This window comes from Variovorax sp. GW823-FHT02B07, from assembly GCF_058797695.1.
Map to the genome: position 1 here is coordinate 477,252 of NZ_JBXAJX010000003.1, position 55,824 is coordinate 533,075.

52 protein-coding genes (2 of these 52 running past the window's edge) are annotated in these 55,824 nt (G+C 67.9%); 33 read left to right on the plus strand and 19 right to left on the minus strand.

Annotated elements, in window-relative coordinates:
• On the plus strand, positions 1-209 hold the 3' portion of the coding sequence (locus tag AC1RGU_RS20035; RefSeq protein WP_062479522.1) for a MarR family winged helix-turn-helix transcriptional regulator. It extends 283 nt beyond the left edge of the window; only the last 209 of its 492 coding nucleotides appear in the window; the start codon falls outside the window, past its left edge; its stop codon occupies positions 207-209.
• Between the two features lie 24 nt (positions 210-233).
• Here the strand turns inward: AC1RGU_RS20035 and AC1RGU_RS20040 are convergent, their stop codons facing one another.
• A complete protein-coding gene (locus AC1RGU_RS20040) occupies positions 234-887 on the minus strand; it encodes a TetR/AcrR family transcriptional regulator (protein ID WP_095951005.1) in 654 nt (217 codons plus the stop codon).
• Positions 888-1,008: 121 nt separating this feature from the next.
• Between AC1RGU_RS20040 and AC1RGU_RS20045 the strand changes: the two genes are divergently transcribed.
• The 5 genes from AC1RGU_RS20045 to AC1RGU_RS20065 all read left to right on the plus strand — a co-directional run bounded on the left by AC1RGU_RS20045 (position 1,009) and on the right by AC1RGU_RS20065 (position 4,453).
• Positions 1,009-1,452, plus strand: a complete 444-nt coding sequence (locus AC1RGU_RS20045) for a VOC family protein (protein WP_492697562.1) — start codon at positions 1,009-1,011, stop codon at positions 1,450-1,452.
• A 46-nt stretch (positions 1,453-1,498) separates the two neighbouring features.
• On the plus strand, positions 1,499-2,026 hold the full coding sequence (locus tag AC1RGU_RS20050) for an SRPBCC family protein (RefSeq protein ID WP_447746969.1): 528 nt from the start codon (positions 1,499-1,501) through the stop codon (positions 2,024-2,026).
• A gap of 47 nt (positions 2,027-2,073) precedes the next feature.
• Positions 2,074-2,493 carry a VOC family protein gene (locus tag AC1RGU_RS20055; RefSeq protein WP_492697564.1) on the plus strand — a complete coding sequence of 140 codons (420 nt, stop codon included), beginning with the start codon at positions 2,074-2,076 and terminating at the stop codon, positions 2,491-2,493.
• A 51-nt stretch (positions 2,494-2,544) separates the two neighbouring features.
• Positions 2,545-4,020 carry a DHA2 family efflux MFS transporter permease subunit gene (locus tag AC1RGU_RS20060; protein WP_492697566.1) on the plus strand — a complete coding sequence of 492 codons (1,476 nt, stop codon included), beginning with the start codon at positions 2,545-2,547 and terminating at the stop codon, positions 4,018-4,020.
• 70 nt (positions 4,021-4,090) lie between these two features.
• Positions 4,091-4,453 (plus strand): DUF1428 domain-containing protein, encoded by a 363-nt coding sequence (locus AC1RGU_RS20065; protein WP_062479540.1) that lies wholly within the window; start codon positions 4,091-4,093, stop codon positions 4,451-4,453.
• A gap of 6 nt (positions 4,454-4,459) precedes the next feature.
• Here the strand turns inward: AC1RGU_RS20065 and AC1RGU_RS20070 are convergent, their stop codons facing one another.
• Positions 4,460-5,218: a sulfite exporter TauE/SafE family protein gene (locus AC1RGU_RS20070; protein ID WP_070061947.1), complete on the minus strand. Its 759-nt coding sequence runs from the start codon at positions 5,216-5,218 to the stop codon at positions 4,460-4,462.
• A gap of 176 nt (positions 5,219-5,394) precedes the next feature.
• Between AC1RGU_RS20070 and AC1RGU_RS20075 the strand changes: the two genes are divergently transcribed.
• From AC1RGU_RS20075 to AC1RGU_RS20090, 4 genes are all read left to right on the plus strand, one after another.
• A complete protein-coding gene (locus AC1RGU_RS20075; protein WP_492697567.1) occupies positions 5,395-6,177 on the plus strand; it encodes a FadR/GntR family transcriptional regulator in 783 nt (260 codons plus the stop codon).
• A gap of 117 nt (positions 6,178-6,294) precedes the next feature.
• Positions 6,295-7,704 (plus strand): amidase family protein, encoded by a 1,410-nt coding sequence (locus AC1RGU_RS20080; RefSeq protein WP_492697568.1) that lies wholly within the window; start codon positions 6,295-6,297, stop codon positions 7,702-7,704.
• 49 nt (positions 7,705-7,753) lie between these two features.
• Positions 7,754-8,758: a tripartite tricarboxylate transporter substrate-binding protein gene (locus AC1RGU_RS20085; protein ID WP_492697570.1), complete on the plus strand. Its 1,005-nt coding sequence runs from the start codon at positions 7,754-7,756 to the stop codon at positions 8,756-8,758.
• A 139-nt stretch (positions 8,759-8,897) separates the two neighbouring features.
• Positions 8,898-9,371: a DoxX family protein gene (locus AC1RGU_RS20090; protein ID WP_062479555.1), complete on the plus strand. Its 474-nt coding sequence runs from the start codon at positions 8,898-8,900 to the stop codon at positions 9,369-9,371.
• 1 nt (position 9,372) lies between these two features.
• On the opposite strand, the gene AC1RGU_RS20095 is transcribed toward AC1RGU_RS20090, so the two are convergent.
• A complete protein-coding gene (locus AC1RGU_RS20095; RefSeq protein ID WP_083259261.1) occupies positions 9,373-10,098 on the minus strand; it encodes a Crp/Fnr family transcriptional regulator in 726 nt (241 codons plus the stop codon).
• Positions 10,099-10,141: 43 nt separating this feature from the next.
• Between AC1RGU_RS20095 and AC1RGU_RS20100 the strand changes: the two genes are divergently transcribed.
• Entirely contained in the window at positions 10,142-11,800 is a 1,659-nt protein-coding gene (locus tag AC1RGU_RS20100; RefSeq protein WP_492697572.1) for an adenylate/guanylate cyclase domain-containing protein, read from the plus strand.
• Positions 11,801-11,917: 117 nt separating this feature from the next.
• Positions 11,918-12,277, plus strand: coding sequence for a hypothetical protein (locus tag AC1RGU_RS20105; protein ID WP_062479876.1), 360 nt, complete (start codon positions 11,918-11,920; stop codon positions 12,275-12,277).
• On the opposite strand, the gene rtcA is transcribed toward AC1RGU_RS20105, so the two are convergent.
• The 6 genes from rtcA to AC1RGU_RS20135 all read right to left on the minus strand — a co-directional run bounded on the left by rtcA (position 12,278) and on the right by AC1RGU_RS20135 (position 17,861).
• Positions 12,278-13,378 carry an RNA 3'-terminal phosphate cyclase gene (gene rtcA / locus AC1RGU_RS20110; RefSeq protein WP_492697574.1) on the minus strand — a complete coding sequence of 367 codons (1,101 nt, stop codon included), beginning with the start codon at positions 13,376-13,378 and terminating at the stop codon, positions 12,278-12,280.
• 22 nt (positions 13,379-13,400) lie between these two features.
• On the minus strand, positions 13,401-13,754 hold the full coding sequence (locus tag AC1RGU_RS20115) for a zinc-ribbon domain-containing protein (RefSeq protein WP_139699966.1): 354 nt from the start codon (positions 13,752-13,754) through the stop codon (positions 13,401-13,403).
• Between the two features lie 26 nt (positions 13,755-13,780).
• Entirely contained in the window at positions 13,781-14,371 is a 591-nt protein-coding gene (locus tag AC1RGU_RS20120; RefSeq protein WP_492697575.1) for a DUF6988 family protein, read from the minus strand.
• Between the two features lie 2 nt (positions 14,372-14,373).
• Positions 14,374-15,603 (minus strand): RtcB family protein, encoded by a 1,230-nt coding sequence (locus AC1RGU_RS20125; protein ID WP_492697577.1) that lies wholly within the window; start codon positions 15,601-15,603, stop codon positions 14,374-14,376.
• A gap of 20 nt (positions 15,604-15,623) precedes the next feature.
• Entirely contained in the window at positions 15,624-16,427 is an 804-nt protein-coding gene (locus tag AC1RGU_RS20130) for a hypothetical protein (RefSeq protein WP_492684839.1), read from the minus strand.
• Between the two features lie 282 nt (positions 16,428-16,709).
• Positions 16,710-17,861, minus strand: coding sequence for a slipin family protein (locus tag AC1RGU_RS20135; RefSeq protein ID WP_492697578.1), 1,152 nt, complete (start codon positions 17,859-17,861; stop codon positions 16,710-16,712).
• 699 nt (positions 17,862-18,560) lie between these two features.
• Here AC1RGU_RS20135 and rtcR point away from each other — a divergent pair.
• From rtcR to lhpI, 6 genes are all read left to right on the plus strand, one after another.
• Positions 18,561-20,180 (plus strand): RNA repair transcriptional activator RtcR, encoded by a 1,620-nt coding sequence (rtcR, locus tag AC1RGU_RS20140; protein ID WP_492697580.1) that lies wholly within the window; start codon positions 18,561-18,563, stop codon positions 20,178-20,180.
• A 13-nt stretch (positions 20,181-20,193) separates the two neighbouring features.
• A complete protein-coding gene (locus tag AC1RGU_RS20145; RefSeq protein ID WP_492697581.1) occupies positions 20,194-20,739 on the plus strand; it encodes a hypothetical protein in 546 nt (181 codons plus the stop codon).
• A gap of 70 nt (positions 20,740-20,809) precedes the next feature.
• Positions 20,810-21,349, plus strand: coding sequence for a 2'-5' RNA ligase family protein (locus AC1RGU_RS20150; RefSeq protein ID WP_095746719.1), 540 nt, complete (start codon positions 20,810-20,812; stop codon positions 21,347-21,349).
• Complete coding sequence (locus AC1RGU_RS20155) at positions 21,346-21,918, plus strand: 3'-5' exonuclease family protein (RefSeq protein ID WP_159272961.1); 573 nt, start codon at positions 21,346-21,348, stop codon at positions 21,916-21,918. Before AC1RGU_RS20150 ends, AC1RGU_RS20155 begins: the two co-directional genes overlap by 4 nt.
• Positions 21,915-22,784, plus strand: a complete 870-nt coding sequence (locus AC1RGU_RS20160; RefSeq protein ID WP_492697583.1) for an alpha/beta hydrolase — start codon at positions 21,915-21,917, stop codon at positions 22,782-22,784. Before AC1RGU_RS20155 ends, AC1RGU_RS20160 begins: the two co-directional genes overlap by 4 nt.
• The gene (lhpI, locus tag AC1RGU_RS20165; RefSeq protein WP_492697585.1) at positions 22,781-23,731 is read left to right on the plus strand and encodes a bifunctional Delta(1)-pyrroline-2-carboxylate/Delta(1)-piperideine-2-carboxylate reductase; all 951 of its coding nucleotides are present in this window, start codon (positions 22,781-22,783) and stop codon (positions 23,729-23,731) included. Before AC1RGU_RS20160 ends, lhpI begins: the two co-directional genes overlap by 4 nt.
• Before the next feature lie 24 nt (positions 23,732-23,755).
• On the opposite strand, the gene AC1RGU_RS20170 is transcribed toward lhpI, so the two are convergent.
• Positions 23,756-25,969, minus strand: a complete 2,214-nt coding sequence (locus tag AC1RGU_RS20170) for a TonB-dependent receptor domain-containing protein (protein WP_492697587.1) — start codon at positions 25,967-25,969, stop codon at positions 23,756-23,758.
• 304 nt (positions 25,970-26,273) lie between these two features.
• Between AC1RGU_RS20170 and AC1RGU_RS20175 the strand changes: the two genes are divergently transcribed.
• Both AC1RGU_RS20175 and AC1RGU_RS20180 read left to right on the plus strand, forming a co-directional pair.
• Positions 26,274-26,543 carry a hypothetical protein gene (locus AC1RGU_RS20175; RefSeq protein WP_307589336.1) on the plus strand — a complete coding sequence of 90 codons (270 nt, stop codon included), beginning with the start codon at positions 26,274-26,276 and terminating at the stop codon, positions 26,541-26,543.
• A 5-nt stretch (positions 26,544-26,548) separates the two neighbouring features.
• A complete protein-coding gene (locus tag AC1RGU_RS20180; RefSeq protein WP_095746724.1) occupies positions 26,549-27,019 on the plus strand; it encodes a hypothetical protein in 471 nt (156 codons plus the stop codon).
• A gap of 56 nt (positions 27,020-27,075) precedes the next feature.
• Here the strand turns inward: AC1RGU_RS20180 and AC1RGU_RS20185 are convergent, their stop codons facing one another.
• From AC1RGU_RS20185 to AC1RGU_RS20200, 4 genes are read right to left on the minus strand one after another with little or no spacing between them, the layout of a single operon-like run.
• The gene (locus AC1RGU_RS20185; RefSeq protein ID WP_492697590.1) at positions 27,076-27,921 is read right to left on the minus strand and encodes a fumarylacetoacetate hydrolase family protein; all 846 of its coding nucleotides are present in this window, start codon (positions 27,919-27,921) and stop codon (positions 27,076-27,078) included.
• Between the two features lie 29 nt (positions 27,922-27,950).
• Complete coding sequence (locus tag AC1RGU_RS20190; RefSeq protein ID WP_492697592.1) at positions 27,951-28,982, minus strand: TRAP transporter substrate-binding protein; 1,032 nt, start codon at positions 28,980-28,982, stop codon at positions 27,951-27,953.
• 38 nt (positions 28,983-29,020) lie between these two features.
• Complete coding sequence (cnbZ, locus tag AC1RGU_RS20195) at positions 29,021-29,773, minus strand: 2-amino-5-chloromuconate deaminase CnbZ (protein WP_492697594.1); 753 nt, start codon at positions 29,771-29,773, stop codon at positions 29,021-29,023.
• Positions 29,774-29,824: 51 nt separating this feature from the next.
• Positions 29,825-34,561, minus strand: a complete 4,737-nt coding sequence (locus AC1RGU_RS20200; protein WP_492697596.1) for an Ig-like domain-containing protein — start codon at positions 34,559-34,561, stop codon at positions 29,825-29,827.
• Positions 34,562-34,789: 228 nt separating this feature from the next.
• Here AC1RGU_RS20200 and AC1RGU_RS20205 point away from each other — a divergent pair, with 228 nt between their 5' ends.
• Genes AC1RGU_RS20205 through AC1RGU_RS20240 form a run of 8 tightly spaced genes read left to right on the plus strand, consistent with a single transcriptional unit; the run spans position 34,790 to position 44,007 of the window.
• The gene (locus AC1RGU_RS20205) at positions 34,790-36,367 is read left to right on the plus strand and encodes an ABC transporter substrate-binding protein (RefSeq protein ID WP_492697598.1); all 1,578 of its coding nucleotides are present in this window, start codon (positions 34,790-34,792) and stop codon (positions 36,365-36,367) included.
• Positions 36,368-36,376: 9 nt separating this feature from the next.
• Positions 36,377-37,318: an ABC transporter permease gene (locus tag AC1RGU_RS20210; protein WP_095746728.1), complete on the plus strand. Its 942-nt coding sequence runs from the start codon at positions 36,377-36,379 to the stop codon at positions 37,316-37,318.
• A gap of 3 nt (positions 37,319-37,321) precedes the next feature.
• The gene (locus tag AC1RGU_RS20215) at positions 37,322-38,161 is read left to right on the plus strand and encodes an ABC transporter permease (RefSeq protein WP_062482920.1); all 840 of its coding nucleotides are present in this window, start codon (positions 37,322-37,324) and stop codon (positions 38,159-38,161) included.
• Positions 38,161-39,198: an ABC transporter ATP-binding protein gene (locus tag AC1RGU_RS20220; RefSeq protein WP_095746730.1), complete on the plus strand. Its 1,038-nt coding sequence runs from the start codon at positions 38,161-38,163 to the stop codon at positions 39,196-39,198. Before AC1RGU_RS20215 ends, AC1RGU_RS20220 begins: the two co-directional genes overlap by 1 nt.
• Positions 39,198-40,196: an ABC transporter ATP-binding protein gene (locus AC1RGU_RS20225; RefSeq protein WP_492697601.1), complete on the plus strand. Its 999-nt coding sequence runs from the start codon at positions 39,198-39,200 to the stop codon at positions 40,194-40,196. The genes AC1RGU_RS20220 and AC1RGU_RS20225 overlap by 1 nt, the downstream gene beginning before the upstream one ends.
• Positions 40,193-41,500, plus strand: a complete 1,308-nt coding sequence (locus AC1RGU_RS20230; RefSeq protein ID WP_492697603.1) for an alanine racemase — start codon at positions 40,193-40,195, stop codon at positions 41,498-41,500. The genes AC1RGU_RS20225 and AC1RGU_RS20230 overlap by 4 nt, the downstream gene beginning before the upstream one ends.
• A gap of 20 nt (positions 41,501-41,520) precedes the next feature.
• The gene (locus AC1RGU_RS20235) at positions 41,521-43,005 is read left to right on the plus strand and encodes an N-acyl-D-amino-acid deacylase family protein (RefSeq protein ID WP_492697605.1); all 1,485 of its coding nucleotides are present in this window, start codon (positions 41,521-41,523) and stop codon (positions 43,003-43,005) included.
• Positions 43,006-43,047: 42 nt separating this feature from the next.
• Positions 43,048-44,007 (plus strand): LysR family transcriptional regulator, encoded by a 960-nt coding sequence (locus AC1RGU_RS20240; protein ID WP_492697607.1) that lies wholly within the window; start codon positions 43,048-43,050, stop codon positions 44,005-44,007.
• Positions 44,008-44,040: 33 nt separating this feature from the next.
• On the opposite strand, the gene AC1RGU_RS20245 is transcribed toward AC1RGU_RS20240, so the two are convergent.
• Genes AC1RGU_RS20245 through AC1RGU_RS20255 form a run of 3 tightly spaced genes read right to left on the minus strand, consistent with a single transcriptional unit; the run spans position 44,041 to position 47,523 of the window.
• Positions 44,041-45,498, minus strand: coding sequence for an aldehyde dehydrogenase family protein (locus AC1RGU_RS20245; RefSeq protein WP_492697609.1), 1,458 nt, complete (start codon positions 45,496-45,498; stop codon positions 44,041-44,043).
• 3 nt (positions 45,499-45,501) lie between these two features.
• Positions 45,502-46,698 (minus strand): ABC transporter ATP-binding protein, encoded by a 1,197-nt coding sequence (locus AC1RGU_RS20250; protein ID WP_492697611.1) that lies wholly within the window; start codon positions 46,696-46,698, stop codon positions 45,502-45,504.
• Between the two features lie 36 nt (positions 46,699-46,734).
• A complete protein-coding gene (locus AC1RGU_RS20255; RefSeq protein WP_492697613.1) occupies positions 46,735-47,523 on the minus strand; it encodes an SDR family oxidoreductase in 789 nt (262 codons plus the stop codon).
• A gap of 330 nt (positions 47,524-47,853) precedes the next feature.
• Here AC1RGU_RS20255 and AC1RGU_RS20260 point away from each other — a divergent pair, with 330 nt between their 5' ends.
• The 5 genes from AC1RGU_RS20260 to AC1RGU_RS20280 all read left to right on the plus strand — a co-directional run bounded on the left by AC1RGU_RS20260 (position 47,854) and on the right by AC1RGU_RS20280 (position 52,114).
• A complete protein-coding gene (locus tag AC1RGU_RS20260) occupies positions 47,854-49,077 on the plus strand; it encodes an ABC transporter substrate-binding protein (protein WP_492697615.1) in 1,224 nt (407 codons plus the stop codon).
• 91 nt (positions 49,078-49,168) lie between these two features.
• Positions 49,169-50,059: a carbohydrate ABC transporter permease gene (locus AC1RGU_RS20265; RefSeq protein ID WP_062481532.1), complete on the plus strand. Its 891-nt coding sequence runs from the start codon at positions 49,169-49,171 to the stop codon at positions 50,057-50,059.
• Complete coding sequence (locus AC1RGU_RS20270; protein ID WP_095948089.1) at positions 50,056-50,910, plus strand: carbohydrate ABC transporter permease; 855 nt, start codon at positions 50,056-50,058, stop codon at positions 50,908-50,910. Before AC1RGU_RS20265 ends, AC1RGU_RS20270 begins: the two co-directional genes overlap by 4 nt.
• Before the next feature lie 128 nt (positions 50,911-51,038).
• A complete protein-coding gene (locus tag AC1RGU_RS20275; protein ID WP_492697617.1) occupies positions 51,039-51,617 on the plus strand; it encodes a DJ-1/PfpI family protein in 579 nt (192 codons plus the stop codon).
• Between the two features lie 74 nt (positions 51,618-51,691).
• Entirely contained in the window at positions 51,692-52,114 is a 423-nt protein-coding gene (locus AC1RGU_RS20280) for a ribbon-helix-helix domain-containing protein (protein WP_369645131.1), read from the plus strand.
• Positions 52,115-52,143: 29 nt separating this feature from the next.
• Here the strand turns inward: AC1RGU_RS20280 and AC1RGU_RS20285 are convergent, their stop codons facing one another.
• Complete coding sequence (locus tag AC1RGU_RS20285) at positions 52,144-55,245, minus strand: autotransporter outer membrane beta-barrel domain-containing protein (RefSeq protein WP_492697619.1); 3,102 nt, start codon at positions 55,243-55,245, stop codon at positions 52,144-52,146.
• Positions 55,246-55,596: 351 nt separating this feature from the next.
• Positions 55,597-55,824, minus strand: the 3' end of a protein-coding gene (locus AC1RGU_RS20290; protein WP_062482455.1) for a Bug family tripartite tricarboxylate transporter substrate binding protein. Its footprint extends 783 nt past the window's final position; 228 of the gene's 1,011 nt are visible here — the last part of the coding sequence; the start codon falls outside the window, past its right edge; the stop codon is at positions 55,597-55,599.

Below are 55,824 nucleotides of genomic sequence, written 5' to 3' on the forward strand. Positions count from 1 at the left end.
TGGCCACGCTGGACGGCCGCGGCCTCATCGAACGCCGCCCGCACCCGCACGACGGTCGCGCGGTCGGCCTGCACCTCACGCCCGCCGGCGAGACGCTGATCCGCGAGGCCGAGCAGGCCGTGGTGCAACTGGAAACCGAAGCCAGCAGCCGCCTGAGCACGCGCGAGCGCGAGACGCTCATCAAGCTGCTGCAGAAGATCTATCTCTGAGACCGGAGCGCGGCGACGCTGCGGCTACAGGCCGCGTTCCACCATGTCGATCAGGCGCTGCCCCAGCGCATGCGTGGCCGCCGCGTCGACCCCGCGCAGCGGGCCGTCGATGATGAGCAACGCCAGCCCGTGCACCGCCGACCACGCGAGGTATTCGGCGCCCGGGCGCCGCGCCGGGTCGAGCAGGCCCGCGTCCACGAGCCGGTCGACGGCCGCGCCCAGCAACTCGAACGGGTTCATGCCGCTGGCGCCCGCGCCGTCGGGACCGACGTCGCCCTGCGCGTCTTCCGACACCACGAAGGCCGTGCGGAACAGCCCCGGCTGCGCCTGCGCAAAGCGCAAATAAGCGGTGCCGATGGCGCGCACCTGCGCGCGCGCGAAGTCGGCGGGCGGCTGGTCGCAGGGCAGCACGGCGAGTTCGCCCTCCATCGCCTTGGCCGCCTCCGACAGCGCCGCGGCACGCACCGCCAGCAGCAGGTCGTGCCGGCTGGCGAAGTGGCGATACGCCGCGTTCGGCACCACGCCCACGCGGCGCGTGGCCTCGCGCAGCACCACGGCACTGGGGCCCCCGTCCCGCGCCAGTTCGATGCCCGCATCCAGCAGCGCACGGCGCAGGTCGCCGTGGCGGTAGGTGCTGCGCGCGGGCGGCAGGCTTTCGGGAACGTTGTTGAGCTTCATCGCGACTCCATGTGGACACTGTCCATTATCTCTGCTATTCTTTGTGGACGGTGTACACAAAGTAATTCCATTGTTTTCGCGCAGACCCGTTGTGCCCGTGAACCAACCGAAAGGAAACGCCATGAAAGTCCAGTCTTACCTGTCCTTCGAAGGTCGTTGCGACGAAGCGATTGCCTTCTACAAGAAGGCGCTCGGCGCCGAAGTCGTGCAGCTGATGCGCTACAGCGAGGCGCCGGCCACCGGCGGCCCCGAGGGCGACCCCGACGCCGGCTGCGCAGGCGGCATGCCCGGCCCTGACAAAGTGATGCATTCGGTCTTGCGCATCGGCCAGACCGAGCTCATGCTGTCCGACGGACGCTGCTCCGGCCAGGCCGAGTTCAAGGGAATCATGCTGTCGCTGTCGGCCGACAGCGACGCCGACGCCCGCAAGTGGTTCGACGCACTGGCCGATGGCGGCCAGGTGATGCAGCCGCTGATCCCGACCTTCTTTACCACCAGCTTCGGCATGCTCAGCGACCGCTTCGGCGTGGGCTGGCTGCTGGTGGCGGACCCGGCCGCCGCGTGATGCGCGGGGGCTCGTTCTTCACTCTTCCCACACGCTTTTTTTCATCATGCTCAAGACCATCGTCCTCGCCGTCCTCGCGCTGATTGCCGCGCTGCTCATCTACGGCGCCACGCGGCCCGACAGCTTTCGCGTCGAGCGCACCACGCGCATCGAGGCGCCGGCCGAAAAAATCTTTCCGCTGATCGATGACTTCCACCGCTGGGGCGCGTGGTCGCCCTACGAGAAGCTCGACCCGGCCATGAAGCGCAGCTACGGCGGCGCCGCCAGCGGCAAGGGCGCGACCTACGCCTGGGAAGGCAACAGCAAGGCGGGCGCGGGCACGATGGAAATCACCGAGTCGCAGCCGGCGTCGAAGGTCGCGATCAAGCTCGATTTCGTGAAGCCCTTCGAAGGCCACAACACGGCCGAGTTCACGCTGCAGCCGCAGGGCGGCGCCACGCAGGTCACCTGGGCCATGTACGGCCCGAGCCCCTACATGGCCAAGCTCATGGGCATCTTCTTCGACATGGACCAGATGATCGGCAAGGACTTCGAGGCGGGCCTGGCCAATCTGAAGAGCGCAACCGAGAAGTAGACGCCTCCTCCCCTCATCGACTCACCTCACTCATTCAAGGAACTCACATGTCCCCCATCAACGCTTACCTCACGTTCGACGGCAACGCCGCCGAGGCCATGCGCTTCTACGAGAAGACGCTGCGCGGCACCATGCAGATGATGATGACCGTCGGCGAAGCGCCCGACACCGAGCAGATGCCGGCCGAGGCCAAGAAGCGGATCATGCATGCGTCGCTCACCTACGGCGACGGCATCCTCATGGCCTCCGACACCATGCCGGGCCAGCCCTTCGAAGGCATGAAGGGCTTCGGCGTGGCGCTCACGCTCGACACCGTGTCCGAGGCGCGGCGCATCTTCGACGCCTTCGCCGACGGCGGCTCGATCGGCATGCCGTTCGAGAAGACCTTCTGGGTCGAAGGCTTCGGCATGGTGACCGACCGCTTCGGCACGCCGTGGCTCATCAACGGCGGCAAGGCGCTGGTCTGAGCACGGAGCCGCCTCTCTCTACTTTTCCCTTCTTCGCAGGAAGCACCTTCCATGACCGAAACCCTCGACAACCGAAAGCGCTGGCTCGCCCTGATGGTGCTGTGCCTGGGCGTGCTGATGATCGTGCTGGACACCACGATCGTGAACGTGGCGTTGCCTTCGATCCGCACCGACCTCGGCTTTTCCGAGACGTCTTTGGTCTGGGTGGTGAACGCCTACATGCTGACCTTCGGCGGCTTCCTGCTGCTGGGCGGGCGGCTGGGCGACCTGTACGGCCACCGCCGCGTGTTCCTCGCGGGCCTGGTGCTGTTCACGCTGGCCTCGCTGGCCTGCGGGGTCTCGACCTCGCAGGGCCTGCTGGTGGCGGCGCGCGCGGTGCAGGGCCTGGGCGGCGCGGTGGTGTCGGCCGTGGCGCTCTCGCTCATCATGAACCTGTTCACCGAGCCGGCCGACCGCGCCAAGGCGATGGGCGTGTACGGCTTCGTGTGCGCGGGCGGCGGCAGCATCGGCGTGCTGCTGGGCGGGCTGCTCACGAGCACGCTGAGCTGGCACTGGATCTTCCTGGTCAACCTGCCGATCGGCGTGGCGGTGTATGCGCTGTGCGTGGCGCTGCTGCCCAACGCACGCGGCCATGCGCACGGCGAGAAGCTCGACGTGGCCGGCGCCATCACCGTCACCTCGTCGCTGATGCTCGCGGTGTACGGGGTGGTTAACGGCAACGAAGCGGGCTGGGGCTCCACGCAGACGATGGGCCTGCTCGGCGCGGCCGTGGTGCTGCTGGCCGTCTTCATCGCCATCGAGGCGCGCGTGCAGCATCCGCTGATGCCGCTGGGCCTGTTCAGGCTGCGCAGCGTGTCGGTGGCCAACGTGGTGGGCGTGCTGTGGGCCGCGGCCATGTTCGCGTGGTTCTTCATCTCGGCGCTGTACATGCAGCTGGTGCTGCAGTACACGCCGATGCAGATCGGGCTGGCCTTCCTGCCGGCCAACGTGATCATGGCGGTGTTCTCGCTGGGCCTGTCGGCCAGGATCGTGATGCGCTTCGGCATCCGCAAGCCGCTGGCGGCGGGGCTGTGGCTCGCGGCCCTCGGGCTGGCGCTGTTCGCGCGCGCACCGGTCAACGGCAGCTTCGTGCTCGACGTGCTGCCCGGCATGGTGCTGCTGGGCCTGGGCGCGGGCATGGCCTTCAACCCGGTGCTGCTGGCGGCCATGAGCGAGGTCGACCCGGCCGACTCGGGCCTGGCCTCGGGCGTGGTCAACACCGCCTTCATGATGGGCGGCGCCCTGGGCCTGGCCGTGCTGGCCAGCGCCGCGGCGGCACGCACCACCGCCATGGCCACCGCCGGCGCGCAGATGCCGCTGGCGCTCACCGGTGGCTACAACCTGGCATTCCTGGTCGGCGCCGTGTTCGCGGCGGCGGCGGGTCTGATCGGGGTCTTGCTGCTTCGCCCGGCTGCGCCGGGACACACCCACAACAACAACGAAGCAGCGTCGGCCCCGGGCGCGGCGGGCAAGACAGCGTCGCCGTGAACGCGACGCCGCCATGCAGCCCCCGCTTTTCTTTCTTCAACGTTTCTATCCCCTATTCAGGAGAACAGACATGGCTCGTTATGTAGACGGATTCATCGTCGCCATTCCCACCAAGAACGTCGAGGCCTACCGCAAGCTCGCGCGCAAGGCCGGCAAGGTCTGGATGGAGTACGGCGCGCTCGAGTACGTGGAGTGCATCGCCGACGACGTGAAGCCCGGCAAGCTCACGTCGTTCCCTCAAAGCGTGAAGCTCAAGGCCGACGAGACCGTGGCCTTCTCGTGGATCACCTACAAGTCGCGCAAGCACCGCGACACGATCAACAAGAAGGTCATGGCCGACCCGCGCCTGGAGGCCATGATGGACATGAAGAACCTGCCGTTCGACGGCAAACGCATGATCTTCGGCGGCTTCAAAAGTATTGTGGAGCTCTGAACATGCTCAGGCCAGGAAGCCGTCGTAGACGAGCTTCAGGCCCGTGAGCAGCATGCCCAGGTACACGAAGCGATAGAACCACGTCGCATCGATGCGGCGTGCGATGCGGATGCCGATCCACACGCCCAGCGGTGCAATCGGCATCAGCACGAGCGAGGTGGCCAGCGTGCGAAAGTCGAGCAGGCCGAGCCACGCGTAGGGAATCCACTTGCTGAGATTCACCACGAAGAAGAAGTAGGCCATCGTCGCCGTGAACACCACGGGCTTGAGCTTCAGCGGGATCACGTAGGCATTGATCGGCGGCCCGCCCGCATGCGCGATGAAGCTGGTGAAGCCCGACACGGCCGTCAGCACCGCGCCCACCGCGCGCGACGGCAGCGGGTCGTTGGGCTTGGGCGGGAACAGCAGGCGCTGCGCCAAAAACACCAGCGTGAACACGCCCACGATGCCCGCCACCGTGTGGGCCGACAGCACGCGAAACAGCAGCGTGCCGATCACCGTGCCGACCAGCCCGAACGGAATCAAAAACTTGAGCAGCGAGCGGTCGAAGTCGCGCCGGAACGCGGCCAGGCCGAGCAGGTCCATGAGCAGCAGCAGCGGCATCAGGATCGCCGCCGCCTGCGGCACGGTGACGGCCAGCGCCATCATCGGCACGGCCAGCGACCCGAATCCGGCGCCGAAGCCGCTCTTGCTGATGCCGAGCAGCAGCACGGCGGGGACGGCGACCGCGTAGAACGACGGGTCAGTGATGAGGGGAAAAACCATGGGAAAACCAGCAGCGCAGAAAAAAGCCCGCCAGGGGCAGGCGGGCCGTCCGGGAGCGTAGCAGGAAGCCCGGTTGCCTGCCGACGGGCCTCCCTGCGCTGCGCCTCACGGGACAACCCGCTTGACAGCGTTTTCGAGATTTATGACATTTATGATCATAAATACCCGAAACCCAGATGCCCCCTTCCCAACCCAAGCCTTCGCTCACGCGCGACAAGCGCGTGAAGCGCTCCGACCAGGTGGTCGACAACATCAAGCGCTGGGTCGTGCAGACCCAGCAGCAGGTCGGCAACAAGCTGCCGCAGGAGAAAGAGCTGATCGAGCAGCTCGGCGTGTCGCGCGGCACGGTGCGCGAGGCGCTGGCCGCGCTGCAGGTGCAGGGGCTGGTGGCGATCAGCACCGGCCCCAACGGCGGCGCCACGCTCACGCAGGCCTCGTACGAGCAGTGCCTGCAGGCGGTGTCGAACTTCCTGTACTTCCAGCCGGTCGACATCGCGATGCTGTACGCGCTGCGCCGCGTGGTCGAGCCCGAGCTGGCCGCCAACGTGGCCACGCGCCTCACCGAGGACGACCTGGCCGCGCTGGAAGCGCTGATCGGCCACAGCCACCCGGCGCACGGCGGCAGCGCCGACTGGAACGAGCGCCGCGAGGCCGACCTGCTGTTCCATGACCGCCTGGCCGAGGCCTGCAGCAGCCCCTTCCTGGCGCTGGTGTGCCGCCTGCTCAACGACGTGATCCGCCGCGTGATCATCGTGCGCAACGCGCTCACCGAGTTCGACCAGTTCGACGAGGAGATCATCGACAGCCACACCGAGCTGCTCGACGCGCTGCGCGCCCGCGACCCCGCGCGTGCGCGCGAGGTCATGCGCGTGCACATGGAACACGCCGAAGCCCTGGCCCTGGAGGCCGAATCCCGCGTCGATCGCGGCAGCCTGCTCATGAAGAAACCGACCGGCTGACGCCTGCGCGGCGTGGGCTGACCCGCCGCCCTCTTCTCTCCCTGCTCTCTCTTGCCTTCACCCCGGTCGCGCCGGGGTGCGGGGTTTCCTTTGCCTGAACTTTCCTCGAGACCTCCCATGACTGCATCCCCCGCCCTCTGGCAGCGCAGCGCCACTGACCTCGCCGACGCCGTGCGCCGCCGCGAGGTGTCCTGCCGCGAAGTGACGACCAGCGTGCTCACGCGCATCGCCGAGCTCAACCCGCGCCTCAATGCCCTGGCCGAGGTGCTGGCCGACGAGGCCCTGGCCAACGCCGACGCCGCCGACGCGCGCACCCTGCGCGGCGAGCCGCTGGGCCCACTGCACGGCGTGCCGGTGAGCATCAAGGTCAACGTCGACCAGGCCGGCCACGCCACGACCAACGGCGTGATTCCGCTGAAGGACCACATCGCCCGCGAAGACGCGCCGGTGGTGGCGCACTGGCGCAGCGCGGGCGCCGTCATCGTGGGGCGCAGCAACACCGCGACCTACTCGTCGCGCTGGTTCACCGACAACGGCGTGCACGGCCGCACGCTGAACCCGTGGGACGCGGCCATCACCCCCGGCGGCTCCAGCGGCGGCGCGGCTTCCGCGGTGGCCAGCGGCATGGGCGCGCTGGCACATGGCAACGACATCGGCGGCTCGATCCGCTACCCCGCGTACGCCTGCGGCGTGGCCGGCCTGCGCCCCACCGCCGGCCGCGTGCCGGCCTTCAACCCGAGCGCGACGAGCGAGCGCGGCATCACGCCGCAGCTCATGTCGGTGCAGGGGCCGCTGGCGCGCAGCATCGCCGACCTGCGCCTGGGCTACGAGGCCATGGCGCGCCCCGACGCGCGCGACCCGAACTGGGTGCCGATGCCGCACGAGCTGCCGCGCCCCGCCGGCCCGATCCGCGTGGCGCTGTTCAAGCGCACGCCGGGCATTCCGGTCGACCCGGCCGTCACGCAGGCGCTGGACGATGCCGCGCGCTGGCTGCAACAGGCGGGCTACGCGGTCGACGAAGCCGAGCTGCCCTGCTTCGGCGAAGCCGCGGCCCTGTGGCGCACGCTGATCGTGGACGACACCCGCCGCAACATCATCGCGGGCGTCGAGCAGCACGGCGACGACCTCATGCGGCGCAGCCAGCGCTACCTGCTCGAAGGCATGGCCGAGACCGACCGCGACGGTTTTCTCGACGCGCTCGCGCGGCGCCAGGCGCTGCTGCGCAGCTGGTCGGTGTTCATGCAGACCCATCCGCTGGTGCTGATGCCCGTGTCGTGGCAGCGCCCCTGCCCGCAGGACGAAGACGTCGCCAGCCTCGAGCGCGCCCGCGCCCTCATCGACGCCCAGAGCCCGCTGCTCGCAACCGCCGCGCTGGGCATGCCCGGCCTCGCGGTGCCCACCGGCATGGCCGGCGGCGCGCCCATGGGCGTGCAGCTGCTGGCCTGGCGCTTCCGCGAAGACCTGCTGCTGGAGGCCGGCCAGGCGATCGAAGACGCGGCCCGCTTCACGCCGCTGGTCGCGCAGTGATCTCTCTTTTTCTGTTCTTCCAACGATTCCAACCACCCGGAGACTTTCGATGAGCCCCTTCACTTTCCCCACCGGCGCTGCGCTCTCGCGGCGCAGCCTCATCCGCGCGGCAGCGGCCACGGGCCTGGGCGGCCTGCTGCCGTACGGCGCGAACGCGCAGCCGGCGGTCAACCGCCTGATCGTGCCCTTCCCGGCCGGCGGCCCCGCCGACTTCATGGGCCGGCTGCTGTCCGAAAAACTCAAGGACGAACTCGGCCGCCCGGTCATGGTCGACAACCGCCCCGGCGCCGGCACGCGGCTGGCGGCCGAGGTGCTGAAGAACAGCCCCGCCGACGGCACCACCATGCTGCTGGCGCCGGTCGACCCGATGTTCATCGGCCCCGCCATCTACGCCAACATGCGCTTCAACCCGGCCACCGACTTCAAGCCCGTGACCGACGTGAGCGGCATCCAGTTCGGCCTGGCCGTGAGCGCCGCCTCGCCGGTGAAGACGCTGGCCCAGTTCGTCCAGGCCGCCAAGGCCAACCCCGACCAGGGCTCGATCGGCATCACCACCGTGGGCTCGCTGCTGCACTTCCTGGCGATGGACTTCGTGGCCCTGTCGCGCAGCGGCGCCACCCTGGTGCCCTACCGCGGCGGCGCGGCCATGGTCACCGAGCTGATCGGCGGCCAGGTGGCCTCGGGCATGGACGCCACCACCACCCTCACCGAGTACCACCGCGCGGGCAAGCTGCGCGTGCTGGCCGTGGCCGGCGACAAGCGCGCCGACGGCCTGCCCGACGTGCCGACCTTCGCCGAGTCGGGCTACCCGACGCTGGTGGCCTCGTCGCGCTACGTGCTGTATGCCCACGCCAACACCGCGCCCGCCACGCTGGCGCAGTGGAACCGGGCCGTGCGCAAGGTGCTGGCGATGCCCGACGTGCGCGAAAAGCTCGGCCGCGTGGGCTACGACCTGCTGCCCGGCGCCTCGACCGAAGAGGTGGTGCGCTACACCGACGCGCTGGCCGCGCGCTGGCTGCCGGTGATCAAGGCCTCGGGCTACAAGGGCGACTGAGGCCCGTCGGCAGCGACCCAACCGCCGAAAAGTGTGCGTAAACGCACCGACCGGCGGCGGCAGGGCTCTCACACTGGCATGGCAACCGCCGCAGTCCGCGGCGGCCTTCTTCCTTTTTTCTTCCACTCAAGGATTCGCCATGAACACCCAGGCTGCCCCGATCGCCTCCGCCGCTTCGGCGTCTTCCTCCTCGTCGTTCCTTGCCACGCCCGCGGCCCGCGACGACGCCGGCAAGCTGGTGCTGCGCGTGTCGGTCGGCGTGCTGATGCTGCTGCACGGCATCTTCAAGCTCTCGGCCGGCGTCGGCTTCATCAGCGGCATGCTGGCCAAGGCCGGCCTGCCGGGCGGGCTGGCCTACCTCGTGTTCGTGGGCGAGATCGTCGCGCCGCTGCTGATGATCGCGGGCCTGTGGACGCGCGCCGCCGCCGCCGTGGTGGTGATCAACATGCTCTTCGCCTTCGGCCTCGTGCACATGGCCGACCTGTTCGCGCTGACCAAGCAGGGCGGCTGGGCGCTGGAACTGCAGGGCCTGTACCTGTTCGGCGCACTGAGCGTGGCGCTGATGGGCGCCGGCCGCTACAGCGTGGCGGGCCCGAACGGCCGCTGGAACTGATCTAGTCGCCGCGCACCTGCGACACCATCAGCGCCAGGCGCTCGGCATCGGCCACCACCAGCGCCTTGCCGTCCTTGCGCAGCACGCCGCTGCGCACCAGCGTGTTGAGTTCGCGGGTCACCTGCTCGCGGTTGGTGCTGATCTGGCTGGCCAGCGCCGCGTGCTTGGGCGCGGGCTCCAGCCGAGCCTCGTTGCCGTCGATGCCCGCCTCGCGCGCCAGGCGCAGCAGCTCGGCATGCAGGCGGTTCTGCACGCCGAGCGTGCTCAGGTCGATCACCCGCTCCGACAGCTGCCGCACCAGCGCGGCCAGCCGCTGCATCACGCGCTCGGCCACCAGCGGCTCCTCGCGCAGCAGCGCCAGGAAGGCGGCGCGGTCCAGGCTGGCGACCACGCAGGGTTCGAGCGTGACCACGTCGGCCGAACGCGGCCCGCCGTCCAAGGCTGCGATGTCGCCGAAATGCGCGCCGGCCTCCGAATCGCGGAACGTCACCTGCCGGCCGTTGGCCGCGTAGGTCGTCACGCGCACGCGGCCCGACACCAGCAGGAACACCTCGCCCTGCAGGTCGGCGCGCAGCATCAGCGGCTTGCCGGCCGCCACGCTGTGCCACAGGCACTGGCGCGCCAGATGGTCGAAGCGGTCGTCGGACAGGCCTTCGAGCAGCGCGATGCGGCGCAGCGCCAGGCTGGAGCGGGGGGTGGGTTCGGGTAGGGCCATGCCGGTGGTCATCGAGGCGCGCGCATTATGCTCGGGTGCCGCTTCGAACCCGTTCATGGACAGACGTTCCCCTCCTTCCCCTTTTTTGCTGAGAACGCCGACACGGCGCAACCTCCGCTGGGCGAGCGGGCTGGTGCTGATGGCCTACATCACGGCGCACCTGCTGAACCATTCGCTGGGCATCGTCTCCTTCGCCGCGGCCGAGACCGTGCTGCGCGGCGTGCAGAAGTTCTGGCACAGCCTGCCCGGCACGCTGCTGCTGTACGGCGCCGCCCTCACCCACCTCGTGCTCGCCGTGGCCGCCCTGTGGGAACGCCGCACCCTGCGCATGCCGCCGCTCGAGGCCCTGCGCGTGCTGCTGGGCTTTGCGCTGCCGCTGCTGCTGGCCACCCACCTCACCGCCATGCGCGGCGCCTGGCTGGCCTACGGCATCGAGGGCTCGTACGTGCGTGTGGTCTGGGGCCTGTGGGACCTGGCCGGCGCGGGCGCGCAGCTGGGCATGATGCTGGCCGCCTGGGCCCACGGCTGCCTCGGCCTGCACTTCGCGCTGCGCGTGCGCCCGCTCTACCGGCGCCTGTTCGCGCCGCTGCTCGCCATCGCCGTGCTGCTGCCGGTGACCGCCGCGATGGGCTTCGTCTCGATGGGCCGCGAGTTCCAGTGGACCGGCGTGCCGCCCGTCGTGCTGCCGACGCCCGAACAGGGCCGCGCGCTCAACGCCGCCGAGACGAACATCAAGCTCTATTACGCCTTGGCGCTGCTGGCCCTGCTCGCGGCCTACGCGGCGCGCAGCCGCCTGGCCCGGCGCGCGCGCGGCGCCACCGTGGCGCTGCGCTACCCCGACCGCACCGTGCACGTGCCGCCCGGCTGGAGCGTGCTCGAAGCCAGCCGCTCGCACGGCATCGCGCACGTGTCGATCTGCGGCGGACGCGCGCGCTGCTCCACCTGCCGCGTGCGCGTGGGCGGCGCGCCCGAACACATCGGCACGCCGGGCCGCGACGAGCAGCGCACGCTCGAGCGCGTGCGCGCCCCGCACGACGTGCGGCTGGCCTGCCAGCTGCGCCCGCGCGGCAGCATCGAGGTGACACCGCTGTTCGCGCCGCTGCCGCGCGAGGGCCGGCCCGCGCCGGTCGGCCGCTTCGGGCACGAGCGCGACGTGGCCATCCTGTTCGTCGACCTGCGGCGCTGGTCGGGCCTGTCGGAGCGGCAGTGGCCCTTCGACCTGGCCTACGTGCTCGACCGCTACTTCGCCATCGTGGGTGCCGCCGTGCGCGAGAGCGGGGGCGTGCCCAACCAGTTCATCGGCGACAGCGTGATGGCCATCTTCGGCCTCGAGAGCGACCTGCCCACTGCCTGCCGGCAGGCCCTGCACGCCACCCAACTCATCGGCGAGCGCATGGACGCCTGGAACGTCGACTTCCAGGCCCAGTTCGGCCAGCACCTGGATTTCGGCATGGGCCTGCACGCCGGGCGCGCGGCCGTCGGCGAGGTCGGCTACCTCGAGACCACCACCTTCACCGCCATCGGCGAAGTGGTCAACACCGCGAGCCGTCTGCAGGACCATTCCAAGACGGCCTCGGCGCGGCTCGTGGTCTCGCAGTTCGCGGCGCAGCAGGCCGGCGCAGAAGACGCGCTCGGCCCGGTCGACACGCTGAACGTGCGCGGGCGCTCCGAACCGCTGGCCGTGATGTATTCACGCGCCGGGAAAGCGGCCTGAGCATCACCTGCCGGATTCGGTGCGCAAACGCACAGCGCCTTCCGTGATGCGGTTTCACACTGCAGCCTGTGGCAACGACGACTGTCCGCCGCCCACAGACTCAAGGGAAATCTCATCATGAACAGCAAGCAACTCCTCGCCATTTCCGCCGCCGCCTTCGCCCTGCTGGGCACCGTGGGCGCGGCCCACGCCGAAACGTATGAAGGCGTGCACGCCATCACCTCGGCCGCCAGCCGTGCCGACGTGCGCACCCAGGCCGTCGCCGCCGCGCGCAATGGCAACGAATACTCCGACGCCGCCGCCGAAGGCACCGTCGCCGTGACCTCCACGCTCGACCGCCAGGCCGTGCGCGACCAGGCCGTGGCCGCTGCCCACAACCCGCTGCAAAGCCTGGACCGCCGCGCCTTCTACCGCGACGAAGTGCCCGCCGCCTACAAGAAGCCGGCCGTGAGCTTCACGCGCCAGGCCGGCCTGTAATCACGACGCCACCTGCACCCGCGCCGCGCGCGGGCCTGCGGCCTCGGTGATCGTGAAGCGCACCGGCAGGAAGCGCTCGATCACCGCGCAGTTCGTGCGCGTGTGCGGCGTCACTTCGCTGCAGGTGAACGCGCCCGACTGCCCCGGTTGCCGGAACACCGCCAGCGCCAGCAGCAGCGCGAGCTGATCGGCCAGGTGCGGCCCCACGGCCGCGTCCTCGTGCTTCTGGAACGCGCGCACCTCCTTCACGAGGCCGTGCGCCACCTGCTCCGCGCTCAGCGTCTTCTCGCCGAAGGCCGTGAACACCTCGGTGAGGTGGGCGTAGGTCAGCGTCACCAGCAGCGCATTGCCAGGACCTTCGTTCTGGCGCGTCGGCACCGTGCGCAGCTGCTCGGCTTCCACCGACCAGCCCATCGCCGCACCCACCGTTTCGAGTTCGCGCGCCGCCACATGGCGCGGCAGGCCGGGCGCCAGGCACTCCGCATGGCCCGCGCGCAGCTCACCACGCGACAGCAGGTCGAAGGCCTGCAGCCGCGCGCCTTCCGCAGCCGGCACGATCGTCGCGTCCACCTCGCCGCCACCGGCCGGGTAGAAGCCGCAGCGGCGCAGCACCAGCTGCAGGTCGCCGCCGAGGCGACGCACCAGCGGCGCGAACGCGCGCTCCAGGAAGTGGAACGGTGGCGCCATCGGGTTGTGCGTGCCACCGCTCAGCCGCAGCCGGCTCACCTGGCCCGCGGGTTGCAGCAGCAGCGGCGGCAGCACCGTCTGCAGCACCAGCATGCAGCTGCCCGCGCCGGCGATCACAAAACGGTAGTCGCCCGCGCGCACCGGCCCCGGCACGAAGCGCAGCGACTGCGAGCCCAGCTCGGCGCCCTCGACCTGCGCGCCGCTGATCTCCGCGGCCGCATGCACGCACGCCAGGTGCTGGCGCATCAGGCCCGGCTTGGCGCGACCAGCGCGAATCTTCGCGATGGCCAGCGGCCGGCCCGTGACCATCGACAGCGCGAGGCCGGTGCGCAGGATCTGGCCACCGCCTTCGCCTTGGGAGCCGTCGAGTTCGACGGCATCGAGTGCTCGTTGTTTTTCTTGTGCTTCCGTCATCGGGAAAGTCTTTCTTTTTTACTCAGTCGTTTGTCGTTGTTCTCGTTCGCGACGTTCCGAGCCGGCATGCGCGACAGCGCACCGCCGTGCTGTGGATGCTGCCGAGCGCCACCTCGTACCACCACTTCTGCTGCTTGGCCGTCCACACCTCTTGCGCACCGCAATCGCGGCAGGTGAACGCCTTGTCGACATAGAAGGTCGGCAGCGGGCCGTAGGTGTTGTTGTGCGCGGCCAGCAAGGCCGTGTCGGCCGCGACCATGCCTTCGGCACGCAGCAGGCGTGCATCGGCCTGGCGCTGCTGCAATGCCACGGCGCGCGCGGCGCGTTCGAGGCGGTGCGCCTTGATTTCGGCGCGGCGTTGCTTGTTGCTTTTCATAGTCGGACCTCGCTCCGCGATATCGCTCATCGGCGCCTTATTGCACTCATCCTCTTCAGAGCCTCATGCGCAATGACTTGCTCATTGGCCATGACCGCCGCTTGTGCCAATGAACTCAGCGCTATGGAGTCCACAAACTCCAAGATGTTCTCCAACTGCTCAGGCTGTTGACGTGCACAGATCTCGTCGTTGCTCCATTGCTGCAGGAGCTGCGTGATACCTGTGTGCGTCAGATCGCACAGCTCAGAATAGTTCGCCCGGTGAAAGGCCGACAAGATGTCAGGAGGGAGCTCATCTGCAACCTCCAATGCGATCACAAGGTCTTTCTGAGGCGGTGGACTCCTTCCTGAAAGAAAGGCGGCCACCGCCTCATCGCTGGCCGCTCGGCTTAGCCACATCCCCCGGATGTAGGCATCCCAAGCACAACGCAAGAGTGCGGTTGCAGGCGCAATGAGACCCGCCCGGTAAAGGCTAGAAACTGCGGCTTGGTGTTGCCACACGACGTAGTAGCAAGTTGCGGCGAGTTCACTTCGACCATCTCTAACAACGCCAATCCCGTCGAACTTCGATGCAATCCAGTCCGCTGTCTCTCGGCTCTTTTCCAGTCGTTCGTTCATTTTTAACCCTTCACACACACCACCTGCTTGAGCGTGTAAACCACCTCCACCAGGTCCTTCTGCGCCTCCATCACCGCGTCGATGTCCTTGTAGGCCATCGGGATCTCGTCGATCACGTCGGCGTCCTTGCGGCATTCGACGCCTTCGGTCGCGGCGATCTGGTCGGCGACGGTGAAGAGCTTCTTCGCTTTCGTACGGCTCATCTTTCGACCGGCGCCGTGGCTGCAGCTCATGAAGCTCTCGGGGTTGCCCTTGCCGCGCACGATGTAGCTCTTGGCGCCCATGCTGCCGGGGATGATCCCCAGCTCGCCGAGCTTGGCGCTCACCGCGCCCTTGCGGGTCACGAGCACGTCTTGCCCGAAGTGCGTTTCGCGGCTCACGTAGTTGTGGTGGCAGTTCACCGCTTCCACGTGCGCCTCGAAGGGCTTGGTGATGACCTTGCGCGCGGCCGCGACCACGCGCTGCATCATCACTTCGCGGTTCGCACGCGCGAACTTCTGGGCCCAGCCCACCGCACGCACGTAGTCGCCGAAGTACTGGGCGCCTTCCTCGAAGTACGCCAGGTCCTGATCGGGCAGGTTGCGCTGGTGCAGCTGGGCGTCCTTCTTCGCGAGTTCGATGAAGTGCGTGCCGATGGCATTGCCCACGCCACGCGAACCCGAGTGCAGCATGAACCACACGGCGCCCGCTTCGTCGAGGCACACCTCGATGAAGTGGTTGCCGGTCCCCAGCGTTCCCAGGTGCTTGTGGTTGTTCGTGTTCTTGATGCGCGGGTGGTCCTCGCAGATCAGCTCGAACTCGTCCACCAGCTTGGCCCAGGCAGCGTCGGTTTCATCGGGCGGCGTTTCCCACGAACCCTTGTCGCGGCCCATGCGCTTGGGGTTGCTTCCGTGCGGCACGGCCTTCTCGATCGCCGAACGCAGCGGGCCCAGGTTGTCGGGCAGGTCGCGTGCGTTGAGCGTGGTCTTGCAGGCCATCATTCCGCAGCCGATGTCCACGCCGACAGCGGCGGGGATGATGGCCTTGAAGGTCGGGATCACCGAACCCACGGTCGCGCCGATGCCGTAGTGCACGTCGGGCATGGCCGCGATGTGCTTGAACACGATGGGCAGGCGCGCGGCGTTCTCGAGCTGCTTTTGCGCTTCGTCTTCCACGGGCACGCCGTTGGTCCACATCTTCACGGGAACGCCGTTGGCCACTTCGTGCAGCTTGTAGTTCGTCTTCGTTTCCATAATTTCTTTCGTTTTCTTCTTCAATCGGCAATCAAATCAAACACCGAATCGAGTATTTCCTTGGGACCCATTCCTGCACTGCACCCGCAAGCGGAGTGCTGTTCGATCGTCGACATGTCCAAGGCCAGCATCTTCTTGGCAAAGAGATCGCGATGATGTGCATCCAAAAGCCATGACTTCATGGTTTCGCGAAATACGGGCCGGTCGTCGGCAAAGGCATTCTCAATTTCCCGAGCCTTCCAAAAGTCCCAGTAGCCGGCATTGGCGTAGTGCAACGTGGCACCGGGACTCTCTGCTTCTAGCCAATGCGCCAGCAAGGGTTCCAATCCGATGCCACCCAGATGGAACATCAGCAGGATGTCAAAGGCATTGCCTCCCATGAAGTGGTTGGATGCCTGTTCTTGCCAATGGTGCCGCCGCAGTCCTTCGGAAAAGAACACCAATGCGAATGCATCGATGACCGCACGCTCCTGCACTGAAAATGTTCCCGCCTCGCAGCGTCCCAGACGGTCCAGATAAAGCTCCGTCGAGTGGTGCAGCTCGGCGCCCTGACTCAACAAGTCGAACATTCGCGGCAAGAAGTACTTGATTTCGTTACCGGGCTGCACTTCGCTTTTGGCAGAAGTGTTGTACTCATAAAAGTGTCTGGCGGTGAGTTGCAACAACGGCAGGCAACGCATCTCTTTCTCCAGCGCGTCGTCCATGCAACAGGAGATGCAGACGTCCAGCATGTGACTTGGCGCCCGGTACTTCTTGAACACGGCGTAGGCCTGCTCTACCGCTTGGCTCATCGCAAATGAAGGCTTCAACAGTTTTTCGTTCATTTTTTCCCTGCTCCAACTTCAAGATGGTGGACACGGCGGGATTCGAACCCGCATCAATACGGCGACCATGGTGTTTGAGTCCGATGGCCCAGTCGACGATTGGAAACGCGCGCCAGTGACAGACCCGTCATCGGAGCCAGCACCTGCATCCTCAACCTTGCTCGTCAACCGACTTGCCCGCCGTACCTGGTCTTACCCAGGCTGCCGGCAATTTCAAACATTTTTGGCAGTGGCGCTCCCTTCTGTGCCTGCGTGCCCGTGTCTCTCTCATTTCTCTACCGCTCAGGACCCGTTCGGCCGCAGCGTCACGAGTCCGTTGAGCACCTGGTCCAGGCCGCCGACCACCGAGATCTTGTCGATGCGCTCGGCCACGCGTTCCAGCGTCTCGAGTTCCTTCATGCGCAAGGCGACGGGGTTGCCCTCCATCACCTTCGCAGTGTTCAACAGCGAGCGCGTGGCCGCGGTTTCCTCGCGGCGGCGGATCACGTTGGCCTGGGCCGACTTCTCGGCCTCCACCACCTGCGCGAGGATGGTCTTCATCTCGCCCGGCAGGATGATGTCCTTCACGCCCACGCTCTCCAGCACCAGGCCCGAACCTTCCAACCGCTCACGCACCTGCGCCAGCACCGTCTGGTCGATGGCGGACTTGTTCTCCAGCAGGGCGTCGAGCGTCTGCTCGCCCACCGCCGCGCGCAGGCCGAACTGCAGCTCGCGGTACACATGCTCGGCCGGCTTGGGCATCTGCGCCAGGGCCTGGCGCACATCGGCAAAGCGCCACACCGCCGACAGGTTCAGCCGCAGCCCCACCTTGTCGCGGGTCAGGATTTCCTGGCCGCTCACTTCGGCGATCTGCGAACGCAGGTCCACGCTGGTCACGGCCACCTGCCGGTTGAAGCGCCAGAAGCCGTGGTTGCCCGGCGGCAGCAGCGCCTGCATCTGGCCTTCGAGGGTCAGCACGCCGGCGTGGAACTCGGGCACCTGCACCAGCAGCACGCCTTCGAGCCCCTGCACCGCACGCGGACGCAGCGCCACGCTCTGCAGCTTGGCCAGCAGCTCGGCCGGCAGGCGTGCATCGGCGGCCACGTCGATCACGTCGACGCGCTGCTCGCGCAGGCCGCGCCAGTAGAGCTTGCGGGTGGCGGGCGGCAGCACCTGCACCAGCACGCCGTCTTCATGGCGCAGGCCGACCTCGGTCTCGCCCAGCGACACCTGCACGAACTCGCGTTGCACCAGCTGCGGCTCGCGCGCCAGGAAGTAGTCGACCAGCTCGTGCTCGAAGGCCGGCTCGGCCAGCGAGAAGCGCTCGAGCTGCACGGTGTCGAAACCCGTGAACACGCGGTACTTGCCGGCGGCATACAGGCCCTCGAAGTCGCCGTTGCGCAGCAGCAGCACGCGTTCGTTCTTCTTGACGGTGAATTGGGTGAATCCCAGCATTTTTTCTTCCTCTCTCTTCTTCTTCGTTGCGGTTGTCGTTCGTTGTTCGTCTGTGTTTCGTATCGGGGCCCACGAAGGGCAGGCGGCGGGCACCGTGGCTTGCGAGGTCAGCAACGCAGCGGTCGACGGGTCGGTGCGGTGGCGCCGCCTTTCGAGCTGCGCCATCGCCTCCTTCTGCGTCGATGGCTGCATGCGGTTCCTTGCAGAACGCGCGATGCGCAAGCCGCCTGCACTGGCACGGTGTCGCTCGGCCGGGCCCTGCCCTGCGCCTCGCTCCGGTGTGCCGGGGCGGTGGGGCTTTCGCCCCCATCAAAGCGGCGGTGCGAACACCGCCGAAGGTTGTTTGCGGGAATCGAACCCGCCACGCCGCGTGGTTAGCACGGTGCTCCACCATGAGCAGACTGGATCAAGTCCAGTGACCAGCACAGTTCAACAGCGGCATACCGCGGACCCAAGAACAGGTCTGGCCTGCGGCACCGGGCCGCTGTGATGCGACACCTGGGAGCGGATGAACTGCATCCGGACCCTTTCTCTATTGCAGCGAGCGTGCCAACTTGCGCGCACGGCGCCCCGGAACACGATGACGGCGATGCAAGTCATTGACCAGCAAGGGAAATTTCTTCTTCTCCCGGTGTGACATGGCGCCGATCCCTTGCTAGCATTCGGACAATTTCTAGAATTTCAGCTAGTCTTTTATCCATGAAGCCCATCGTCGTCATCGGTTTCCTCGGCACCCAGCTCGATGCCGGCCAGGGCGCGGGCCGCTGGCACAAGTGGCGCCCCACGGTCTCGCTCGCGCAGCACGACGACATGGTGGTGGCGCGCATCGAGCTGCTGCACACGCGCAAGCACACGGCGCTGGCCGAGCTGGTGAAGGCCGACATCGCCGCCGTGTCGCCCGAGACCACGGTCAACCTCGTGCCCTTCGACCTCGAAGACCCGTGGGACTTCGGCGAGGTCTACACGCGCCTGTACGACTGGGCGCGCGCCTACCCCTTCCAGCCCGAGCGCGAGCAGTACTGGACGCACATCACCACGGGCACGCACGTGGCGCAGATCTGCATGTTCCTGCTGTCGGAATCGCGCGTGGTGCCGGGCGTGCTGGCCCAGACCTCGCCGCCGCGCAAGCAGCGCCAGGGCGACGCCGGCAAGGTCGCGCTCATCGACCTCGACCTGTCGCGCTACGACCCGATCGCGCGCCGCTTCGACGCCGACCAGCGCGACGCGGTCGCCTTCCTGAAGAGCGGCATCGCCACGCGCAACGCGCGCTTCAACGCGCTCATCGACGAGATCGAGCGCGTGGCCGTACGCTCGCGCGCGCCGATCCTGCTGGTGGGGCCGACGGGCGCGGGCAAGTCGTTCCTGGCGCGCCGCATGTTCGAGCTGAAGCAGGCGCGCCACCAGGTGACGGGGCCGTTCGTCGAGGTGAACTGCGCCACGCTGCGCGGCGACGGCGCGGCCTCCACGCTGTTCGGGCACAAGAAGGGCTCGTTCACCGGCGCGGCAAGCGACCGCGCGGGCCTTCTGCGCACCGCGCACCAGGGCGCGCTGTTTCTCGACGAAATCGGCGAGCTGGGCCTCGATGAACAGGCGATGCTGCTCAAGGCCATCGAGGAGAAGCGCTTCTTCCCCGTGGGCGCCGACAAGGAAGTGGAGAGCGACTTCCAGCTCATCGCCGGCACCCACCGCGACCTGCGCCGCGACGTGGCGCAGGGGCGCTTTCGCGAAGACCTGTTCGCGCGCATCAACCTCTGGACCTACGACCTGCCCGGCCTCGCGCAGCGGCCCGAAGACATCGAGCCCAACCTCGACCACCTGCTGGCCCTGCACGCGGCCGAGAACCACCGCGTGGTGCGCTTCAACGCCGAGGCACGCACGGCCTACCTGCGCTTTGCGCAGAGCAGCGAGGCGATCTGGCGCGGCAACTTCCGCGACCTGTCGGCCAGCGTGACGCGGCTTGCCACGCTGGCCGATGGCGGGCGCATCGCCGTCGCGCTGGTCGAGGCGGAGATCGCGCGGCTGCGCTGGCTGTGGAAGCACGAGGGCGTTGGCACATCGGCGGCGACAGGCGACGACATCGACCTGGAAGCCCTGCTCGGCGAAGAAAAGTTCGCCGCGCTCGACCTGTTCGATCGTCTGCAGCTCGAAGCGGTGGTGCGCGTGTGCCGGCCGGCACGCAGCTTGTCGGAGGCGGGGCGGCAGCTGTTCCAGGCCTCACGGACGCAGCGCAGCGTGGTGAACGATGCGGACCGGCTGCGCAAGTACCTGGCCAAGATGGGGCTGGACTGGGGCCGAATTTCAACGCTTGCGAAGCACTGAGGAGAACCTGTCCATGTTCGATTTCTTGAAGAAAGCTCCCAAGGAAGAGCCCGCCAGGAGGGCGTCGCCCGACCATTCCGCCGTCGAGATCAACGACGCCAGGTTGCGCACCGGCAAGGAACTGCGCGCGGTCTTGTACCTGTACGGGGACAGCACGTACATCGTCTCCTCGACCACGAGCATCGCCGAGACCGGCACGCCCATCGTGCTCGACGCATCGGCGCCCAACGACCAGATCGGGCTGGCCATCTGCGACAAGCTGCTGGATGCCTGGCAGCACGATCTGGGAGACCTTCGAGCTCACAAGCAGGACGACTGGCAGGTGCTCAAGGCCTCCGGCGCCAAGACCGGCAAGCAGTTCAACGAGAACGCGCTGTACATGGTCATCGAGACCATCAACAGCGCCATCCGCTTCCAGATGCGCTACCGGGTCACCCTGGAGCCGGACTTCCATGCAGGCGCCGTCTTGTCGAATGGGGTGGAACACGAACAGATCGGCATCACCGTCCGACGGCTGGTGATCGCCGCGAAAGCACTGCGGGAGGCCGACTTCTTTTGAGGCAGAAGGGGCCTTCATCGCCGCGTTTTCCGGGAGCGAATCGGAGCATCGATGGGCTATCCTCCGCCCGATGCCCATCTCCGCATTCGCCGTGAAGGTTCCCGCGGCTGAAACCATCGCCGCAGACCTTCGCCGCCGCTTCGATCCCACCGTGGCGCTCGGCGTGCCCGCCCACATCACGCTGCTCGTTCCTTTCATGGACCCCGCGTTGATCACCGACGAGGTGCTCGCCCGCGCGCGACGCGTGCTGCAACGCACGGCGCCGTTCTCGTTCGTGCTCGGCAAGGTCGGGCGCTTTCCCGAGACCGCCTACCTCGCACCGGAGCCCGCCGCGCCGTTCATCGAAATGACGCGTGCGCTGGTGAAGGAGTTTCCCGAGTTCCCGCCGTACGACGGCGCGCATGACGACATCGTTCCGCATCTGTCGGTGGCGCACGGCAACGCGCTGCACGCGGAAGAAGCGGCCCTCGAGCTGCAGGCGCGGCTGCTTGCGTCGGGGCCGGTGCAGGCGCGCTGCACGGAGGTCGTGCTCATCGAGAACGCGTCGGGGCAGTGGTTGGACATGCATGTCTTCCCCCTCACCGCCCCCGCGACGGTCCTTCGCCCATGACCGAGATCTACATCAGCACCGACGTCGAAACCGACGGCCCCATCCCCGGCCCGCACTCGATGCTCAGCTTCGGCTCGGCCGCCTACACGGCCGACAAGCAACTGGTGTCCACCTTCAGCGCCAACCTGCACACGCTGCCCGGCGCCGAGGCCGACCCCAAGACGGCTGCCTGGTGGCAGACGCAGCCCGAGGCCTGGGCCGCGTGCCGCACCGACCTGCAGGACCCTACGCACGCCATGAAGAACTACGTCGCGTGGCTCAAGGGCCTGAAGGCTCGGCCGGTGTTCGTGGCGTACCCGGCGGGCTTCGACTTCCTGTTCGTCTACTGGTACCTGATGCGCTTCGCGGGCGAGAGCCCCTTCAGCCATTCGGCGCTCGACATGAAGAGCTTCGCGATGGCCCTGCTGAAGATCGGCTACCGCGACAGCACCAAGCGCGCGATGCCGCGCCGCTGGTTCGACGCCGGGCTGCCGCACACGCACGTGGCGCTGGACGACGCCATCGAGCAAGGCGCCCTCTTTTGCAACATGCTCGCCGAAAGCCGGCGGGCCGGCGGACCGCAGGCATGACGACCACCACCGCCGCACCCGCTCGCCGCTGGTGGATGTCGCTGGCCGCGCTGCCCCTCTTCCTGCTCGGCGGCTGCGTGCAGTCGATGTTCTATTACCCCGACCGCGTGCGCTACGAAACGCCCGACGCGCTGGGCCTGCGTTACGAGAACGTGCGCTTCACCAGCGCCGACGGCACGCGCCTGAGCGGCTGGTTCATTCCCGCCGCGGGCCGGGCCGACCCGAAGGCGGCCAAGGGCACCGTGGTGCACTTCCATGGCAACGCGCAGAACATGAGCAGCCACTGGCGTTTCGTCGCGTGGCTGCCCGCGCAGGACTACAACGTCTTCGTGTTCGACTACCGCGGCTATGGCGAATCGGACGGCGAACCCGAACCCCGCGGCGTGTTCGAGGATTCGAATGCCGCGCTCGACCATGTGCGCGCTCGCGCGGACGTCGATGCGTCGCGGCTGTTCGTCTTCGGGCAGAGCCTGGGCGGCACGAACGCGATCGCGGCCGTGGGCTCGGGCAGCCGGGCCGGCGTGAAGGCGGTGGCGATCGAGTCGACCTTCTATTCGTACCGCTCGATCGCCAACGACAAGCTGCCGGGCGCCGGCCTGCTGGTGCGCGACGACTACGCGGCCTCGAAGTTCGTCGCGGCCATCGCGCCGATTCCGCTGCTGCTGATTCACGGCACGGCCGACGCGGTGATTCCGCACGGCCACTCCCAGCGCCTGCTGGCCGATGCGAAAGAACCCAAGCAGCTGATCGAGGTGCCGGGCGCCGGCCACCTCGAACCGATGGCCGCGCCGCGCTTTGGCGCCACGTACCAGCAAGCCCTCACCACCTTCTTCGACAGCGCCCCGGCGCTGCCTGCCCGCCCATGAAACACTTCGACGAAGCCGCCACCGCCGCCCCCCTGGGTTTCGATCGGCTGGTGCCCGCGCTGCGCGCCGCCTTCGCGGCCGAGGCACAGGTGCCGCCGCGCCACGTGCACAGCATCGAGACCGGCGGCGACGCGGCCACGCGCGGCACGGTGTTGATCATGCCGGCGTGGAGCGACGCGGGCTTCCTGGGCATCAAGACGATCAACATCTTTCCGGGCAACGGCGCGCGCGGCCTGCCGGGGCCGCACGCGACCTACGTGCTGTACGACGCGCGCACCGGCGTGCCGCTGGCGATGATGGACGGCAACGAGATCACCGCGCGGCGCACGGCGGCCGCCTCGGCGCTGGGCGCTTCGTTCCTGGCCCGCGCCGACGCGCGCAAGCTGCTGGTGCTGGGCACCGGCCGCATCGCGCGCATGCTGCCCGCCGCGCACGCGAGCGTGCGACCCATCGACGAGGTGTGGGTGTGGAACCACCGGCCCGAGGGCGCCGAAGCTCTGGCCGAGCAATGGCGAAGTGAGGGATGGAACGCGCAGGCGGCCGGCACCGACCTCGAAGCGGCCGTGCGCAGTGCCGACATCGTGAGCTGCGCCACGCTGGCGACCACGCCGCTGGTGCGCGGCGAATGGCTCGCACCGGGCGCGCACCTGGACCTGATCGGCAGCTTCACGCCCGCGATGCGCGAAGCCGATGTGCAATGTTTCGATGGCACGCGCACCTTCATCGACACGCCCGAAGCCTTGCAGAAGGCCGGCGATCTGCTCGATGCGATCGCGGCCGGCACCTTGCGTGCCGACGCGGTGCAGGGCACGCTCGCCGAGCTGTGCCGTGGCGCGCGGCCCGGGCGCACGGGCGATGCCGAGCGCACGGTGTTCAAGGCCGTGGGCAGCGCGCTCGAAGACCTGAGCGCGGCCACGCTGGTGTGGCAGGCGCGCACGGCCCCCTGAGGTCCGCGCGGCCCGCCGTCAGCGTCAGAACGTCACATTCGCCGACAGCCAGATCGTGCGTCCGGCCGGCGTGGTGCCCGCCACCGACGCGCCACCCTGGAAGTATTCGTTGACCCAGGCCGAGGTGCCCGCCAGGTTCACCTGCTGGAACTTGCGGAAGTCCTTGTTGAACAGGTTGTTGATGTTGGCGTTCAGGCGCACGTTCTTCGACACCTGGTAGGAGCCACCCAGGTGGAACAGGTGGTAGGCCTTGATGTCGCCCACCGCGCGGTAGATCGCCAGGTTGTTGCCCGTGAGCCGTGCCGGGTCGCCGGTGAAGCGAGGGCTCTTGCCGCGGTACTCGCCGCGCAGCCAGAAGCGCCATTTGGCGTCGGGGTTCCAGTCGAGCTGCGCATGCAGCAGGTGGCGCGCGGTGTCGGCCAGCTTGCCGTTCTTCACGCCGCCTTCGATCACTTCGCTGTCGGTCCAGGTGTAGCCCGCCTTCAGGCCCCAGGCCTTGGTGAGCTGCACGCGGCTGCTCAGTTCCATGCCCCAGGTCTTGGCCTGGTCGACGTTGACCGAGTAGTTGGCGGTCGGGTCGACGATGCAGCTGGAGATGCGCGCCACGCTGCAGTCGCCGCCGCTGGCGATCTTGTCCTTCACCTTGTTGTGGAACAGGGTCGCCGAGGCGGTCAGGCCCTTCTGGTTGTTGAACAGCGCCGACAGCTCGGTGCTGGTGCTGGTCTCGGGCTTGAGGTTCGGGTTGCCGATGTTGAGCGTGGCGCCCTGGCCGCTCACGCCGCTGATGCCGTCGATCAGCTGGTTCAGGCGCGGCGCGCGAAAGCCCTTGCTCACGCCGCCCTTGAAGGTCCACTGCGGCGTGGCGTCCCAGACCAGGTAGCCGCGCGGGCTCACGTGGCCGCCGAAGGCGCTGTGGTGGTCGTAGCGACCGCCCAGCGTGGCGGTGAGGCCGGGCGCAAGGCGCCATTCGTCTTCGGCGAACAACGCCCACATCGTCTGGCTCTGCGAGCGCGGCAGCAAACCGTCGACCAGTTTGGCGTCCCACCACTGGCCGCCGACGGTGAGCACGTGGGCGTCGCCCACCGGCGCGACGAGCTTGCTGTCGAGCACGAGGTTGGTGGTCTTGAGTTCGCGCGCGCGGCCGCGGTCGGCTTCGTTCAGCCAGTACACGGTGCGGCGGGCCGCGGCATTGCGCGGGATGGCGCCGCCCGGAATCGTGCGGCCGACGGTCTCGGTGGTGGTGTGCATCAGGCTGCTTTCCACTGTGCCGAAGCCCAGGCGCCCGGTGTGGCCGATGGCGACCTGGTCGCGATTGAAGCGCAGCGCGTCCAGGTAGCCCGGCGGGTTGTTGCCGGTGCGGTTGGGCGCGGCGGCATCGCGCGTGCCCAGGCGGCCGTCTTCGTTGTCGTACCAGCTGCGGCCCGATTCCACGTCGAGCCAGATGTCGTGCTGGCGATTGGGCGTGAGCATCAAACGGCCGCCCACGCTGTGCTGGCGGCTCTCGGCGGGCGCCGGGTTGCGGGCCGTCGCGGGCTGCGCCTGGCCGGGGGCCAGCACCCAGTCGGCAGCCTCGCGGCGGTAGATGTTGCCGCGCAGGGTCAGGCCCAGCAGGTCGGTGGCGACGGGGCCGCTCAGATAGACGCTGGAGCGCGCCTGCGAACCCCACTCGCTGTCCTGCGGGATGCCGGTTTCCATCGTGACCTGGCCGCCCCATTCGCGCGCCACCTTGCGCGTGATGATGTTGACCACGCCGCCCATGGCGTCGGAGCCATACAGCGTGGACATCGGGCCGCGGATGACCTCGATGCGCTCGATGGCCGCCAGCGGCGGCATGAAGCTGGTGTGCGCGGCGCCGAAGCCGTTGGGCGTCACGTCGCCGGCCACGTTCTGGCGGCGGCCGTCGATGAGGATCAGCGTGTAGTCGCTGGGCATGCCGCGGATCGAGATGTCCAGGCCTCCAGTCTTGCCGGTCGAGCCGCCCACGTCGATGCCTTCGACGTTCTGCAGCGCCTCGGCCAGGTCGCGGAACTGGCGCGTTTCCAGCTCCTGGCGCGTGATCACCGAAATGGAAGCGGGCGCGTCCTTGAGTTCCTGCTCGAAGCCGGTCGCGCTGACGACGACCTCGCGCAGCTGTTGTTCAGCGGGCGTCTGGGCGAACAGGGCGGGAGAAAAAAGAGATGCGGCGGCCAGCGCCAGCACCGACGGACGCGGCCGACGGCCGCAACGCGAAAACAACATGCAAAAACTCCACGGGAAACGGCAGGAAAAACAGGGCCGCTCTCGGGATGCGTTGTTGTTGCGTACCAACTGATCAGCATCAATTCTATTGAGAATGAAAACAAATATTATTTGCATCCAGAACCATCGAAGGGACATTGCGAGAGGCCGATGGCGCTTCGTGTAGGCCCTGCTTCCGGCCACCCAGACAAACCCCATGTCAGTCGAAAGTTCATCTTGAATTCGGGGGCGGATACGTCATCTGGCGAATGGCAGCCCGCGAAGGGCGCTGTTACTCTGGAACAAGAAAAAAGAGAGGTCCGCCATGCTCACCATCCTTCAGAAAGCCGTGATCCTCGGGAAGGCCGGCGTCGACGTCCCGGCCCGTCCGCTGGACGACCTGTCGACGCCGATGGCGACCGGCTCGCCGGTGAAGGCGGAAGGCGTGTCGCAGAAGGCGCACGAATGGGCGCGGGCCGTCGAGACCCTGTACGTCACCTACGTCGCGGCGCGCGCCGCGAAGAGCCTGCGCGACGCCGAAGAGGCGCGGCAGTCGGCCATGCTTCGGCAACTGTCGGCCGCGGTGCAGGCCTGAACACCATGGGACTGTTCGATTTCCTGAAGAAGAAAAAGCAGCCGGAAGTGGAAATGCCGTCGACGCTCGAGGCCGGCATGGCCTCGCAGGCGGAAGACTTCATCGGCGCCTTCTCGCAACCCGGCGCGCCCATCGACAGCGCGGCGCTCGACTACTCCGAAGCCTCGCTGGTCCTGGTCGACCAGGTGCTCGAAGACTTCTTCCAGCAGCAGGCGCCCTTGCCCGACGACCTGCACTTCCTGGCGTCGGCCTACGTGTTCGAAACCGCACGCCGCGAGTTCGGCGGACGCTACCTGCGTGGCGACGACGACAACCCCTTCGTCCTCGTGATCGGCCCCGACAGTGCACAGGTCGGCGTCTGCGCGATGGCCAAGGTGCGCGGGCGCGCCGTCAACGGGCCGGAAGACAGCCTGGCGTTCTTCTACGCCGGCATCGCGCCCGTGGTGCAGCGCGGCGTGAGCGCCACGCTGGTCTGACACAGCGGCAGCAGCGGGCGCCTCACGGCCCGCTGCCGCCCCCTGCCACCGCCCCTTCAGTCGAACTGCGTGGCAACCTGCCGCTGGGTGCCCAACCCTTCGATGCCCAGCGTGACGACATCGCCGCCCTTCAGGTAGACCGGCGGCTTGAACCCCATGCCCACGCCGGGCGGGGTTCCGGTGGAAATGATGTCCCCCGGGCGCAGGCTCATGAACTGCGAGAGGTACGCGATCAGGTAACGCACGCCGTAGACCATGGTGGCCGTGGAGCCGCTCTGGCGCCGCACGCCGTTGACCTCCAGCCACATGTCCAGCTGCTGCGGGTCGGGCACTTCATCGGGTGTCACGAGCCAGGGGCCGATCGGTCCGAAGGTGTCGGCCGACTTGCCTTTGGTCCACTGGCCCTGGCGTTCGGTTTGAAAGGCGCGCTCCGACACGTCGTTGATCAGGCAGTAGCCCGCAACGTGGTCCATCGCGTCCGCTTCGCTGACGTACTTCGCGGTCTTGCCGATCACCACGCCCAGCTCCACCTCCCAATCGGTCTTGGTGGAGCCGCGCGGAATCTCGAGCACGTCGTTCGGTCCGCCGATCGCCGAGGTGGCCTTCAAAAAAACGATGGGCTCGGGCGGCACCGTGGCGCCCGTCTCGGCCGCGTGGTCCGAGTAGTTGAGCCCGATGCAGATGAACTTGCCCGAGCCGGCCACGCAGGCGCCGATCCGCGGGGCGCCCTCCACCAGCGGAAGGCTCTGCGGGTCCAGCGCGGCGAGGCGCGCCAGGCCGGAAGGCAACAGCACCTCGTGTGCGATGTCGTTCACGTGCATGGAGAGGTCGCGCAAGCGGCCTTCTGCGTCGAGCATCGCCGGCTTTTCCTGGCCGACGGCCCCGTAACGCAACAGCTTCATTCGTCATTCCTTGGTGGTTGATTGGCTGGCTATCTGGCGGCGCTGCCGCGCGCCTTGCCAAGCTCGGAGAACAGTTCCTGGGTCAGCGCCGGATCGATCTGTTTGACATGCTTGTCCGTGACCGGCGCGAGCTTCTCGCGCAGGCGCTCGCGCTCGGCGGCGGGGAACTCGGTCAGCACCATGCCCTGGCCCTTCAGGAACTCGGCGGCCCTGGCGTTCACGTCGCGGTTGGCGGCGCGCTGGAAGGGCTGCGTCTCCCGGGCCGCATCGAGAAGGATCTTGCGTTCGTCTTCCGACAGCTGCTCCCACCGCTTCTTGCTGAACAGCAGCACGACAGGGTTGAACACATGCCGCGTGTTGGAGCCGTACTTCTGGATCTCGTAGTACTTCGAGGCTTCCACCAGCGAGTACGGATTTTCCTGGCCGTCGACGGCCTTCTGCTCCAGCGCGGTGTAGACCTCGGGCAGCGGCAGCGGCGACGGGTTGGCGCCCAGCGCGCGGAAGGCATCGATCATCACGGGGATCTGCATCACGCGCAGCTTCAGGCCCTGCAGGTCTTCCATCTTCGCCACCGGCCGCCGGCTGTTGGTGACATTGCGAAAGCCGTGCTCGAAGTACGTGAGGCCGATCAGCCCCTTCTCGGGCAGCTTGTCCAGCAGCTTGCGGCCGACCGGACCATCGAGCACGAAGTCGGCTTCCTTCTCGTTGTTGAACAGGAACGGCAGGTCGAACAGCGAGAACTCCCGGGCCATGCCCGACAGCAAACCCGGGATCGCCATCGTCATTTCCACCGTGCCGCCCTGCAGCGAGGCGATGACCGAGGCATCGCCGCCCAGCACGCCCGAAGGAAAGAGCTTCACCTTCATCTTGCCGCCGCTCTTCTTCTCGACGATCTCCGAGAAGCGCTGCGCCCCCATGCCCTGCGGATGCTCCTTCTGGTTCACGAAGGCGAACTTGAAGGTGCGCTCCTGGATGTTCTGCGCAGCGGCGAGGCCGGCCGCCAGGAACGCGCTCAGGACGAGGCAGGTGGCGGCCAGGCGATGCGGCAGAGCTTTGGACATGGGTGTCTCGGTGAGAAGGTGTGGCGACCCGCGCGCGGTCAGACCGCGACGCGTTCGAACTGGACGCTGCGGCAGTCCATCTCGTACTCGAGATCGACCACGGGCGGGCGGTTGTAGTGCCAGGTCAGCCCGTGCCGCGCGGCACCGCGCCTGACGATCTCGTCGGCGATGAAGGGATGGATGTCGTGCACCGTGTACAGCTGCGAGCCCGTGGTGCTGGCCCAGGTGAAGCCCAGCGATGCCAGGCGGCGTTCCATTTCATCGAGCACCCACTGCGCCTTCTTCAGGATGGCGGGCGGCGAGGTGTCGCCCAGGCGCACGGCATGGTCGCGGTAGTGCCCCTTGCCTTCCGGCGCTTCGGCGCTGCCGGCCACCACGAACGATGCCGCCGCGTCGGCGTCGGGCACGGTGTAGCTGAAGGCATGGAACGAAGGCTCCGACGGCGGCGACAGCGCGGGGCACACGTTGCTTCGCGCCACCGGATTCAGGTCGCCGATGAAGATCCCCCATTCCTTCAACGTGCCCACGTAGAGGTTGTTGAACTCGACGAAGCCCTGTTCGGTGAACGGTGCCGGGGACCGCAGTTCGCACGCGCAGAAGGCGGCCAGCGGACGCGAGGCCTCCTCCAGGATTTCCTTGATGCGACGAAAGCCCTGCTTCAGGGGCAGGGGCTCCAGGAAGCGCACGCGCTCGATGCGAAACCCAGGTTCGGCGGCCACGCCAGCCGAGTACTGCTGGACGCCCGGAATGAACCGATAGCCGCCTGGGAGGGAGAGTTGGAGTGCCGACACGTGATTTCCTTTTTGGAGAGCGAGAGAAAAAGAGAGAACGGGCACAGGAGCTCAGGGGATCTGGCTCCAGCGCTGGTTGGCCCCGCCATGGCAGGCGTAGGTGGACAGCGCCGTGCCCTGCGTGGTGGTCGAGCCGGGCACATCCAGGCACGCACCCGAAGACACCCGGTTGCGCAGCGTCGCCCCGACCACGCTCCACTGCGTGGCCGCACCCGCCGTGCACGCCAGCTGCACCACCGGGCCGCCGCCGGCGTTGGTGTTGCCCTGCGCCAGGCACAGGCCGCTGTGCTTCGCGACGAACTGGCTGTAGCCGCCGCTGCTGTTGACGGTGAAGGTCTCGTTGGCGCCGTTGCCGCAGGCCCACTGCACCACCGTGGCGCCGCTGGCCGTCGAGCCGCCCGACACGTTGACGCACAGGTTGTTGACCTCCGAGCGGATGCGCGTGTCGATCGCCGGTGCCGTGTCGAACGACTTCACGTACTCGCCCAGCGCCAGCAGGTCGGCCGCCGGCAGGCTCGATGCATTGCCGTGGCCGCCCGCGAGCACGTCCTGCAGCGTGGCCTTCTGGCCGTTGTGGAAGAAGCTCGGGTTGCTCCAGGTGCCGTAGAGCGTCGGCGTGTCGAAGCCCACGCCGGCCAGCGGCTGGTTGCTGCCCTTGCCCGACGAGAGCTGGATCGTGCCCACGTCGTGCCGCAGCCCGTCGCGCAGGCTGCCGGCCGTGTGGCAGGTCGCGCACTGCGCCGTGTTGAACACGGTCTGGCCGCGCACCGCGTCCACGCTGAGGTTGCCGTCTGCCGCGCGGGCCGGGCTGCGCATGTACTTGTTCAGCGAGTTCAGGTAGGCCGCGAGATCGTCGAGCTGCGCATTGCGGCCGGCCTTCGGCACGCCGAGCGGGTCGCCCGTGGCCGAGAAGTCGGCGTTGGTCAGGAAGCCCGTGCCGCCGAACTCGTTGCGGATGTCGTGCTCGAAGTCCTGCACCTCGTCGAAGTTGGCGGTCCAGTGCAGCTTGCCGTGGCCCGTGCCGCGCCGTCCCTGCAGGCTGATGGTGCGGCGCAGGCCCTCGCCGCGCTGGGTGAAGTCCCACACCATGCCGTCGTCGCTGCCGTCTGCATGGCAGCTCGCGCAGGACATGTAGTTGTTCATGCTCATGCGCCGGTCGGACGCGTTGTAGAACACCTGCTTGCCGCGCAGCGCCGCGGCGGCCATCGGCTCCTGCGCGACCGTGGTGATGTTCTGCAGGAAGGCCGGGGCAGCCGACTCCGAGGACAGCACCTGCGCCACGTCGTGCACCGACACCGAGCGCGCCAGGAAGTTGTTGACGTACAGGCGCTTGCGCGCCGCATCGAGGTACAGGCCGTGCGGCGCGCTGCTGGCGTTGATCTCGCCGCGCACCGAACGGTTGTAGGCATCGACGATGGCGATGCGGTTGCCTTCCATCTGCGCCACGAAGATGTAGTCGCCGGCCGGCGAGTACAGCGCGGCGCGCGCGGGGGCGCGGTCGTTGAAGTCGAGCTGTTCGCTGAACACTTCCGCGGCCGTCTGCAGGTTCACCTGCGACAGGATGGAGCGCACGGTCTTGTCGTGCTCCAGCGGCAGGCCGTCGCGGAAGGTGCCGCGCACGATGTTGTCCTTCTTCGAAGGCAGGAGCGCACGCGCGCCGTCGGGCGAGATCACCACCTGGCTCAGGTAGTTGGGCACGCCGCGCGAGGCCGCCTCGGTGTCGACCGTGGTCGTGTCGACCGCCAGCGCGATCGGCGTGGCGGCGCTGAAGCTCTGCAGGTTCACCTTGTGCAGCTGGCCGCCCGTCATCTTCGACTTGAAGCGCGTCACGTAGGCCGATTGCGAACCCGCATCGACCGCGATGCCGCGCACGCTGCCTTCCAGGGCGAGCGTGCCGGTGGCGGCGCCGGTGGTCGGGTCGAAGCTGACCAGGGCCGACTTGCTCTCGAGCGTCAGCAGGCCCTTGGTGCCATTGGGCGTGAAGACGACGCCGTACGGGCCGCTGCCGTAGGCCAGCGGCACCGTCGTCGACAGCGTGCCGTCGGCTGCGTTGAGCGCCACGAGCTTGTCCTCGCCCTGCACCGTGACCCAAATGCGACCGTCGGGACCCACGGCCAGCGTCTTGGGCTCATCGCCCACGCGCACTTCCCAGCGCTTGGCGAAGGTCTGCGCGTCGATGGCGGCCACGGTGCCGCTGTCGGGGTTCACCGCGTACACCGCGTTCGCATCGCCTGCGATGTTGGTCGTGTGCGTCGGCGCCGCCGCCGTGACGGGTGCAATCACCGTGAGGTTGTAGGTGTAGAAGGTCTCCTGGCCGTTCGCGGCCTTCACCGTCAGCGTCACGGTGTAGTGGCCGGGGCTGCTGTAGGTGTGCGTGACGCCGGGTTGCGAGGCGTACGCGCTCTGCGTGCCGTCGCCGAAGTTCCAGCGGAACTGCGCGCCGGTGGCACCGAGCGTGGCCGGGTTGAAGTTCAGCTGGCCGTTGACGATCTTCGGTGCGCCCACGATGCCGGGATCGCCGATCACGGCCTGCGCCCGCAGCGCGGCCACGTCGGTGTCGCCGAGCACGCGGCCGTACACGCGCACTTCGGCCAGCGTGCCCTTGAAGAGCGCCGCATTACCCTGGATCTGCCCCAGCAGCTGGAACTTGGTCGACAGGCCCTTGGTGCCCGTCGGGCCGGTCGACGTGGTCTTCACGCCGTCGACGTACACCGCCTGCGCGCCCGAGGCCGCGTCGCGCGTGAGCACGACGTGGTGCCAGTTGCCGTCGTTCACGGCGCTTTGCGAGCGCGTGCCGGCGTGGTCGCCCACCGACAGCTTGATGTTGCCGGTGCTGTCGAGCCAGCCCCAGAACACGTCGTCGACGCCCGGCGACTGGTCGCGTCCGAAGATGCCGGGCGCGGTCCACGAGTTCGCGGCGCCGGCCTGCGTGGTCTTCATGTAGAAGCTCAGCGACGCCGTGCCGCCCAGCGTGGTGGACACGCTGTCGTTCTTCAGTTGCACGCCCGTGGTGCGGTTGGCGAAGTTCAGGCCGATGCTCTCGAACGCATCGCCGGTGGCGGGCGTGCCGTTGTTGGCGCTGATCTGGTCACCGAGGTTGCCCGTCAGCGCCCAGTGGTGCATCAGGTTGATGTCGTTGGCGTTGCCGGTGTTGAAAGTGGAGCGGTAGTCGGCCGCGATGGCGTTGCCCGCATAGTCCTTCAGGCCGTTGGCGGGCAGGAACACTTCATAGCTCGTGCCCGGCTGCAGAGGCTGCGCGGGGTGGAAGTTGACGATGCCCAGCTGCACGCTGTAGGTGCCCGCCAGCGTGTTGCCGCCCACCGGGCGCACGATGAAGGTGTTGGCGTTCACGCTCTCCGGGCGGATGCTGTCGGTCATGCCCAGCCCGATGCGCGAGGTGAGGGCCTGCTGCTTCGCACCGTTCACGGGCGAGACCTGCTTCACTTCGGGCTTGGTGGTGTCGGGGTCCACTGCATGCACGATGAAACCGCTGCCCGAGCCGTGGTCGTTGCCGACGTAGATCAGGTTGCCGAACGGCGACACCTGGCCGTGGTCGGAGCTGGAGAAATCGGGATGCGTCGTTGCGAACAGTCCGCCGCGCCCGACCTCGACGTGGTTGAGCGGGTTGCTCACATCGACCTTGTGGATGTAGTTCTGCGCGCCCTGGAACACGAAGTTGTCCTGCGTGCTGCAGTACAGCTGCTGGTTGATCACCAGCCGGTTGTCCTCGGCCACGAAGCGCGAGCGGTCGCTCAGGTCGTAGCCGTACATCTTGCCGCCGCTCTCCTGCGCCGAGGCGTAGACCTTCTTGCCGTCGAAGCAGGTGGAGTAGTAGCTGGCGGTGGACCCGGAGACGGTGTCGAGCACCTTGGGATTCAGCGGGTCCGAGATGTCCAGGCTGGCGAAGCCGCTGGTGTTGGTCATGGACGTCAGCACCATGTGGTTGCCCATGGTGAAGATCGGTCCCACGCGAAAGCCGCCGAGCTCGCCCGTCGGTATCGGGTTGGGCTTGCCTGCGCCACGGTTCGCGAGCACCGCGTTCGCGGGGTCGGTGGCGTCGATGACGAACACGCCCTGCTCCGCCGCCGCCACGTACAGGTAGGGCGCCTGCCACCACAGCTGCCAGCTCACGTTGTTGTAGTCGCCCTTGTTGACGTTGGGCAGCACCAGCTTCTTCACCTGCTTGACGTCGTTGATGTCGGTGAAGTCCCAGAACTCCACGCCGAAGACGCTGGGCACGGCGACGTACTGCTTGCCGCCGATGGTGGCGATGCCGATGGAATGCGGCTCCCTCAGTTCCTTGGTGCGGCCGTCCGGCTCGTAGATGCGCTTGACGAGCCGCAGGTTGCGCGGATCGGAGACGTCGTAGAGCAGGAAGCCACCGGGGCCCAGGCCGCCGTCGGGCGTGAACGTCGTCAGGAAGTAGCCGTTGATCATGAGGCCCACGTTCTGGCCGTAGTGGTACTTGGTGTACCCGGCGGTGGGGTGCGTCACGCTGCCACCGGGGATCTTCGGCACGTCGGCGCCGGTGCCGGCTCCGACGCCGGTGTCCACCTCTTCCTTGATCATCGAGATGGGTTTGAACAGCTCGGCCTGCGTGTAGGTCAGGTTGCCCAGTCCGGGTCCCTGCAGCGGCAAGGGATCGGCCACCAGGTCAGCGGCCGCGGAGGCCATGCTGGTGGCGGCCTTCCTGATCGTGTCGAGGGGGTTCACCCCGGTGATCGCCGCATGCGTCAGCAACGCACAGCCGAAAAGAAAACCTACCGCAAGAACTTTCTTGGTGCTCATTTTCATCCTCGCAAATTCGATCGGACGCCATCTTTCGGTGGGAAAAGATTCGACCGGAATCTAGCAGCGGATGCGTGCGCGAACGGCATTGAATTTCGAAGGGAGGGTTCGAATATTTAGATCATTGCTCAGGGTAAATGGTGATGTTTTGGCATAGGTTGTGCTTCAAAGTTCGGGCCTGAAAAAAGTGAATTCATTGCCCACCGATCGCCCATGAAGGAACACCCCATGTCTCACGCCGGTCTTGTCCAGCGCCTGCCCCGCCTGTCGAAGCGCAGCCTGCTGGGAGCTTCCCTGCTCGCGATGCTGTGTGCCGCACTGCCTCACCCCAGCGCCCACGCGCAGGGCCCGCGCAACTTCGCCACGCTGGCAATGGTGGCCGAGCCGCAGACGCTCGACCCGATGGCCTCCACGGCCGACCTGGTCGGAACCATCATGCAGCACGTGTACGAGACGCTGTACACCTTCGACGCCAAGTGGAACGTGGTGCCGATGCTGGCCGAGGGCATGCCCAAGATCTCGGCCGACGGCAAGACCTACGCCATCACGCTGCGCAAGGGCGTGGCGCTGCACAACGGGCGCGAGCTCACGGCCGACGACGTGGTCGCCAGCCTGCAGCGCTGGATGGACCAGTCGCCGCGCGGCAAGGCTGTGGGCAAGGAAATCGAGAGCCTCAAGGCCAAGGGTCCGCTGGGCGTGGAAATCGTGCTGAAGGCGCCGTACGCGCCGCTGCTGTCGCAGCTGGCTTTGCCCAGCAATGGCACCGCCGCGATGATGGCCAAGGAATCGATGGCCTCGCCGCTGAAGGACTTCGTCGGCACCGGCCCCTACAAGTTCAAGGAGCGCCGTCCCGACCAGTTCGTGCTGCTCTCGCGCTTCGACAAGTACAGCGCACGCAAGGAAGCCGCGAACGGCTATGGCGGCAAGCGCGAAGCGGTCATCGAAGAGCTGCGCTTCGTGCCCGTGCCCAACGCGAGCACGCGTGTCGAAGGTGCACTCGCGGGCCAGTACGACTTTGCCGACCTGCTGCCGGTGGAAGCGCTGCCGCGCCTGGAGAAGGCCAGTGGCAAGACGCTGCCGATCATCACGCCCGCGTTCGGTTTTCCGCTGGTGGTCTTCAACACCAAGGAAGGTCCGCTCGCCAGCCAGGCCGTGCGCCAGGCCCTGCAGACCGCGATGGGCCAGGGCGAGATGCTCGCGGCCGGCTTCGGCGACACGCGCTTCTTCATCGCGGAAGCGAACCACTTCCCCAAGAGTTCGCCGTTCTACTCGGCGGCGGGCACCGACCAGTACAACCAGCGCAACGCCACCAAGGCCAAGGATGCCGCCGCCAAGGCCGGCTACAAGGGCGAGCCGATCCGCGTGCTCACCAGCCGCCAGTACGACTTCCACTACAACATGTCGCTGCTGATGGCCGAGCAGCTCAAGCGCGCCGGCTTCAAGGTCGACCTCAACGTGGTCGACTGGGCCACGCTCACCCAGCGCCGCAACGACCCGCGGCTGTGGGAAATCTTCATCACCCATTCGGGGCTGTTCCCCGAGCCCATGCTGTCGCCACCGCAACTGGGCGACGGTGCACCCGGCTGGTGGGACTCGCCCGCCAAGAAGGCCTCGCTCAGCGCCTTCAACACCGAGAGCGACCCGGCCAAGCGCGGCGCGCTGTGGGGCAAGGTGCAGCAGGTGGTGTACGACGAGGTGCCCTACATCAGCGTCGGCAAGTTCAACGCGCTCTCGGCCAAGAGCCCGGCACTGGACAACTACCAACCCACGAACTGGCCCTTCTTCTGGAATGTGAAGATCAAGTAGGAGACGCGCTTGTTCCGTTTCATTGCCTCGCGCTTCGCCGGCATGCTCATCGTGCTGGCGCTGGTGGCCGTGCTGGTCTTCGTGCTCACGCGCGCCGCCTCGGGCGACCCGATCTCCGTGCTGCTGGGCGACCAGGCCACCGCCGCCGACATCGCCCGCGTGCAGAAGGACTACGGCCTCGATAAACCGCTGCCCGTGCAGTTCGGCTACTGGCTGCGCGAAGTGCTGCAGGGCAACCTGGGCACCTCGATCTTCCTGCAGCGCCCAGTCACGCAGGCGCTGTGGGAGCGCGCCGAGCCCACCACCTTGCTCGCGCTGCTGGCCGTGGCCATCGCCGCGCTCATCGGCGTGCCCTGCGGCATCGTCTCTGCGGTGTTCCGTGGCCGCGTGGTCGACCAGTTCTTCACCGGCATCGCGATGCTGGGCGCGAGCATCCCCAGCTTCTGGCTGGGCATCGTGCTGATCCAGATCTTCGCGGTGTCGTTCGGGTGGTTCCCGGTGTCGGGGTACGGCGCGCCCGATGCGCCGTTTGCCGAGCGGCTGCATGCGCTGGTGCTGCCGGCCACCGTGCTGGGCCTGCTGAACTCCGCGCTCATCATCCGTTTCACGCGCGCCTCGATGCTCGACGTGCTCGGCGAAGACTACGTGCGCACCGCGCGCTCCAAGGGCCTGAGCGAGAAGGTCGTGGTGCTCAAGCATGCGCTGCGCAATGCATTGGTGCCCATCGTCACCGTGATCGGCCTGACCGTCGCACTCATGATCGGCGGCGCCGTCATCACCGAGACCGTGTTCGGCCTGCCCGGCGTGGGCAACCTCGTGGTCAACGCCGTGCTGCGGCGCGACTACCCCGTGATTCAAGGTGCTCTGCTCGTGATTGCCGCGATCTACGTGCTCATCAATTTCTCGATCGACCTGCTGTATGCGGTGGTCGATCCGCGCGTGAAGGTCTGAACGATGCGCATGCCTCGAATGCTCCGCCAGCTGATGCACCGCCGCATCGTGATGGTCTCCGCCCTGGTGCTGCTGGTGATTGCCGTGCTCGCTGTCGGTGCGCCGCTGTTCGCTTCGGCCGACCCCAACGACACAGCGGTGCTGCAGCGCCTGAAGGCGCCCAGCGCCGAGCACCTGCTGGGTACTGACGAACTCGGGCGCGACATGTATGCGCGCATCGTGCACGGCGCCCGTTACTCGCTGGCCATTGCGGCACTCACCGCACTGGGTGCGGTCATCGCCGGCACCGTGCTGGGTTTGATGGCAGGCTTCTTCCGCCGCCTCGATGCACCGCTGATGCGCGTGGTCGACGCCATGATGTCCTTCCCCGACATCCTGCTGGCCATCGCGCTGGTGGCCATCCTCGGGCCGTCGTTGATGAACACCGTGCTCGCGCTGGTGCTGGTCTACACGCCGCGTGTCGCACGCGTGGTGCGGGCTTCGACGCTGGTGGTGCGCGAACTGCTGTTCGTGGAGGCCGTACGTGCCTTGGGCGTGCGCACCTCGCGCATCCTGTGGCGCCACATCCTGCCGAACCTGATGTCGCCGATCCTCGTGCAGGTGTCGTTCATCTTCGCCTACGCGATCCTGGCCGAGGCGGGCCTGTCTTTCCTCGGTGTCGGCGTGCCGCCCGAGATCCCCACCTGGGGCACCATGGTCGCGGGCAGCCAGCAGTACGCGCACCAGGCCTTCTGGGTGGTGCTGTTCCCGGGGCTGGCGATCATCTTCACGGCGCTGTCGCTGCAATTGCTGGGCGATGGTGTGCGCGACCTGCTCGATCCGAAGCTCAAGAAGACCTCGTGATGAACACCGCGAACACTACCCCACGCCTCACGGTCACCAACCTGAGCACCAGCTTCCCCACCGAAGACGGATTGATCCGCTCGGTGGCCGATGTGAGTTTCTCGATCCAGCCCGGCAAGACCACCGCGCTGGTGGGCGAATCGGGCTCGGGCAAGTCGGTCACCAGCCTCACGCTGATGCGCCTCTTGCCCAAGACCGCCAATGCGCAGGTCAGCGGATCGGCTTCCTTCGTCACCCGCGAAGGCAAGACGCTCGACCTGCTGCAGATCGGCGAGCGCGAGATGCGCTCGCTGCGCGGCAACCAGCTGTCGATGATCTTCCAGGAGCCGATGACCAGCCTGAACCCGGTGTTCACCATCGGCGAGCAGATTGCCGAGAGCGTGCGCCTGCACAAGGGGCTCGATCGCAAGGCCGCGCTGGCCCATGCGCTGCGCATGCTGGAGCTGGTCGAGATTCCCGCCGCCGCGCAACGCATCCACGAGTACCCGCACCAGCTGTCGGGCGGCATGCGCCAGCGCGTGATGATTGCGCTGGCCATGGCCTGCGACCCGACGCTCTTGATCGCCGACGAGCCCACCACCGCGCTGGACGTGACCATCCAGGCGCAGATCCTGGAATTGATGCGCCGGCTGCAGGCCGAGACGGGCATGAGCATCCTGTTCATCACGCACAACCTGGGCGTGGTGGCGCACCATGCCGACGACGTGGTGGTCATGTACTCGGGCCGTGTGGTCGAGCGTGCGCCCGTGCGCCCGCTCTTCGCGCAGCCTGAGCACCCGTACACGCAGGGCTTGTTGGCCTGCCTGCCGGGCAAGGCGCGGGTTCCTGGGCAACCCAAGCCCAAGCGTCTGTTCGCCATTCGCGGGCAGGTGTCGAGCCCGCTGGCGCCGCCACCCGGTTGCGCCTTCGAGCCGCGCTGCGACCAGGCACTGCCCGAATGCCGCAGCGCCATGCCGCCGCTGATCGACATTCGGCAAGACCGCCAGGCGCGCTGTGTGCGCGTGCAGCCCGACCAACCGCTCGCGAGGGCTGCATGATGACCACCGCTGTTTCTTCTTCCTCTCCCCTCATAGAAGTCCGCGGGCTTAAAAAATACTTCGGCAGCAGCGAGCGCCCCGTGCGTGCGGTGGACGACGTGTCCTTCGCGATCCACCCCGGCGAGACACTGGGCCTGGTCGGCGAATCGGGCTCGGGCAAGAGCACCATCGGGCGCACCGTGCTGCGCCTGGTCGAGCGCACCGAAGGCCAGGTGCTGTACCGGGGCGACGACATCGGAGATCTTTCGGGCGAGCGCATGCGCAAGCTGCGCAGCAAGCTGCAGATCATCTTCCAGGACCCGTACGCCAGCCTGAACCCGAAGATGCGCATCAGCGCCATCCTCGGTGAAGCGCTGTCCACGCACGGCCTGCACAAGGGCGCCGCCGCGCGCGACAAGCGCATCGCCGAGCTGCTCGAAACCGTGGGCTTGCGCCCCGAGCATGCGAGCCGCTTCCCGCACGAGTTCTCGGGCGGCCAGCGCCAGCGCATCGGCGTGGCGCGCGCGCTGGCCGTGGAGCCCGAGTTCATCGTGGCCGACGAGCCGCTGTCGGCACTGGACGTGTCGATTCAATCGCAGGTGATCAACCTGCTGGCCGATCTGCGCGAGCGCCTCGGTCTCACCATGCTCTTCATCTCGCACGACCTCGACGTGGTCGAGTACCTGTGCGATCGCGTGGTGGTGCTGTACCTGGGCAAGGTGATGGAAGTGGCCACCACCGAGGAGCTGTTCGCGAACCCCTCGCACCCCTACACCCAGGCGCTGCTGGCTGCGAGCCCGAAGCCCGACCCCGAGATGGCGACCGAGCGCATCGCACTGAAGGGCGACATTCCCAGCCCGATCTCGCCGCCCTCGGGCTGCGTGTTCCGCACCCGCTGCCCGCATGCCATCGAGGCCTGTGCGCAGACGGTACCGCCGCTCGAGGAGATTTCCGCAGGACACTACAGCGCCTGCATACGCAAAGAACTGCTCCCCCACACCGCCGTTGCACGACCATGACCGACATTTCTTCCTCGACACACGATTTCATCGACCCGCTGCTGAGCGACCGCTTCAAGGGCTACCCGCGCACCCAGCCGCCGCGCCTGCGCAGCGAAGTCGGCGCCGCCGGCTGGAACGTGCTGGCCGGCGACCTGCCGCTGCCGCTGGCCGTGCTCAAGCGCGAGGCGCTCGAACACAACCTCGCGTGGATGCAATCGCGCGTGCGTGAATGGGGCATCGACCTCGCACCGCACGGCAAGACCACCATGTCGCCGCAGCTGTTCCAGCGCCAGCTCGACGCCGGCGCCTGGGGCCTGACCTTTGCCACCGTCACGCAGCTGGCCGTGGGCGTGGCCGCCGGCGCGCGTCGTACGCTGATCGCCAACCAGGTCGTGAGCGACGAAGACCTCGCGGGCATCCAGCTGCTGCTGGCCGACCATGCGGACCTGCGTGTGGTGTTCCTGGTCGATTCGATCGCGCAGCTGGCGCTGATCGAAGACTGGTCGAAGCGCCATCCCGCCAGCGTGCCTTTCGAGGTGATGCTCGAGATCGGCATCGACGGCGGACGTACCGGTTGCCGCACGCACGCGGAAGCGGTCGCCGTGGCGAGCGCGGTACGTGCCAGCAGCGCCGCGAAGCTGGTGGGCATCGAGAGCTACGAAGGCCTGAATGCCACCGGGTCCACCGAACAGGACACCGCCTTCGCCAAGGCCCTGATGGACCGGATCGAAGCCGTCGCGCGCCACTGCGACACGCAGCAGCTCTTCGAGACCGACGAGGTGCTGGTCTCGGCCGGCGGCTCGGCCATCTTCGACCTCGTGGCCGGACGCCTCAAGCCTGCCCTGGGCTCGCCCGTGCGCGGCCTGCTGCGCTCGGGCTGCTACGTGACGCACGACCATGGCTTCTACAAGCGCATGGTGAATGTGGCGGATGAGCGCATGGGGTGCGAGTGCGGTGAGGGCCTGACACCGGCGATGGAGGTCTGGGCCAACGTGCAGTCGCGGCCCGAGCCGGGACTGGCGATTCTCTCGGTCGGCAAGCGCGACGTCTCTTTCGACATGTCGATGCCCATCCCCATTGCACACGCGGCACGCGGTGCATTGCAGTCGCATGCGGTGCCCGCCAGCTGGAAGGTGACCGCGCTGAACGACCAGCACGCCTACCTGCGCTGGGACGCGAACGACGAAGCGCAGGCACCGGTCGTCGGCGACCGCGTGGGCCTGGGTATCTCGCACCCCTGCACCACCTTCGACAAATGGCACTGGATGCCCGTGGTCGAGAACGACTACCGCGTGAGCGATGCGGTCGTGATCCATTTCTGAGCAAGGCGACGCATTCCCCCATGAACACACAGAAGAACAGCGCGACGCTGCTCGAAGGCGGCCTCGTGGTCGACGGCTCGGGCGGCCCCTCGTGGCCCGGCGACGTGCTGCTGCAGGGTGACCGCATCCTGGCGTTGGGCGAAGGCCTGCGCACGCGCCTGCCTGCAGGGTTGAACATCGCCGACGTCGACGTGGTCGACTGCCGCGGCAAGGTGATCGCGCCCGGCTTCATCGACGCGCACACGCACGACGACGCCATCGTGCTGCGCGACCCGCTGTGCCTGCCCAAGGTGTCGCAGGGCATCACCACCGTGGTCACGGGCAACTGCGGCATTTCGCTGGCGCCGTACCGCACGCCGCAGTCGAAGCCGCCGCTCACGCTGCTGGGTGCGGATTCGTTCAAGCACGCGACCATGGCCGAGTACCGCGCCGCCGTCGATGCGACGCAGCCCGCGCTCAACGTGGCCGCGCTCGTAGGCCACACCACGCTGCGCTTCGCGGCGATGCAGGCGCTCGACCGGCCCGCGAACAGCGATGAACTGGCACACATGGCCGCGTTGCTCGACGACTGCATGGCCGCAGGCGCGCACGGTCTGTCGTCGGGCCTGTTCTACGAAGAGGCCTTTGCGGCACCCGCCGAAGAGGTCACCGCGCTCGCGCGCGTCGTGGCGCGCCATGGCGGCGTGTACGCCACGCACCTGCGCAGCGAGATGCAGCAGATCATCGAAGCGATGCACGAGGCCGGCGACTCGGCGTTCGAGGCCGGCGTGCCCTTGATCATCTCGCACCACAAATGCGCAAGCCCGGCCAACTGGGGCCGCACCAAGGAAACCCTGCCACTGATCGACGCCCTGTCGCAGCGCCAGGAGATTGCGATGGACGTCTATCCCTACGTGGCCGGCTCCACCGTATTGCGCGAGGACATGGTGGACGGCGTCATCGACGTGCTGCTGACCTGGTCCGAGCCCCACCCGGAGATGACCGGCCGCCTCATCGCCGACATCGCACGCGAATGGGGCACGACGGAGAAGGAGGCCAGCCTGCGCCTGAAGCCCGGCGGTGCGTGCTATTTCTTGATGCAGGAAGAAGACGTGGAACGCGTCATCGCGCATCCGCGCAGCATGATCGGCAGCGACGGCCTGCCGCACGACCGTCATCCGCACCCGCGCCTGTGGGGCACGTTCCCGCGCGTGTTTGCGCGCTACTGGCGCCAGCGCAAGCTCTTCACGCTGGAGCAGGCGGTGCACAAGATGACGGGCATGACGGCGCGCAACCTGCGCATCGCCGACCGCGGCCTGCTGCGCGTCGGCACGATGGCCGACGTGGTGGTGTTCGACCCCGAGACCATCACCGACACCGCGACCTACGACCAGCCGCTGGGCGTGAGCGAAGGGATCGAGCGCGTGTTCGTGAACGGCGTGCTCGCGTACCGAGGCGCGAGCGAGGCGCGCGTGCTCGCGCGCGCGGGGCGCATGCTGACACGGCAATCACGCGCCGCGAACTGAACATCGCCGCGCCCCTTCCCCGCCATCCCGTAGAGTGCACGCATGATCGAATCCACCACCCTTCGGTACTTCTACGAGGTCGCGGCCTTTGGCTCCGTGCGCGTGGCGGCGGAAAAGCTCTTCGTGGCCCAGAGCGCCGTGAGCCGGCAGATCGCGCTGCTGGAAGACGAACTGGGCGTGCCCGTCTTCGAGCGCCATGCACGGGGCATGGCGCTGACCGCGGCCGGCGAACTGCTGCTTCGCTATGCGCAGGACAACAAGACGCAGCTGGCCGACCTGAAGGGCCAGATCCACGAGTACGAGACGCTGGCCAAGGGCCATGTGCGGGTGGGCTGCGTGGAAGGCATCCTGCACGGCCTGCTCACCAGCTTCATGCCGAGCTTCATCCGCACGCACCCGGGCATCACCTTCTCGCTCGATCTCATGGGCTCGCATGCGGTGGGCGAGTCGGTGGCGGAGCACAAGTACGACCTGGGCATTCTGTTCGGCGCCTCGCCGCGCCCCGACCTCATCGAGCTGCAGAAGATCGAACAGCCGCTGTGCGTGATCGCCTCGACGCAGCACCCCCTGGCACAACAGCGCAGCTGCACGCTAGCGGAAGTCGCCGACGCGCCGCTGGCGTTGCCCGACCGCTCCTTCGGCCTGCGCCAGCTGGTCGACCGCGTCAGCTCCAAGGGAAAGTTCAAGCTGAACATCGCGGTCGAGACGAATTCGCTGTCCTTCGCGAGCCGGCTGGTCGCGGAGTCGGACCTCATCACCTTCCAGCCGAGCGACGTGGTCGCGCCGCTGATCGAGGCCGGCAAGGTGGTGGCCATTCCGCTCACCGATGCGTCGCTGCGCTCGGCGCGCGCCACGCTGGTCGCGAGCTATTCCCGACGGCTGTCGCTTGCGGCGAATCACCTGTCGCAGTCGCTGATCGCGTACATGCAAGGGTGGCAACGGCCCGTGAAGCCGGGGCGCGCCAACGCCGCTCGCACGCCCGCCAGGGGAAAGCCGGAGTAGTCCCCGCGCGCGGGATCGTCGGCATCGAAGGGCTCAACCCGGCAGCGTGACCGTGACCATCTTGATCTCGGTCATCGCCTCCAGCGTGTGCATGCCGCCCAGCCGGCCGATGCCGCTCTTCTTGCCGGAGCCGCCGCCAAAGGGCAGGTGGATTTCCCACCAGGTGGTGCCCGCGTTGATGTTGACGATGCCGGCGGGGATCGCCTTGGCCATGGCGATGCCGCGGCCGATGTCTTGCGTGAAGACGCCCACCGAGAGTCCGTAATCGTTCTGCAAGGCCAGCGCCAGGGCCTGCGCTTCGTCCTGGAAGGCAATGACCGGCACGACGGGGCCGAAGGTTTCTTCGCGGCACAGCCGCATGGCGGGCGTGACGTCGCGCACCACGGTGGGCTCGAAGAAGAGGTCGCTGCCCAGGTCCGGCCGCGCGCGGCCGCCGCACAGCACGCGTGCACCCTGTTCAACGGCATCGTCCACATGCGCGCGCACCTTGGCCGCCACCTGGGCGTTGTTGAGCGGCCCCATGGTCGTCGCGGAATGCAAGGGGTTGCCCAGCACCTGCTCGGCGGCCTTGGCGACCAGCTTGTCGCAGAGGCGGTCGACCACGCTGGCATGGGCCAGCACGCACCCGGTCGCCGCGCACACCTGCCCGGCATTGAAGAACGCGCCGCCTGCCGCTGCAGCGGCTGCCGCATCGAGGTCGGCGTCTTCGAAAACGATCAGGGGCCCATTGCCCCCTAGCTCGAGCAGCAGGGGCTTTCCGGCGCCTCGCTCGGCGATGCGCTGGCCCGTCGCGGTGCTGCCGGTGAAGGCGATGGCGGTCACGTCCGGGTGCACGACCACCGCATCGCCCACGGTCGCGCCCTCGCCGATCACCAGGTTGAGAACGCCGGCGGGCAGGCCGGCCTTTTGGATGGCAGCCATCAGCGCGCAGGCCACGAGCGCGGTGGACGGCGCGGGCACCCAGACGAGGGTGTTGCCGGTGGCGATGCCGGGGGCGATGTATTCCACCGGAATGTTGACCGGGAAGTTCCAGGGCGTGATGACGCCATACACGCCGCGCGGCTGCCGCAGCGTCATGACGAGCTTGCCCGGGTCTTCCGCCGGCAGCGTCTTGCCGCCCATCTGCTTGACGAGTTCGGCGGCGAGCCGGAAGCCGTCGGCGGCCTTGGCGACTTCGCCGAGCGCCTCGGCCAGGACCTTGCCCTGCTCGCACGACAGCGTGTGCGCGAGGGCCTCGCGCGCGGCATCGATCTCGGCCGCGATCGCCATGCACATCGCGGCGCGTTCGAACACGGGCGTAGCAGCCCACGCGTTGGCCGCGGCCTTGGCGGCGGCGACCGCCGCGTTCGCCGTCTCGCGGCCCGACCGGGGCACGGTGGCGATGGTTTCGCCGTTGGCCGGGTTGACCACCGGCAGGGTGTCGACGGTGGTCGACCAGCGCCCGCCGATGTGGTTGCCCGTTTCGACTTCGGATATGCAGTGGTTGCGCATGGCCTAGCCGTACGAATACGCGATCGACGCGGCGTGGCGCTGGCCTTCGCTGCCGCTGGCACGCGAATCCACGCTGGACGTGGACGGCCTGTACCCGGCCGGCGCCGGGGCCGCGACGCCCACATGGCGCTCGGTCTGCGCATCGAAGCAATGGGTCGATGCGGCCTCGCGGACCTGCAGGTGCACGAGGTCGCCGGGCTTGAGGGCCACGCGGTCGCGCACGGACACGCACCAGGGCGTCTCGCTGCCCGCCACCGTGCCGTAGATCTGCGTCTTGTCGCCCGTCGACTCCGTGAGGATCACGCGCAACGCCAGGCCTTCCGGGGCCAACTGCAGGTGCTCGGGCCGCAACCCGAGCAACACGTGCTGTCCATCGGCCAGCAGCGGCGTGCACCCGGACGTGGGCAAGTCCCAGGCCTGCCCGTCGGGCAGCGCGAGCCAGGTGCGGCCGTGTGCGCGATGCACCTGCCCCTGCGTGAAGTTCATGGCGGGCGAGCCGATGAAGCCCGCCACGAAGCGGTTGACCGGGCGGTCGTAGAGCTCGAGCGGCGCACCGACCTGCTCCACCCGGCCCGCGCGCATCACGACGATGCGATCGGCCATGGTCATGGCTTCCACCTGGTCGTGCGTGACGTAGACCATGGTGTTGCCCAGGCGCTGGTGCAGGGCCTTGATCTCGGCGCGCATCTGCACGCGCAGCTGCGCATCCAGGTTGGACAGCGGCTCGTCGAAGAGGAACAGCGCGGGCTCGCGCACCACGGCGCGGCCCATGGCGACGCGCTGGCGCTGTCCGCCCGAGAGCGCGCGCGGCAGGCGGTCCAGGTAGGGCGTGAGGTTGAGCAGGCCGGCGGCCTTTTCGATGCGCGGGCGGAAGTCGCTTTCGGCCTCGCCGCGCGTGCGCGGGCCGAAGGCGATGTTCTCGTAGACCGACAGGTGCGGGTAAAGCGCGTAGCTCTGGAACACCATCGAGATGTTGCGCTTTTGCGGCGACAGGTCGTTGGCCCGCGCACCGCCGATGCGCAGCTCGCCGCCGCTGATGGGCTCCAGCCCCGCGATCATGCGCAGCAGCGTCGACTTGCCGCAGCCCGAGGGGCCGACGAGCACGACGAACTCGCCGTGGGCAATGTCCAGGTCGATGCCGTGCACGACGGGCACGCCGGCGAAATCCTTGCGCAGTTGCTTGAGTTGAACCTGAGCCATGGGGTCTCCTTGTCTTTATGGAAGTGAGTCGCTGGCTCAGTAGTCTTCGACCGTGATCTCGCGGGCCATGGGCAGGATGCCCGCCATGAGGCCCGCGTCCACCGGCAACGCCACGCCCGTGATGACGCGCGCGGCGGGCGACGCCAGGAACAGCACGGCATCGGCCACGTCGTCCGGTGTCGCGAAGTCGCCCAGGGGGTACCACTTCTTCAGTTGCTCGAACACCTGCGGGTTCTTGTCGGCCCGCGCCTGCCAGGCGGGCGTCTTGACGGTGCCCGGCAGCACGATGTTGGCGCGGATGCCGTAGGTGCCCAGCTCCATCGCGAGCGAGCGGGTGTAGCTGACCAGCGCGGCCTTGGCCGCGCTGTAGGCCGGGTGGCCGAGCGTGGTCAGCGCGTTGACCGAGCCGATGAGCACCAGCTGCCCGCTGCGGCGCTCGACCATGGCGTGGCGCACCGCCTCCACGCAATGGAACGCGCCATTCAGGTTGAGCTGGATGTCGGCCTGCCAGTCCTGCGGCGTGGTCTTGCGCACCGTCGGCCCGCGCGCGGCGCCCACGTTCGACACCAGCACATCCACCGGCCCGACCGTGGCGACGGCCGCGGCCACCTTCTCGCACAGGCCTGCGCAGTCGGTGACGTCCGCCACCAAAGGATGCAACCGCGCCAGGTCGTCGGCACTCACGCCCTGCCCGGCCAACACGGCCGCCAGGCCTTCCAGCGCGCCCGCGTCGTGGTCCAGCGCGATCAGCCGGTCGCCGGCTTGCAGCACGCGGCGGCACAGGGCCTGGCCGATGCCGCCCGCGGCGCCCGTGACCAGCGTCACGCGCCGGGATGGCGCGTGGGGATGAACAGGAGACGGAGTCGAAATTGATGTGTCCACGCAATGCGCCCTGTGAATTGCCAATACCTCTCCCGACCGGGCGGCAATGAATTACCGCGCGCAATTCGAGCTCGAATTCTGAAGCGTACAGGAGGCCACGGGAAATTGGCCTTCAATATTTCGCAGGCAGGGTTCTGTTTTTTAGAAATCGAGGGTTAGCTCTATCTATGGCGTCATTCGACCGACTCGTAAGATAAAAAAGCGCAAACATTGATCGCAGCAGATCCCGACGTGTATTCAATTAATTTTCAATCACTTCACGAGGAATTAAATATGAAAAAACGAAATACAACTCTATTGGCAGGCGCAATTCTTCTGGGTATTTCCTCCCTCACGGCCCAGGCGGGAAATATCCGCATCGCCATGTCCAGCTACAGCGACAACACGCGCCCCTGGCTGGAGGCGCTGGCCCGGGACTACGAAAAGGCCAACCCGGGAGACAAGGTCAAGGTCGAGGTGGGAAGCTGGGAGAACATGCAGCAGAAACTGCAGGCGGAAATCGCCAGCAACAACCCGCCCGACCTGGCCCACGTCGCGACCCGCTGGGTGGGCGACTTCGTGAACGACGGCTTGGTGGAGCCGGTCGACAATTACGCCAATGCGGCGTTCAAGGACCAATTCATTCCGGCCTTCCTGAAAGCCGGCAATATCAACGGAAAGCCTTATGCGCTGCCTATTGCGGCCAGCGTGCGCGCCATGTTCTATAACAAGGACATGCTGAGCAAGGCGGGCTTTCCCAATGGCCCCAAGACCTGGGACGACGTGATTGCCGCCGCGAAAAAGATCAAGGCCACGGGGGCCTACGGCTATGGCATTCAGGGCAAGGACCTGGATACCGACACTTATTTCTACTACGCGCTGTGGAGCATGGGCGGCGACGTGCTCGATGCGGGCAACAAGGCCGCCTTCAATTCGCCGACCGGCGTGAAAGCCGCCACGCTCTACAAAAGCATGATCGACCAGGGCCTGACCGAGCCCGGCGTGGCCGGCAACACGCGCTACGACCTGCACAACCTGTTCAAGCAGGGGCGTTTGGGCATGGTCATTTCGCTGCCGCCGCTGGCCAAGGAAATCGCCAAGGACGCGCCGCAACTGAAATACGGCATCACCGGCGTGCCCAATGGCGGCAAGGACATCACCTTCGGCGTGACCGACTCGATCATGATGTTCAAGACCTCGAAGAACAAGGAAACCGCCCAGAAATTCCTGAACTTCATGTTCTCGAAAACCGCGCGGCTGAAGTTCGATCAGGGCGAAGGCTTCATGCCGGTGACGCGCGAGGTGGCCAACGACCCCGTGTTCAAGGATGACCCGGTGCTCTCCGAGTTCGTGACCCTGCTGCCCAACGCGCGCTTCGCCCCGCTGGTCGCCGGCTGGGAAGACTCGGCGCAGGCCGTCACCAACGCACTGCAGGCCATCTACCAGGGCAAGGCGGAACCGAAGGCGGCGCTGGACAAGGCCGCGGCCGAAGCCAACACCAAGCTCAATAAGAAGTAAGCAAGCAAGCCCCGGGGCGCAGCCCTGGGGCTGCGCCAGCTTTTCGCGTGTCGCACCACGCCCAACCACGCCTATCCGATCGAATCGACCTATGCAGAATCCCGTTCGAGGCCCTGCCCTGGCTTGGGGGCTGATTGCGCCGAGCCTGTTGCTCACCCTCTTCATCCTGGCCTATCCGCTGTCCACCCTGGTGTTCCAGTCGGTGCACGACATCTCGCGCTTCGGCCTGCTGCGGGCCTTCAACGGCCTGGACAACTTTCGCACCGTGTTCACCGATCCGGTGTTCGCCCATGTGGTGTGGCGCACGGTGCAATGGACGGTGTGCGTGGTCGGCGGCGCCGTGCTGTGCGCTGTGCCGATCGCGCTCATCCTGCAGCAGGACTTCTATGGTCGGGGCGTGGCGCGCACGATCGTGATGCTGCCCTGGGCGGTGTCGCTGACCATGACGGCCATCGTCTGGACCTGGTCCTTCAACGGCCAGTACGGCATGGTCAATGCGAGCCTGGCGATGGTCGGGATCATCCGGGAGCCGATCAACTGGCTGGCCGATGGACAGCTCGCGTTCTGGGTCGAAGTGGGCGTGGGCATCCTGGTGTCCATCCCCTTCACCGTGACCATCTTCCTGGGCGGGCTGTCGTCGGTGTCGCAGGACATCTACGAAGCGGCCGGCATCGAAGGCGCGTCGCGCTGGCAGCAGTTCCGACGGCTCACGCTGCCGCTGCTCAAGCCCTTCATCCACATGGCGATCGTGCTGAACGTGATCTACGTCTTCAACTCATTCCCCATCATCTGGATCATGACGCAGGGCGGGCCGGACAACGCCACGCACATCCTCGTCACCTGGCTGTACCAGTTGGGCTTTCGCCTGGGCCGCCCCGGCGAGGCAGCCGCCATTTCGCTCGTGATGCTGGCCTTGCTGCTGGCCTTCACCGTGTTCTACCTGCGCCTGCAAAAGCGCCAGTCCGCGAAGGCCGCCGCATGATCCGCCCCGACAAACTCGTGCGCAGCCTCTGGTGCTGGCTGCTGCTCGCACCGCTGGTGGCCGTGGTCGTCTTTCCGCTCGCGGTGATGTTCTTCACGGCGCTCAAACCAGCCTCGGAGATCTACGTCTATCCGGCCCGCTGGCTGCCCCAGCAGTGGCAGTGGAGCAACTTCTCCGCCATGTGGACCCAGACCGGGTTCGGGCGCGCGCTGCTGAACAGCCTGCTGGTGTCGCTCTCTGCCACGGTGCTGACGATCGCCGTCAGCGTGCCTTCCGCCTACGCGCTGGCGCGCCTGAAGTTTCGCGGCCAGGGCGGCTACCGGCAGTTCCTGCTCATCACCCAGATGATCTCGCCCGTGCTGCTGGTGGTGGGCCTGTTCAAGATGGCGGCCAGCCTGCCCTGGTTCGAGGGCGGGAACATGACCGACTCGCGCCTGTCCGTGGTGGTGGCCTATGGCGCCTTCGGCATTGCCTTTGCCGTCTGGATGATGACCTCGTACTTCGAGACCATTCCGCGCGACCTGGAAGAGTCGGCCTGGCTCGAAGGCTCGGGCCCGGTGCGCACGGTCTGCAAGGTGTTCCTGCCGCTGGCGCTGCCGGCCATGGCGGTCACGGCACTGGTCACTTTCGTCAATGCGTGGAACGAGTTCGCCGTGGTCTACACGCTGATCCGCTCCACGGAAAAGCAGACGCTGACCGTGCTCGTCACCAACATGGTCGCGGGCCAGTACGTGGTGCAGTGGGAGCTGGTGATGGCCGCCGCCATCTGCGCCGTGGTCCCGGTCGCCATCCTGTTTGCGTGGATGCAGCGCTACATGGTGCAGGGCTTGACCGCGGGCTCGGTCAAATAGCGACCGCAGCGGCATCACAGCCCGCTGCTACCCGCTGCGCCCGCCCCCTTCGAATAATGCGGCGACGGCCGGCGCGCACCCTGCGCCGGCCGGTTTCGCCCCCACCTCATCCGAAGGAGACAAACCCGATGGCTCGCAAGATCCTGATGCTCTGCGGCGACTACGCCGAAGACTACGAAACCATGGTGCCGTTCCAGACCCTGCTGGCCGTCGGCCACACCGTGCATGCGGTGGCGCCCGACAAGAAGGCCGGCGACTGGGTACACACCGCCATCCACGATTTCGAAGGCGCACAGACCTACAGCGAGAAGCCGGGCCACCGCTTCACGCTGAACGCCAGCTTCGACGAGGTGCGTCCCGAGGCCTACGACGCGCTCGTGATCCCCGGCGGCCGCGCGCCCGAGTACCTGCGCATGCACAGCCGCGTGGTGGAGATCGCACGCCACTTCCTGGCCACCGACAAGCCGGTGGCCGCCGTCTGCCACGGCGCGCAGCTGCTCGCGGCCACGGGCCTCATCAAGGGCCGCAAGGTGTCGGCCTACCCGGCCTGCCAGGTCGAGGTGGAACTGGCCGGCGCCGAGTACATGGGCATCCCGGTCGACCAGGCCGTGACCGACCGCAACCTCGTCACCGCACCGGCCTGGCCGGCGCATCCGGCGTGGCTGTCGCAGTTCCTCGCGGTGCTGGGCACGCGCATCGAACATTGACCTGAACGGATGGGCGCGGACGGCGCTACAGTGCGGCGTCGCCCCCACCACCCTGCCTCTCGAGGAGATGGCCCATGTGCGAAGTCTTCATCAGCGCCGATCCGCAAAGCTACGACGCGCGCACGCGCTCGGTGCGGCTGCACGGCGTGGTCACCAGCATCCGGCTCGAGAACCTGTTCTGGCAAGTGCTCGAAGAGATCGCGCAGCGCGACGGCATGGCCGTGGTGCAGCTCATCGAGCGGCTGTACGACGAGCTGGTGGCGGCGCGCGGCGAGGTCGGCAACTTCGCGTCGTTCCTGCGCGTGTGCGCGTTGCGCTACGAGGCAATGGTGGCGCAGGGGCGGATTCCGGCCGACACGTCGGTCGCGATCCGCTCGCTCGATGCGAACGCCGTGCTGCATGAACTGCCGCAGGGATGGGGACGGCCATCGCCCGTGCCGCAGCCGGGCGAGGCCCGCGTGCACACGCTCCACACCGCCGCGCGGCGGCATGCGTAGACGCCGCCCTTGCGCGCCCCTTCACGAGATCACCAGCGCATCTTCACGCCGACGCTCGCATTGACCCCACTCTTGATGCGCGAGTCGCCGCCGGAGCCCGACCACAGCTTGCCCAGCTCCACATACACGCTCGTGTTCTCGGCCACCTGCAGCGTGGCCCCCGCCGCCAGCTCGGTGCTGCTGCCGCCGGTGCGCGTCGCGATGTCGGTGAAGCCGGCCGGGCCGACGAAGCGGGTGACGTCGGTGCCGCGGCTGCTGCGGTGGAAATTGACCCGCACATAAGGCTGCAGCACCCCGGCGCTGGTGACGAACTCGCCCTTCACGCGCACGCCGGCGCGTGCCCGCCAGCCGTTGTGGCTGTTCTGCTGCACCAGCGCGCCGGAGATGCCCGTGTCGCCCAGGCTCACCCGCTGGTGCACCAATTGCACCTGCGGCTCGACGGTCCAGTTCTGCGCGATGGGAATCGACTGCCCCACCTCGATGGACGCCAGCAGGCTGTTGCCCTTGCCGCCCCGGGAGAAGCCCAGCGTGGGCCTGGCGGTGTAGCGGTGGCGCCCGGCCTGCAGCACGCCGTCGACGTACACGCCGCTGGCGTGCTTCCAGGTGGCATAGGCGCCCAGGTACTCGCTCTTCTGGTTGTTGGTGCCCACGCCGAGGTTCGCCAGGCCGCTGGCAAAGCCGTTCACGCGCATGTCGCCGTCGAGCTGGCCGACGTACACGCCCGCGTGCCAGTCGGGGTTGGCCCACAGGTCGGTGCCGGCCTGGAAGCCCGTGAGGCGCCCCTTGCTCGTGGGGCTCACGGTGCCGCCCTGCGCGATGGTGCGGTCGGTGCTGATGATGCGCCCCCACGCCTCGCGGTAACCCTGCGTGGGCTTGGCCGGGTTTGCGCCCGCTACAAGGTCCTCACCCATGCGCAGGCGCCTGTTGCCGAGCATCGCGAAGCTGGACTGGCGCAGCTGCTCGGGCAGCGCGGCATACAGCGGCACTTCGGCGCGGTAGGTGGGCACGGCGAGCACGGGCACGACGCCGGTGCCGCCAGTGCCCGAGCCGCCACCGCCGGCAGGCGGCGTGACGGGCGGGACAGGCGTCACGGGCGTCACGGGTGCAGCGGTCGAGCGCAGGTACCAGTTCTCGCCCGCGCCGGCGGCATCGGCCGCATGCAGCCGGTACTCGTAGGCGCCCGCATCCACGTGCGTGCCGGCCAGCACGAACGCGCTCTTGGTCGTCTGCGCGGTGGTGGTCGCGCCGTTGAGGGCGCTGATCACCTCGATGCCGTTGCCGGTGGTGAGCGCGCCCAGGCCGCCCAGGTTGGTGATCTGCACATTCGTCGTGCCGCTGGCGACGGCGGTGGCGCCGCTCAGAATGAGCCGGTCGCTCGCGCTGGCGCTGCCGCCCAGCGCGGTGCCCAGCCGCAGCGTGCCGCCGTTGCCGACCCAGGGGCCGTTGACGGTGAGCGTGGTGCCCGGCACCGCGCCCACCAGCGAGACGGTGCCGCTGTGGGCCATCGACGCGAGGGTCTGGCTGTTGCCCGCCAGGTCGAGCGTCGCGCCGGTGGCCACGGTGAAGGGGCTCACGCTGCTGAGCACGTTGGCCGCGCCCGCGCGCAGGGTGCCCGCCGCGACGTTGGTGGCGCCCGAGTGGGTGTCGGCACCGCTCAGCGTCAGCACGCCCGCGCCGATCTTCACGAGATCGCTGGCGCCGGAGATCGCGCCGGTCCACGTCAGGGCGTTCCCGTTGGTGTCGATGGTGCCCGTGCCGCCCAGCAGCAGGGCGTTGCTGACGGTGAGGCCGCCGGCGCCCGCGATGACGCTGGCGGTGGCGCCCGCGCCGATCGAAATCGCGCCCGTCATCGACGAGCCGGTGTTCAGCGTGAGGCTGTTGGCGCCGCCCGTGAACGCGACCGCCGCGGCGCGCGTGACGCCGTCGCCGCCCAGGCCGCCCGAGATGGTTCCGCCGTTGGTCAACGCGAGGTTCGCGCCGGTCACCCCGACGCCGCCCACGCCGTTGGCACCGCTCGGTCCGCCGTTGCTGTTGGCCCCGCCGGCGCCGCCCGCCCCACCGGCGATGGTGCCGGTGTTGGTGAGGGTTGCGCCCGCGCCGGTCGATGCGAGGCCCGCCCGGCCGTCGCCGCCAGCGCCCGGTGAACCGGTGCCGCCCGCACCGCCGCCGGCCGCGCCGCCTGCGCCCCCGGCACCGCCCGTGATCGCGCCGGAGTTGTTGACGGTGACGGCGACACCCGCCAACGTCGCGCCGATGCCCCCTGCGCCGCCGCCGCCGCCCGAGGCGTTGGAACGGGCGGGTGCCAGTTCGGCCCCACCGGCACCGCCCGCCCCGCCCGTGAGGGGACCGGTGTTGGTGAAGCTGAGCCCCGGGTTGGTCGCGTTCAGGTAGAACCCGCCGCCCCCGCTGCCACCGCCGCCGCCCTGCGAGAAGGCGTCGCCGCCCTTGCCGCCGGCGCCGCCCGTGGAAGATCCCGTGGCCGTGTAGCTGCCGAGCGGGCCGCTGAGGATCGAACCGTAGCCGCCCGCGCCGCCACCACCCGCGGCCCAGTACCCGTTGCCGCCCGCGCCACCGATGCCGCCGGTGTAGCTGTCGGACGAATTGGCCACGTTGTTGGCGATCGACATGCCCTGGAAGCCACCGCCGCCGCCCCCGCCATAGCCGTTGCCGTTGCCCGGGTCGCCGGTCTGCGCCTGGCCCGCGCCGCCGGCGTCGCCCTGGAACGCCCCGGGGCCGGTGGGCGTGCTGGCGGCGCCGGCCGCGCCGCCCGTGCCCGGCGTGGCGCCGCCGAAGCCGCCGATGTTGGCGTTGGCCCCCGCCGTGACACCGCCCGGCGTGGACGATCCGCCCGCGCCGCCGAAGGCGTTGACCGTGGTGTCGTTGAGCCCGCCGCTCCCGCCCGTGCCGTCGCTGCCGCCCGTGCCCGCGTTCAGCGACGCGTCACCGACCGGCTGGCCGCCCGCGCCGCCGGCCGCGAGCACCGGCACGACGCAGACCCACAGTGCCGCCGCTGCAGCCACCGCGCGCACGCCGCCCCCACTGCACGATCGCGCGTGGCCGCGCGCGATTTCCGGCGCGGCCACCCAGGTGCCGGCGGTGGGACTCCACAGGGTTCGGAAGATCTTGTTCATGACTCAACTCCCTCTTCGTTCACTGACTGGGCAGGTGGACCTCCGTGTGCAGCAGCAATGGCTTGCTCCTCCCCACGGCGACGATTTCGGATGTGCAAGTCAAAAATGTAAGAACGCGTGCCAGTTACGCGTATCCCTGCAAGGGGCTACCCTGAAACGGGAGCGACCGGCCCCATGCGGGGCCATGTCGCCTCTGTCAGGGCGTTCGGTAGACGGTCTACCCTGTCGCGTATCCATACGTAACATGTGACTTTTGGACAGCACAATCTCTCGCCCTGGGTGCGGCGCCCAAAAGAAAAGGCACCCTCTCGGGTGCCTTGTTCATTGCGGATGCGCCCTGGGCGCGCGCTGTCAGTCCAGCGACACGTTCGCCTTGCGGATCACGTCGGTGAAGCGCTTCGTTTCGGTCGCCACGAACTGGTCGAACTGCGGGCGCGTGGTGGGGAACGGCTCGTAGCCGAAGCTCTTGAACTTCTCCAGCACGTCGGGTTCGGCCAGGCCCTTCTCGATGTCGCGCTTGATCTTGTCGGTCACCGAAGCCGGCAGGCCCTTCGGCACGGCGATGGCGTTCCAGCCGAT

Excerpts from the sequence above, each read along its gene's own strand:
- AC1RGU_RS20040 (WP_095951005.1), bottom strand. The coding sequence starts at position 887 with ATGAAGCTCAACAACGTTCCCGAAAGCCTGCCGCCCGCGCGCAGCACC.
- AC1RGU_RS20045 (WP_492697562.1), top strand. The coding sequence starts at position 1,009 with ATGAAAGTCCAGTCTTACCTGTCCTTCGAAGGTCGTTGCGACGAAGCG.
- AC1RGU_RS20050 (WP_447746969.1), top strand. The coding sequence starts at position 1,499 with ATGCTCAAGACCATCGTCCTCGCCGTCCTCGCGCTGATTGCCGCGCTG.
- AC1RGU_RS20055 (WP_492697564.1), top strand. The coding sequence starts at position 2,074 with ATGTCCCCCATCAACGCTTACCTCACGTTCGACGGCAACGCCGCCGAG.
- AC1RGU_RS20060 (WP_492697566.1), top strand. The coding sequence starts at position 2,545 with ATGACCGAAACCCTCGACAACCGAAAGCGCTGGCTCGCCCTGATGGTG.
- AC1RGU_RS20065 (WP_062479540.1), top strand. The coding sequence starts at position 4,091 with ATGGCTCGTTATGTAGACGGATTCATCGTCGCCATTCCCACCAAGAAC.
- AC1RGU_RS20070 (WP_070061947.1), bottom strand. The coding sequence starts at position 5,218 with ATGGTTTTTCCCCTCATCACTGACCCGTCGTTCTACGCGGTCGCCGTC.
- AC1RGU_RS20075 (WP_492697567.1), top strand. The coding sequence starts at position 5,395 with ATGCCCCCTTCCCAACCCAAGCCTTCGCTCACGCGCGACAAGCGCGTG.
- AC1RGU_RS20080 (WP_492697568.1), top strand. The coding sequence starts at position 6,295 with ATGACTGCATCCCCCGCCCTCTGGCAGCGCAGCGCCACTGACCTCGCC.
- AC1RGU_RS20085 (WP_492697570.1), top strand. The coding sequence starts at position 7,754 with ATGAGCCCCTTCACTTTCCCCACCGGCGCTGCGCTCTCGCGGCGCAGC.
- AC1RGU_RS20090 (WP_062479555.1), top strand. The coding sequence starts at position 8,898 with ATGAACACCCAGGCTGCCCCGATCGCCTCCGCCGCTTCGGCGTCTTCC.
- AC1RGU_RS20095 (WP_083259261.1), bottom strand. The coding sequence starts at position 10,098 with ATGACCACCGGCATGGCCCTACCCGAACCCACCCCCCGCTCCAGCCTG.
- AC1RGU_RS20100 (WP_492697572.1), top strand. The coding sequence starts at position 10,142 with ATGGACAGACGTTCCCCTCCTTCCCCTTTTTTGCTGAGAACGCCGACA.
- AC1RGU_RS20105 (WP_062479876.1), top strand. The coding sequence starts at position 11,918 with ATGAACAGCAAGCAACTCCTCGCCATTTCCGCCGCCGCCTTCGCCCTG.
- rtcA (WP_492697574.1), bottom strand. The coding sequence starts at position 13,378 with ATGACGGAAGCACAAGAAAAACAACGAGCACTCGATGCCGTCGAACTC.
- AC1RGU_RS20115 (WP_139699966.1), bottom strand. The coding sequence starts at position 13,754 with ATGAAAAGCAACAAGCAACGCCGCGCCGAAATCAAGGCGCACCGCCTC.
- AC1RGU_RS20120 (WP_492697575.1), bottom strand. The coding sequence starts at position 14,371 with ATGAACGAACGACTGGAAAAGAGCCGAGAGACAGCGGACTGGATTGCA.
- AC1RGU_RS20125 (WP_492697577.1), bottom strand. The coding sequence starts at position 15,603 with ATGGAAACGAAGACGAACTACAAGCTGCACGAAGTGGCCAACGGCGTT.
- AC1RGU_RS20130 (WP_492684839.1), bottom strand. The coding sequence starts at position 16,427 with ATGAACGAAAAACTGTTGAAGCCTTCATTTGCGATGAGCCAAGCGGTA.
- AC1RGU_RS20135 (WP_492697578.1), bottom strand. The coding sequence starts at position 17,861 with ATGCTGGGATTCACCCAATTCACCGTCAAGAAGAACGAACGCGTGCTG.
- rtcR (WP_492697580.1), top strand. The coding sequence starts at position 18,561 with ATGAAGCCCATCGTCGTCATCGGTTTCCTCGGCACCCAGCTCGATGCC.
- AC1RGU_RS20145 (WP_492697581.1), top strand. The coding sequence starts at position 20,194 with ATGTTCGATTTCTTGAAGAAAGCTCCCAAGGAAGAGCCCGCCAGGAGG.
- AC1RGU_RS20150 (WP_095746719.1), top strand. The coding sequence starts at position 20,810 with ATGCCCATCTCCGCATTCGCCGTGAAGGTTCCCGCGGCTGAAACCATC.
- AC1RGU_RS20155 (WP_159272961.1), top strand. The coding sequence starts at position 21,346 with ATGACCGAGATCTACATCAGCACCGACGTCGAAACCGACGGCCCCATC.
- AC1RGU_RS20160 (WP_492697583.1), top strand. The coding sequence starts at position 21,915 with ATGACGACCACCACCGCCGCACCCGCTCGCCGCTGGTGGATGTCGCTG.
- lhpI (WP_492697585.1), top strand. The coding sequence starts at position 22,781 with ATGAAACACTTCGACGAAGCCGCCACCGCCGCCCCCCTGGGTTTCGAT.
- AC1RGU_RS20170 (WP_492697587.1), bottom strand. The coding sequence starts at position 25,969 with ATGTTGTTTTCGCGTTGCGGCCGTCGGCCGCGTCCGTCGGTGCTGGCG.
- AC1RGU_RS20175 (WP_307589336.1), top strand. The coding sequence starts at position 26,274 with ATGCTCACCATCCTTCAGAAAGCCGTGATCCTCGGGAAGGCCGGCGTC.
- AC1RGU_RS20180 (WP_095746724.1), top strand. The coding sequence starts at position 26,549 with ATGGGACTGTTCGATTTCCTGAAGAAGAAAAAGCAGCCGGAAGTGGAA.
- AC1RGU_RS20185 (WP_492697590.1), bottom strand. The coding sequence starts at position 27,921 with ATGAAGCTGTTGCGTTACGGGGCCGTCGGCCAGGAAAAGCCGGCGATG.
- AC1RGU_RS20190 (WP_492697592.1), bottom strand. The coding sequence starts at position 28,982 with ATGTCCAAAGCTCTGCCGCATCGCCTGGCCGCCACCTGCCTCGTCCTG.
- AC1RGU_RS20200 (WP_492697596.1), bottom strand. The coding sequence starts at position 34,561 with ATGAGCACCAAGAAAGTTCTTGCGGTAGGTTTTCTTTTCGGCTGTGCG.
- AC1RGU_RS20205 (WP_492697598.1), top strand. The coding sequence starts at position 34,790 with ATGTCTCACGCCGGTCTTGTCCAGCGCCTGCCCCGCCTGTCGAAGCGC.
- AC1RGU_RS20215 (WP_062482920.1), top strand. The coding sequence starts at position 37,322 with ATGCGCATGCCTCGAATGCTCCGCCAGCTGATGCACCGCCGCATCGTG.
- AC1RGU_RS20220 (WP_095746730.1), top strand. The coding sequence starts at position 38,161 with ATGAACACCGCGAACACTACCCCACGCCTCACGGTCACCAACCTGAGC.
- AC1RGU_RS20225 (WP_492697601.1), top strand. The coding sequence starts at position 39,198 with ATGACCACCGCTGTTTCTTCTTCCTCTCCCCTCATAGAAGTCCGCGGG.
- AC1RGU_RS20230 (WP_492697603.1), top strand. The coding sequence starts at position 40,193 with ATGACCGACATTTCTTCCTCGACACACGATTTCATCGACCCGCTGCTG.
- AC1RGU_RS20235 (WP_492697605.1), top strand. The coding sequence starts at position 41,521 with ATGAACACACAGAAGAACAGCGCGACGCTGCTCGAAGGCGGCCTCGTG.
- AC1RGU_RS20240 (WP_492697607.1), top strand. The coding sequence starts at position 43,048 with ATGATCGAATCCACCACCCTTCGGTACTTCTACGAGGTCGCGGCCTTT.
- AC1RGU_RS20245 (WP_492697609.1), bottom strand. The coding sequence starts at position 45,498 with ATGCGCAACCACTGCATATCCGAAGTCGAAACGGGCAACCACATCGGC.
- AC1RGU_RS20250 (WP_492697611.1), bottom strand. The coding sequence starts at position 46,698 with ATGGCTCAGGTTCAACTCAAGCAACTGCGCAAGGATTTCGCCGGCGTG.
- AC1RGU_RS20260 (WP_492697615.1), top strand. The coding sequence starts at position 47,854 with ATGAAAAAACGAAATACAACTCTATTGGCAGGCGCAATTCTTCTGGGT.
- AC1RGU_RS20265 (WP_062481532.1), top strand. The coding sequence starts at position 49,169 with ATGCAGAATCCCGTTCGAGGCCCTGCCCTGGCTTGGGGGCTGATTGCG.
- AC1RGU_RS20270 (WP_095948089.1), top strand. The coding sequence starts at position 50,056 with ATGATCCGCCCCGACAAACTCGTGCGCAGCCTCTGGTGCTGGCTGCTG.
- AC1RGU_RS20275 (WP_492697617.1), top strand. The coding sequence starts at position 51,039 with ATGGCTCGCAAGATCCTGATGCTCTGCGGCGACTACGCCGAAGACTAC.
- AC1RGU_RS20280 (WP_369645131.1), top strand. The coding sequence starts at position 51,692 with ATGTGCGAAGTCTTCATCAGCGCCGATCCGCAAAGCTACGACGCGCGC.
- AC1RGU_RS20285 (WP_492697619.1), bottom strand. The coding sequence starts at position 55,245 with ATGAACAAGATCTTCCGAACCCTGTGGAGTCCCACCGCCGGCACCTGG.